We start from the raw sequence: 56379 nt of genomic DNA, 5'->3' as shown, positions 1-56379 counted from the left end.
TATAACCTTATTCCGAGAATATCGCTCCGAGTTTGAGCCTCAACAAAGATTTAAGGGAGATAAAGCTTACGTTGGAGCAGATTTAATAACAACTCCCATTAAAAAACCCCGGAAACGAGAATTAACAACAGAACAAAAAGAACAAAATAAAGCGTTTTCTGCTCGCCTAAATTTTGTGGAACATCGAATTAGATCGGTCAAGATATTTCGAGTTGCCCAAGAAAGATTTAGATTAAATCCCCAAAAATATGAGCAAGTAATTTTAACAATTTGTGGAATAGTAAGGTTGCGAATAGGAGCGCTAATATTACCCTTATAAAAAGCTAGGCAATCGTCAGATTAAAATCAACACAGAGCGCTCAATATTTCGAGATAATTATCAACAATAAATATCTCAAAGTCTTGTTTTATCGTGCACGCTAGCTAATTTAGGATGATTACATTTACGTCAAGGAGCTTAACTACACAAAGGCTTTGATTGTTTTCGGAGATGTCTAATATAGAAAGGGCGGTCTGGAAAATTTGTTAAAAAATAGGCAGGTTTTCGGTCGCCCAAAAAAGTTCTCAGTTGAAATAGCAGCGACCTTGCAACAAGAGTTGAGAGACCCTGAAGGATTTCAGAGTTATAAAGAAGTTCATCTTTGGCTCTGGTTGATTAAAGGAATAGCCAGTAGTTACCCGGCTGTATATTCTTTGGTTAGAGGTGAATTGAAAAGTAAATTAAAAATTCCAAGACCTCGCAGTATTTCTCAGAAATCTACGGCAATTAATGAATTTAAAAATAACTTACATCAACAGATAAAAGCTTTACTAGACAAAGCTTTACCTCAAGTAAACAAATATAAAAAAGTCACTTATTGGTGTAGTGATGAAACGCGGATAGGGCTGCAGACAATTCGTCGGCGTAAGCTGACGCTTTCAGGCGTAAAGCCCGCCCGGAAAGCATCAATGGAAATTTGAGTTTTTTTGGCTGTATGGGGCAGTATCGAGCGCTACGGGAAAAAGTTTCTTTTGGGAGTTTTCGCATTTAGACAAAGTTTGTTTTGAAGCATATTTACAACTTTTTTCAATACAATATCCTCATGAATTACACATCATTCAAGTAGATAACGCACCCGCTCATAATTTAAGCTCATCTGAATTACCAGACAAGATCATTTTACTATTTCAGCCTCCGGCTTGTCCAGAAGTAAATCCCACAGAAAGAGTGTGGGAATATCTCAAAGATTTTTGAGCTTGGTCGGTGTTTAGTAATCTTGACGAACTCCGCACAAAAGTCCAGGAAATTTTGGTATCTTTCACCGAAAGTGTCATTGGTTTTCTCACCGGATGGTCTTGGATTTTACATTCTTTATCTCTATCACATCTTTTAAAAAATGGTATTAAGCTTGCCATCCAGGAATGTCAAGCATCTTGGCTAAGATTTTTAGATGTTAATTACACAGGAATTTTTTGAGTATTTATACGCAACAAGGACAATGAAGCCCGATCGCACCTCTCGCCCCCCTGTTGTGGTACAGGCACTCCGACCTGTACCACAAGCCCTCGTTTAACCTCCACTTTTCCCCATCCTGCCAAACTTCCCGCTAAATTAAAGAAGTGAAAAAATATTCAGGCCCTACCAAGGAGATGCCATGCCTCGCGTCAGAGCACCAGAATTCCCCGGAAACTACCCCTGGCTAAACACCGAGAAACCTTTATCCATTGAATCCTTAAAAGGGCGCGTCGTCCTCCTCGACTTCTGGACGTACTGCTGCATCAATTGCTTGCACGTCCTGCCCGACTTAAAATACCTCGAACAAAAATATAAAGATTCCCTCACGGTTATCGGCGTTCACTCGGCTAAATTTGAAAACGAAAAAGAAGTAGAAAACATCCGCCAAGCTATCCTCCGCTACGATATCGAACATCCAGTAATTGTAGACAGCGGTATGAAAGTTTGGCAAAGCTACGCGGTTCGCGCTTGGCCGACTTTAATGGTGATCGATCCAGAAAGTTATGTCGTTGGCTTTGTTTCCGGCGAAGGCAATAGAGAAGCACTTGACGAGTTAGTTGGCAAGTTAATTGCTGAATACAAAGATAAAAATGCACTCAACTTTAAAGAACTCCGTTTTAGCTTAGAAAAACAGCGCAAACCTGTATCAACACCGCTGGCTTTTCCCGGTAAAGTGCTGGCATTTGCGATCGCTGCAACGGAGGCAAAACAGCTTCACCCACAGGTCGCGCTGTTGGGCGAAATGACTGAGGAAAATGAATATGTAAATGAAACTGTATTACCCGGGCCTGCTAATTCAGTCATACAAAACTTAGTCGGTTCTTGCTTATTTATTGCCGATTCTGGACACAATAGGATTGTTGTCAGCACCATCGAAGGTGAAGTGCTGCACGTCATCGGTACCGGCAAACCCGGTTTAACTGATGGGGGCTTTGAAGAGGCGGAGTTTTTTGCACCTCAAGGTATGGCTTTTGATGCAGAAAGTCAAATTCTTTATGTTGCTGATACGGAAAATCATGCTCTCAGAAAGATTGATTTTACGACTCAACGAGTGGAAACTGTTGCTGGTACCGGCGAACAAAGTCACGAAATTGCACCGGGCAGCGGCAAGGGTTTAGAAACCAAATTGAACTCGCCTTGGGATTTAGAAAGAGTGGGAAATAGACTTTTTATTGCTATGGCGGGTTCGCACCAAATTTGGGAAATGCAATTAGACACTGGTACGATCGGCACTTATGCGGGTATTGGTCGAGAATCCTGTGTTGACGGGAATCTTGCAGAATCTGCTTTTTCTCAGCCCAGCGGTCTCGCTACGGATCGATCGGAGTTGTTTGTTGCTGACAGCGAAATTAGTTCGATTCGCGCTGTGGGTATTGATGAAGACCCGAAGGTGCGTACTGTTTGCGGTAGCGGTGAATTGTTTGGTTTTGGGGATAAAGATGGTCGCGCTGATGAGGTCAGGTTGCAGCACTGTTTGGGTGTTGAATACGCTCAAAATTACCTCTGGGTTGCTGATACTTACAATCACAAAATTAAGCGGATCGACCACCGGGGCGGTACGTGTAGAACAATGATTGGAGATGGTACAGCAGGTTTGGTTGACGCTAGGGGTCTCGATGCTCGATTTTTTGAACCTTCAGGGTTGAGCGCTATCGGGGCTCACTTGTTTGTTGCTGATACGAACAATCATGTGATTCGGCGAGTTGAGTTGGATACGCTGGAAGTCACAACTTTGGATTTCCCCAGTTTGTGCGCTCCTGATGTTTGTCTTCCTGATTGAGCCGATATCGACCTTTTTCCCATTAGCCAGGGTTCTCAATTATCCTAATTGCCAGATTGATTGCGGTAAGGTAGGGTGCTCTTCGGCGCACCTTACCGAAATTGTTCAGCAAAGTAAGTTAACCTAACAGTCCTGGACGCAAAAACCCGGTTTCTTCAGGTAATTTGGTGATATATGCTCGATCGCGACAACGAAAAACCGGGTTTTTTTGGGAAGCCTGCGTCCAGGACTGCCTAAACCCACATTCCGCACCAGCCAAGTGTCACACTACGAATTGTCGGAGTTTGGCGAAATTGAACTGGCGAGCGCCAGTCCAATTACCACTCCTGTGTATAAAAAGTGACCATTTGGGTTCACAAAATTCCGCAAAAACCGATTGTGACAGTTGAAAGTGCCGAAAGTGGGTCTAATTTGCATCGGGGCGCAGAAACCGGGTTTTTTACCGAATCTGCGGTCTACAACGCGTCTTTTCCTAAAAAAACCCGGTTTCTAACCCACATTCGGCACCCTGAACTGGCACACTGTTTTTTGGGAACAAAAAAATGGGGGTTGTACGAATCAGTCCTCCAATTTATTCTTAATAATTGTTAGCTATTGAGAATAACTGCTTGATAAAGAGATTTGCTTGTAAAAACATAAAACCCTTACTTAGTAACCATTTCAAGCTCTTTTCAGTCAATGTGACAGTTGAGGGTGCGGAATGTGAGGTGCAGTAATAATAAGTGCACCACAGTGGTAAGATTTGTTTTGGCAAGTAAAGAGGTCTTTACCATGAATCTATTTCAAAAACTAACTTCTCTGATACGTCGAGGACTAACTGTATTGGCTCTTGTTGGTATGCTGGGTATCAGCTTTAGTGCTCCATCATACGCGGCTGCACCTGCTAGATTTGTCTTTGAGGACTACGCCTCTAGTCAATTCGTTATTGAACTCACTGACGAGACTAAGATCCAACAAGCCCGGAATATACTCAATGGAACCGAGAAAGATGCAACCCATGTAATGGGAAGAATCATAAAAAGACCTGCTCCCTACAATTCAAAATGGAGCTATCAATTAGATCCAGCGACTATCGGCTTCTTTAACATGGCGATAGAAGTTTGTGATTCTACAACTACGTACCTCGAAGACCACCTTGATGAAGCGGGTGGAGCATTTTTACCAGGTGCTTTTTGGTGTCCTTGGAGTTCACGGCTAGTCAAGGAAATTCAGTAACCCGAAAACTTGCATTCAAAAAGCGATCGCATTTTTCTGGAGTTAACACCTTTTGTCGAAGAGCCTGGTTTTGCTGATGTAAGTCAGCAATCACTTTTTGTGCCGTATCCAGTTCCTCTTTAAGTCGAGAAACTTCTCCCTTCAGTTGTGCTACTTCTGAATTTTGGAAGGATATACGTATTGGCGCACCTTACCGAAATTTTTCAGCAAAGTAAGTTAACCTAACAGTCATGGACGCAAAAAACCGGTTTCTTCAGGTAATTGGGTCATAAGCTGTACTGCATTTAAATTGTATGTTGAGGGCGGATCTCCTGCCCGCTCCACAAGAGTGAAAGTTTCTTTTACCATACAATTTAAATGCGGATTAGCTTATACGCTCGATCGCGACAACGAGAAACCGGGTTTTTTTGGGAAGCGTCCGTCCAGGACTGCCTAAATCGCATCGTGGCCCAGAAACCGGGTTTTTTACCGAATCTGCGGTCTACAACGCGTCTTTTCGTAAAAAAAACTGGTTTCTAAACGATCGTGCCTAAGTCCTATGTTGTTAATTCAATGGTGAGTCAACCCGCGATCGCCAGTATTAAATAATCCCAAAAATCATCGCCCAAATCTAAAATTCGGAATAGCTCAGCAGCCGTACTATTTTTTCATCATCGTTCAATTCGCCGACAATTCGTCGCACGGGTTTCGGCCAGATTTTAATCAAAGTAGGAGTTGCTGAAATCTGATCTGCCTCAGCTTGTTCGGGATGTTTCAACACATCAATTACTTTTAAAGTGTAGGGACGATCGAGGCATTGCTCTAAGAACAGGTGTAAAGTTTCGAGGGTGCGTTCGGTGCTGGGGTTGCTGCCGGAAACAAACAGACGCAAAACATAACCTTGAGTTTGTGGCGGTGGGGTGAGTGCTGTTGGTTTGGGAAGCGGAGTCTGCTGCGATTGCGGCAAGCACCAGGCAGGTACTATCGAAGTGATCCGGTCCGATCGAGCTTCGGGGCTGGCATACTGTACAACTAAGTCGTGATTTTCCCAAAGTTCAGGGAATTGTTGGTGATAAGTAGCGACCGCCATCGGTTCGCACATTTCTTCGTTCCGAGCGTGCCACACTAAGTCGCCAGTCCCAAAAATGGCATTCAGCAGCATTTGATGTCGCAGCACGGGGGGGTAAGCCTCGGCAGCAACCCGCACCTGTCGATCGCCTGGATCGAGCCAGCAGTCAACGGTTGCCGTGTAGCAAGGTATCAGAAAATGCGGCGGTTCCGACAAACCGAGGATCTCCTGTAGAGCTACGCACAACTGCAAGTGCCACCGAGTTTGCTTGCGGGGGTCTATGCAATAGATTAAGTCTCCCCCTGGTGTAAACAGCGCAATGCCTTTGAAAAATTCCGGCAAAATCGGGCGATCGACTTTCAAATCAGTACACCAATTAAAGTTAACAGTTAACAGTTAACTGTTAACTGTTAACACTCCACCTTTAGACTCGACCTCGAAGCATCTGAGCCATTTCGTTCGGGAACGGCGAGTTCTCTACACAAAGTTCTTCAGTAATCCGACCTTCTTGATAAAGGCCGTAGAGCGACTTATTCATCGTCGTCATGCCTTCATAAGTATCTTTGATCATAATTTGATTGATTTCCTCATTCTGCCCCTTCAGAATGTATTCCTTAACCACGTCGGTATTGATCATAACGTCGTGGAAAGCAGCCCGCTTCCCGTCTGTGGTTTTGCACAGCAGTTGAGCAATAATCGCCACGAGGGATTCGGAAATTGAAACCCGTATGGCATCCTGTTCTTCCGCCCCGAACATATCCAGAATCCGGTTCAGGGTCTTAACCGCACTGTTGGTGTGCAGGGTTCCTGCAACTAAGTGACCGGTTTGAGAGGCTTTGAGGGCGATTTCCACCGTCTCTCTGTCCCGAATTTCTCCTACTAGCAGCATATCCGGGTCTTGTCGCAGAGCGCCTTTGAGAGCGCTCATAAACTTGAGGGTGTGCCTGCCGACTTCCCGGTGCTTGATCAAGGATTTTTTGCTTTCGTGTACGAATTCTACCGGGTCTTCGATCGTGATGATGTTGTAGGCTTTATTCTTATTGATGTAGTCGATCATCGCGGCCAAGGTGGTAGACTTACCCGAACCTGTCGGGCCCGTCACCAAAATCAGCCCTTTGTGGTAGCCGCATATTTTCTTAAAGACCTCCGGCAGTTTCAATTCCTCCATTGTCAATATTTTGGCAGGAATTAGCCGCAGTACCATCGCCGGGCCGGCCAAGGAGTCCATGCAACTGATCCGAATGCGGACGAACCCGAAGTCGAAAGCGCCGTCAAAGTCTAGGGTTTTTTGGAAAATTTCAATTTCTTCATCGCTCATGCACTCGCGCAACCACCCAAAAAACGTATCTAAATCTGTTGGTGGATAGCCTATGTCGGCAATCTCGCCCCGCGTGCGGAAGCGGGGAACTTCGTTTACTCCGAGGTGAAGGTCGGATACTCCTTCTTCTTTGGCTCGGATGACTAGCTCTTTCAAAGTCGGAACTCCGCCGCTGGAGATTGGGCCTTTAGGTGTGGCGAAGGATTGGGGCGCTGGTGCGGGCGGCGGTGCTGGTGCTGGTGCGGGCGGGGGTGCTGGCGGCATTCCTGCTGCTCTGGGGGGCATCCCGGGAGCTGGAGGGCGGGGCATTCCTGGCAGTGGGGGAGCTCCGGGTACGGGCGGGCGAGGAGCTGGCGGATGCTGTTGTGTCATATGCGCTACCTTAAGTTGGTGAGAAGGCTGACTCGAACAGATGATTTGTGGGAGTTGGACAATGCCGATCGCCATTGTGCGGGTCTTGCACAAAAGCTTGACTGTTCTACTCAGTCTATCCTAAGAGGGGGTTCTACTGCTGCACTACTAAGGAAATCTTCTGCCAATTGGAGGATGCGAGCGCTCTCGATATACGAGCAAATATGGATTTTCTACCTTTTTGGATAATTTTTTTAAAGGGAAAGAGTTCTCCGCACCCCGGCAGTATAAATTAATACTTTGGCTAACTGTTAAGGACTTAAACCGATGAATTCTGTCGATCTGGCTTTTACTCCAGCTCTGGAGTTGGCGGAGTCGATCCGCACCCTGGAAGTGTCGCCTTTAGAAATTGTCAATCTGTACTTGGAACGGATTGAGCGATTAAACCCTGAGCTGGGCAGTTATTTTACAGTAACGGCCGATCGGGCGATCGCCCTGGCTAAATCTCAAACCGAACAACTAGCTCGGTTAAACAAGTCACAGGAATTGCCACCTTTTTTCGGAGTGCCGATCGCCATTAAAGACTTGACACCCGTTACCGGCGTTCCCTGTACCTACGGCACTCAGGCTTTGCTGGGTAACATCTCTGCCTACGACGAGTCAGTAGTATGGCGGATCAAAGCAGCGGGATTTAACATTCTGGGGAAAACAGCAACCTCTCAAATTGGCTCATTACCTTACACCGAACCAGAAGGTTTCCCACCGGCGCGCAATCCCTGGAATTTAGACTATACGCCGGGAGGTTCCAGCGGAGGCTCAGCAGCCGCTGTAGCAGCGGGTTTGTGCGCGATCGCCCAAGGTTCAGACGGCGGCGGTTCGATTCGAGGCCCGGCTTCCTGCTGCGGTTTAGTGGGCATTAAACCGTCGCGGGGGCGAGTTTCCTGGGCACCTGTCGGAGATTACCTCAGCGGCATTTCTGCCAACGGCCCACTGGCGCGCACTGTAGCTGACGCCGCCGCACTTTTGGACGTGATGTCAGGCTACACAACAGGCGATCCGTACTGGCTACCCGATTCAAATCCGACGTTTCTAGAGGCTTCCCGTCAAAAGTTGGGCAAACTGCGAATCGCTTTTTCTACCACTATTTCCCCTGTGGGCGAGGCTGCGGCTATCTGTCAGCAAGCGGTACTCGAAACCGTCAAGTTACTAACAGATTTGGGTCACGATGTGGAACCTGGATGCCCGGATTTTACGGGTTTAATCGAACCGTTTACCGCAATTTGGCAGTCGGGGGCGGCGGCAAGCGGCATTCCAGGCCCTGCTTTGGAACCCATGAATCGCTGGCTGTTGGAAAGAACTATTTCGGCTGGGGAATATTTGCGGGCGGTGAATCAAATGCAGGTTATTTCACGGCGGATTGTAGGATTCTTTGAAAAATTTGATGTGTTAGTTTTGCCGACTTATATGCACTCGCCAATCCGGGTTGGGGAGTGGGCTGATTTGAGTTGTGAAGAAACTTTGCAGCGGATTGTTAATTGGATTGCTCCTTGTCCGCCGTTTAATGCTAGCGGTTTGCCTGCGATCGCACTTCCTGCTATTGTAGATAACAACGGTTTGCCCGTGGGAATTCAAATTATCGGGCGGCCGGCGGCGGAAGCAACTTTAATTGCTTTAGCGGCGCAGATGGAAGTGGCGAAACCTTTCCCGGTTTTAGATTTTAAATAGGGAAGAGCAAGGAATAAAAGCACGTTTACCTTTTTTATGGGTATTCCAAATCAGGACTTGTACACGGAGAAGTAAAAACCGGATTTTTTTCAGATAATTCTCGTCAGCAAACCCATATTTTACGAAGAAACCGGGTTGCTCCCGACAAGTCCTACTTATTACCAATTACCCGCTGCAAATTTTCCATAATACGTCTTGAGATGGATAGATGCGTTTGATTTTTTTATCGGAAAACAGGTAGCTGTTCGCTGCCAATATTTAGGGTAAAACTTTATCTTGTAGCAAGCGCCAGGACGGTTAGTATACTTAATTTTTCGCGATAAAATGCCATACTAAATGAGGAAAACCTGGAAGATAGTATGGCATTTACTAATATTAAGTGCCAAAATTGCAACTAAATTTTTAGAGTAAAAGTAGGAAAATTATTCACTGTGGATGGTTGTGAAGTTCTAACAGAAGAGGATGCACCCAACAAAGAAAACCTGACAGTTAAGAGCCGATAGCTCTTTTGACTCCCGAAGTTGGTATTTCTCCGCCTGCCGATTAAAAAATCATTCAACTCCTCATCATCATTAGCACCCACAAGAGAAGGGCCGTGAGGTGCGGAATGGGCATCGGCAAGTAAATATGCCCAGAGGCCTTGACGATCGCGCCTCAAGCTAGACAATTTCTCGGCATAGGGGAAAATTTTGAGAATATGGTGATATATCTCCTCTAGTTCAATAAGGTAAAAATGAGCATCAGACCAGCTTTCAGATGGTTTTCTTCGGTGGCGAGTGTTTTGGGTTCGATCGCGATGGGCACTTTCAGTGCTGTGACATCTACTGTAAAACCGGCAGAAACGGTTGTTGTTGTCCGCAAAGGTATTTTAGAATTGTCAATATCGGTTGCAGATTTGCGCGAACTCGCAGAAACACGAAAAGTCCCCGAAAAACTGCAAGCTTACGCCAATCTCCTGTCCTCCGAACAGCGGAGTCAAGTCTTTCGAGCACTGCAAGCAAAAATTCCCCTAAATGTAGTCGGCCTGAGCAACTTGCTAAATACGGGCATCGGCACTGCCATCCTGACGGATTTGACTACAGTTATACCCAGGCGCGACGGTGCCGGTGTGGAAGCGCTGCGAACGGCTCTGGTAATGGGAGCGAAAGCCCCGGAAGGCTTATCGGTATTGAGTTTCATTGAATCTTATCCCAGCGATCGCTTAGTGGTGGATCTCGATCGAGCTTTCGCAGTTTTGGGAAATTTGAACGTAAGTTTTTGGCAAACTCAGCGGTTTATGACGGCGATCGCACCTCAGTTAGCAGCGGTTAAACCTGCCCTGAACCTGCCTTTCGACCCGAGCCAGCGCGGCCCTAATTGCGTGCGGGTACGGGCGCTAGATTTGAACGATAGCGCCCGCAATCGGCACATTCCGGTTGATGTCTACTGGTCGAGAGCTGCGACAGCCGACAAACCGACGATCGTCTTTTCTCACGGTTTGGGTTCTGTGCGCACGGATTTGCGCTACTTAGCCGAGCATTTGGCGTCTCACGGCTATGTGGTCGCAGCTTTAGAACATCCGGGAAGCAATGAAACGAACACTAATGCTGCGATCGCGGGTAAGTCTCCCTTGCTAGCTCCTCAAGAGTTTTTAGACCGTCCCAAAGACATCAGTTTTGTGCTCGACGAACTGACAAAATTGAACCAAACTGATGATAATTTGCAGGGGAAAATCGCGATCGACCGATCGGTAATAATTGGCTATTCTTTCGGCGGCGCTACAGCCTTGTCCTTGGCCGGTGCCGAACTGCAATTGAGCGGACTCAAACAAAGGTGTCAGGGGGATTTGATTGGGTTCAGCTTGGGCGAAGGCATTCAGTGCGCGGCGGCCGCATTGCCTGCAGAACGGTATCAATTGCGGGATGCAAGGATTAAAAGGGCGATCGCCATGAATCCGATCGCATCATTATTATTTGGAGAAACGGGTTTAAGTGCAATTCAAATTCCCATTTTAATAGTAGCATCTTCTGCCGACAAAACAACTCCCGCTTTAGCCGAACAAATTGCCGGCTTTCCGAAAATTCCATCTCCTAAATGGCTAGTCGGTTTTGTAGGAGGAACCCACTTAAGCGTCAAAGATCCGAGTACAACTTTAGACCAAGTTCGCAGACCGAGCACAGAAATTACCGGCGATGAACTTGTCGGCGACCAAGCTGTTAGCATACGCAATTATATTAAAGCTGTAAGTTTGGCTACGGCCGCTCAACTAACGGCAGAAGCTGACAAATATGCAGTTTTTCTAACATCAGAATACGCGCAATTGGCTTCCACACCGGCAATCCCAGTGCGGCTGGTAACAGAAATTTCCCCGGAAATTAATGCAGTCGTGCAAACTTTTATTCAAGGGAATAAGTAGTCATTAGTCATTAGTCATTAGTCATTAGTCATTAGTCATTAGTCATTAGTCATTAGTCATTAGTCATTAGTTATTAGTCATTAGTCATTAGCTAATAACTAAGGGTTAAGACTTGTACTAAGACGGATAAACCTGGTTTTTTAACAGGGATTACACTTGCATATGTATATTTAGGGTGGGCAACGCCCACCTTATACCAATCCGCACTAAAAACCCCTTTATAAGATTCGGCGATTGAAATCGCACTCTGCGCTTGCCTGTCGTCCCTCTCTGCGGACTAATAAATAAAGGAAATATTTAAGCCGGATTTCGTATTGCGACCTAGCAGCCTTTCCTTTTGTGTGCGCCGCCGCTTAGACCCAGGGTGTATGTTTCTTCTTAAGCTGTTTCTGATATTTTTTGTCCGTGCAAGGGCAAAATATAACAAAGCGCTTTCACAAACTCTACTCCCAAACTGCCATGCCTAAAAAAAATTTTATCCCGCTGTTGCTTCTGTTTATAGCGCTGTTTACCCTTTACGGTGACAGTTTAACTTTTCTCCCCAAACCTGTAAGAGATACTAGCGTGGCAAGTCGAAAGTTCTTCGTCGGGTTGTGGCCATCATGGCTGAAGCCGCAAGATTCAAACAAGCAAAGGGATAAGGAGATTGAGAACTTGGAAAAAAGCCCTAGTCCCAGTAGATAGTTTTGATCTACTAACGAGAAACCCGGTTTCTCTAACAATACCTAGCCATTTTCTTGTAGGTTGAGTTAAGCGAAGCGAACCCTACGCTTCGCTTCGCCCAACAGTAGGATTTGAGATTTTGGATTAAAGATTAGAGATTTTTTATCCACTCTCTAATCTTTAATCGATTAAACTTGAGATTTGAGATTTTCCTCCAACCGGTAAGGTGCGCAGTCCACACCTTACATAATTAGGTTCTGCTTCCAGGACTGTTTTAGATTTTTCCTCAAATCTAAAATTGATTAAGCGTGCTTTTTCAACCAGCTAAACATAGCTCGCAAATCTTTACCAACTTCTTCAATAGGATGTTCTGCTTCCTGACGGCGCATGGAGGTAAATCCCGGTTTGCCGGCTTGGTTTTCGAGAACGAATTCGCGGGCAAATTGGCCGGATTGAATTTCGCTGAGAATTTTGCGCATTTCGGCGCGGGTTTGATCCGTGACGATGCGGGGGCCGCGAGTTAAATCGCCGTATTCTGCGGTATTGGAGATGCTGTCGCGCATTTTGGCGAGGCCTCCTTCTACTACTAAGTCAACGATAAGTTTAACTTCGTGCAAACATTCAAAATAAGCTAATTCCGGTTGGTATCCGGCGTCAACTAAAGTTTCAAATCCAGCTTTAATTAATGCGCTCAAACCGCCGCACAAAACTACTTGTTCGCCAAAAAGATCCGTTTCTGTTTCTTCGCGGAAAGTCGTTTCCAGGATGCCGGCTCTGGTGCCGCCGATACCTTTAGCATAGGCCATTGCCCGATCGCGCGCTTGACCGGAAGCATCTTGATATACTGCAAACAAACTCGGAACGCCTTCCCCTTGTTCGTAAGTCCGCCGCACCAAGTGTCCGGGGCCTTTGGGGGCAACCATTACTACGTCTACATTGGCAGGGGGAACAACTTGGCCGAAGTGAATGTTAAAACCGTGAGCAAATGCTAAAACATTTCCTTCTGAAAGGTTCGGTTCGATTTGTTCTTTGTAAATAGTTTTTTGAACTTCATCGGGCAATAAAATCATGATGAAGTCAGCGGCGGCGGCTGCTTTGTCTACGGGGTGAACTGTTAAACCCGCGTCGGTTGCTTTGGCGGCAGATTTGCTACCGGGATACAAACCGACAACGACATTCATGCCACTGTCTTTGAGGTTGAGGGCGTGGGCGTGTCCTTGGGAACCGTAGCCGATGATAGCAATCGTTTTGTTGGCTAAGAGGTCTAGGTTCGCGTCGGTGTCGTAATACATACGGGCCATAGTGCTTGTCTCCTGAGATGCAAATTGGGTGATTGACTGCAAAACTCTCATTTTATCAAAGTAGGGTACTTTTTTTGCAGAATTTTTCAGATTAAGATTTTGGCGGGGGAAAATAAAGGGCGATCGCCCTGAATTTAGCAGGGTTTGTCGCGGAGTCAAATATAATTGTCAATAGCGTGCTGTGCTTTGGGAAAAACGCAACTAACTAACTTTTTTAAGATGAAAATAAAGGCAATACATCATGTGGCGATTATTTGCTCGGATTACGAAGCATCGAAGAAATTTTATGTAGAAGTCTTAGGATGTTCCATTATCAAAGAAACTTTCCGAACCGAGAGGAATTCTTACAAACTAGATTTGCGAGTCGGCAACGGCGACACCATTGAGCTTTTCTCATTTCCCCATCCTCCTGAAAGAGTTAACAATCCTGAAGCATGCGGTTTGAGACATTTAGCTTTTGCAGTTGAGGACATAGAAGCATCCGTTGCTTACTTAAAATCCCAACAAGTAGAAGTAGAAGAAATTCGCTTTGACGAGATTACAGAAAAACGGTTTACATTTTTCAGAGATCCAGACAACTTACCGTTAGAAATTTATGAACTTTAGAGCAAGAGCCAAGGTAAAAAAGCTTAGCAAAAAGGGTAAATAATGGACAGTATTATCAGAAACACAATCACAATCGGATTGCCTACTTTAATGCTATTTATAGCTATAGCAGCTACAGGTAAAACAGGTGACGCAGCCGTTTGGTCGGGTTTGGTCAAAGTAGGTGGTTCCTTTGGTATGCTGATCGGTTTAGGTGTGTTGGTATTTGTAGGATTTGTTGCCAATTCGTTTAGTTATTTTATGGTAGATAGCTTGCTGGTGAGATTTTACCAAAAGCGGCGAGAGTTGGAACAGCCAGAACGACTGGTAATAGAAATTGATAAATTGCCGATTACCAACGACCTCAAAATTAAGCTGAAATGGGCGATACTGCACAGAAATAACCAAATTATTAGCTTGAAGCACGTAATTTTAAAATGGTTTATCCTCGCAGCAATTTTAGATGCACTCTTGTCAATTGCAGGTTACTTGGGAGGATTTAACATTTTTTTTGAGTTGAGTTCTCATTTTAAACTACAATATCTGTTGGCAGGCTTATCAGTTTTTATATTCTTCGCTCTCGTGCGCTCAAAAAAAATATGGTTGCTGGTGAGCGCATTTTGCATTATCATTAATTTGGCGGAAATTGTTCCTTGGTATTTCCCCTCGCCAGCTTTTGCAGGAGCGACTCCCGGACAACATCTGCGGATTTTGCATTCAAATGTTTTAACAAGTAACCGGCGATATTCTGAGGTGATCTCGCTGGTAAAAGCAGAACAACCAGATATCGCGGTTTTTGTCGAAGTCAGCACAGTTTGGGCGAAGGAGTTAGCCGTTTTAAGTGAAATGTTTCCTTACTCTTGCCACTACCAACAATCTGAGAGATTTGGCAGTGCAATCTACAGCAAGCTGCCTTTAAAAAATCCCTCTGTTAAACCCTTTTCAAAGCGAAGAAAGAGCTTGTTTGCGGAGGTTGAATTTCAAGGTAAAATCATTTCTCTGATTCTTGCTCATCCCACTGTGCCGATCAAACAGCAGAGTTTTATCGAGCGCAATCGACAGCTAGCAGGCATCGGCGAGTATGCAGCCCAAGTCAAAAATCCGCTGATTGTGGTTGGGGATTTCAATACCACAATGTGGTCGCCCTTCTACAAAAATATGGTAAAAACTGGAAAACTGCGAAATGCGCGATCGGGCTTTGGCATTTTACCGACTTGGCCGACTTTTATGCCGCTGGCTTATATTCCGATCGATCACTTTCTAGTCAGCAAAGAAATTGGTGTTTTGAAGATTCATACTGGCTGCAATCTCGGTTCGGATCATTTGGCGTTAATTACAGATTTGGTCATTTGAAGGCAGGATTCGATATTTTCTAACAAATTATTGATTAACTGTATCTGGTATTGCTGAATATTTGTCTGTAGCGGCTCTTTGCTGTCTTGAAAACAGATAACTTTTCCGGCGATTTCCTTGTAGTGTTGCAGCATAGAAAAAGTATCGCTGCTGAAGCGAGCGAGATAGTTTTTAGCAGCCTCGCTGCAAATTTCCGTTACTTGATTGAGATAAGCTTCTGACGATTCAGGCGGCTTTTCATACACAGTTCTTTTATTCAAAATATAGCTAGCACCGCCGACTACTGCGGCTCCCACAGGCCCGCCCAAAAGCCAACCTAAGCCGGTGGCGATCGCCACTGGAGTTACTTCGCCCTCGATCGACTTTTGAGCTGGAGGTGGCGGCGGCTCCGGTAAACTGACTTGCGGGGATGGAGGAAAGGAAATCAAAAGTGCGATCGGCTGTTCTTTCTCAAAGAATTCGCAAGCTTTATTTATCCATTCTGCGATGGTTTGCTGCTGATGTAAGACCTCTCGCTGAAATTTTAGCTTCCACGCATCAAAACTCCCTTCCTGAAGCGACAGCGCCATTTCCGATTGATACCGCTGTAAAAGTGTGGGCTGGTAAAGCCAAATCTCGAATTCGGAAACGCTGGCGTGAAAGCCTTTTGATATCAATTTTTCGGCTTTTTGTTTAATTTCAATTCTGTGCTTGTGCTTTTGTTGAGCTGCGGCTATTTCTGCGGTGACAGTTTCAGATTTCCCTCGGAGAGATTGGCAAATTTTAGTAGCTATAGCTTCAATTCTGGGCAACTTAACTGCTAGTTGTTCCTGTTGAGCTGCTACAATACTTTGCAAAGCCGATTCAAACGTGGCAATTCCTGTAGTTTGGGCGGCCGCCACATCTCCTTTCAGCCTAGCCCTCAAAGCCGGCAAAGCATCGACGCGGTAGATATTGCTGATATTGTTCGGCAAGTTCGAGCGAAAACTTTCGGCAACAAACAACAACCGATTGTAAACTTGTTTTTGGTCGTCTGGTTCGAGTAAATTGAGAAAATTGGCAACAAAGAGGACAGTGTTGATGTTGCGATCGCTCAACCAATCTCTCAAGTTCTCTCGTTCCCCTAAAGTCATCAATTTACGAGCATCTAAAACCTGCACAACCAAATCAGCCGTTAGCAATTTATCCCGAACCAAATTATCCTGTTCTTCCCGATCGTTGGTTCCCGGCAAATCCAGCAATTCCACACCCGTTTTCAGAAATGGATGGGGACAGTAAACATTCACGGCGGCCACATCATCCCGCATTTGTCTCGCGTCGTCAAGGATGGCGTAGCGTTTCAACACATCAGTCCCCGGTTCGCTAATTTCCGTGCCGTCTTTCAGGGTAATTTTGGCGTGCAATTCCTCGCCGTAGTTGACATAAATGGCAGCACCTGTAGTGGGCACTAGGTCGATCGGCAAAGCACGATTTCCCAGCAAAGCATTGAGCAAAGTTGACTTGCCGTAATTAAACGGGCCAAAAACAGCGATTTGAAAAGTTGGTTTGGCGAGATAGTCGCAAATTGAGGTTGTATCTAGATAAAGTTGGGAGTTTTTGTCGAGTTCTAGAATGCCCAGTGCTGATTTCAGATAATTCATCAAATTTTGATAAGTCTCTGGTTCTTGCATATTGTTGTATCCTCGTTAGCTGTAGGTTGGATTGAACGAAGTGAAACCCAACATTTTTTGTAGATTTGTTGGGTTTTGTAGATTTGTTGGGCGAACCGAAGCGTAGGGTTCGTTCCAAGGGCCCAACCTACATATATTATAAGCGATCGCTCGATCCTCATATTACTTATTCTCGTGAACCTGTAGGAGGTTCAGTAAATTCTAGTTAGTTCTAATAAGTTTTCTGGGAAGAGAGACAAGAAAACTTTCCCAAGGCGATATGCTGGTCCATTATCAGGAGTCCAAGCATCCAACCACTTGTATTTTCCTTGATTCCAGCCTTCAAACACCCACCTCGATCCATCCAAACCCCAAGACAAATCCCAAGTAATGGAAGGCCAAAATTTATTCTCATTGATGGCTGTCAGTAATTCCAAAGATTTTGCTTCTGTGAGCATCCAAGGCTCTTCACTCCCTACCTTGCTTCCTACTTTTGTAACAGCCTGCAAGCAAGGTGTACTCAGTGTATCTCCCCCAACTCGAATGACTAAGCTGGGATGAAAACTAGGTATATAAATAAAGCGATAGGCAGTTTGTATCTTCTCCCGATCTGCCCAATTTGATAAAGACGGCTCTTCAAATGCAGCTAATGTATTTGAATACCAGCTCTGCCTAAACTGCATTCGTTGTACTTGTTTATGAGAAAAATCTGGGGGAGTAACAATATAGTGTTGATTGATGAGGTCGATCCCCCAATCACTATTATCAGATCGAGAAGTGGCCATATCGTACAATGCAGTATTTCTGTGTTCTATCTGCTCAATTCTTAGAGCAATTTGAAGAGCTTGCTTGTATTGCTCTTCTGAAACTTTTTCCTCTATCACTGGAATAACTCTTGAATTCCCTAGCAGTTCTTCAGGCAATAATTCATGGGAAAGATCGAGCTTCCTCTCTAATTTTTTTTTAACCATATGAACTAATGTTCTATCTTTTTCTTCTATATCTTTAATTGTTTCTGCAACCAAAACTGCCTCTTGCCATAGATTATTTTTCTGATGGGATTCTTGGATGAGATTGGCAATTTCAATTAGGGTAGCTGCCTTTGTATAGCCATTTGTCAATCTTTGAGTAATTTCGATCGCCTCTTGAAAACGACCTAGTTGTTTAAGTATATCTATCTTTTCAGAGCCATCTGGCAGATTTTGGTTGAGCCTGTTGTTCAGCAGCTTTTGATTAATTAGGGTTGCCTCTTGCAACAAGCCCAATTTTTGTAGCAAACAAACCTTATCATAGCTATCCGAAAAGTTTTGGGTAAGTTCTAAGGCTTGGTGATAAATTTCCTCAGCTTTCTCATGGCGATCGACAAGGTTAAACTGTTGAGCCATGTTGATAAGTCGGTTGATTTTGGCAGAGGTGTCTTCCAAGGCTTGAATACTTTTCAAGTTTCTTTCTAATCTCTCTAATTTCTGTGAAACTTGATCATTATCCATATTTACCCCCTAATGTCTGCATCTACTCATCCACATCCTTAAGCCCATTCTGCCGCAGCATCCGCACGATGTCAATTTTCTTGCGACCATTCCCAATCTTGGCTCAATAACAACGGTAATTTGACTGGGGGTTTAGAGCGTGTTTTCAATCTATTCTGTAGGTTGGGTTGAGGAAGGAAACCCAACTACAATTTAAGCTAATTTCAAGTTAGAAAACACGCCTAGCTTCCCGCAGATGCTAAGAAACCTTGATATAGCGATTCAATACTCTGCGACTGGGCAGAAACATCAGCCTCCAATTTTTTCAACCGCTCAGATTCAGCCTGACAATTAATCTCGCGAGATTCCTTTTGTTTGAGCAAATTATCTAACTCAGATTTCCGAGAATTAATATCAGCATTCATGCGATCGCCCACTTCCCGCTCGTAAACATCAAAACACTCTTTAACAGCATCGTGAATCGGCTGCCACTGCTCTTGAGCCACCTGCGGCAGATATTTCACCAGCTCTTTTTTCGCCGCTTTCACCAACTGTTTGTGAGCTCCGTCTGCTTGCAAAACCCCCACACCCATCCCCAATAAAGCCAAGTACAGCGGCCCCAAAACAATCCCCGTAAAACTAGCAAAAATCGTACTGACGCTCAACACAGTAATTAAATTAAGCAAAATATTTTTCCAGTCAAAACCCGCTCCTGCCATCGCTACGCCTGCCAGATTTCCGCTGGTTAATGAAAACAATCCCATTGCCCATTTTGCCCAAGCTGGCGAGTTATCTTCCTTCGAGTTGCTGACTGCTGTCGGTATCTTTTGCCCGGTCAGTTTTTCGGTAATTTTTTCAGTCACTTTCGTGTAAGATGCTCCGTAATTTGCCGCACTTTTCGATAGCTGCGAAAATGCTGAATTCATCTCTTGTTCAGCCGTCAGAGTCCAAGCTGCTAGTTTGTCGTTGATGTACTGCTCGAATGCTCGTTTGAGCGATGCTTCAAAGGCTTCGCGCTTGTCTTGGCTGAAGAAATCCAGAAATCTCAGCTCCGGTTGATACCGCAAAAAATCTGTTTCAAAGGTATTTTCTAAGTTGAGAACGTAGGCGCGGAAAGAATCTGCGATCGCCCGCGATTTACTATCTCTAACGCCGATAATTTCTTGTTGAAATTCATCGCGAATATGAGTCAGCTTCTTAAACTCTGGCTCAACTGAATTAATCTTTTCCTTCAACTCATTGACATCGCGATCGAGTAATGGTAAACGGCGTCCAACAGCTTCGCGGACGCGAGCAGAAATTTGACGCGCCAAAGTCCTCGCCGGACGCAATTCCGAAATCGCCCTTTCCTGGGTCAAAAACGTATTCAGTGCCGCCATGAACTCGGGAAAACCAGTTCCTGCCAAATCCGCATCCGGGTTTTTGATCCTCAACCTCAATGCTTTAATTGAGGTAATCGCAAACACTCGCTCGTCGTAAATATCGTGTCCTTCTGTCAAACAATATTCAGCCAAATTAGCTTGAAAAACCCGCCGCAGTTTCCCTTCTGCTTCTGCTAATTCTTCAGAATCGTCCGGGTCAATCAAACTTTCCCGCACTTGATCCCAAGCATTGATCAGAAAGAAAATGCTCAAACCGCGATTTTTGATGTAATTTTCTAGATAGCGTCTTTCACCCATCGTGCAAGGCTGAGTTGCCCTGAGTACGAACAAAATAGCGTGGCAGTTGTTGATGTAACCGAGAGATAATTCGTTGCGGGCTTCTGTATCGTTCAGTCCGGGACTGTCTACTATTTCTATGCCTTTTTCTAACAAAGGTAAGGGATATTCTACTACGGCGCAGTCGATATCGGGAAATGCTGGTTTCTTTTCTTCTTCTAAGCGTTTTGCCTCAGCGGGGTCAATTGTATAGTTCTGTTTAAAACTTTTAAAATCTAGCTGTTTTGGGCTTTTGCCGTCATTGAAATAAACGGTCACTTTTTTTTCGGAACCGTAGCGCAAAATCGTCAGCAAAGCTGTACAGGGATTTACATCGCTGGGCAGTAAGTTTTCGCCGATTAAGGCATTGAGAAAAGTGCTTTTTCCGCGTTTCATGTCGCCTAGCACTAGCAGCCGAAAGACTCCTTGGCGCAAGTTTTTACTGGCGAGATTGATGTCGGCGCTGTCGGTTTCTAAACCGAGTCTTCCCGATGCTTCAGCTCCGGCTAATTCTGATTGGTTGATGGCTGTGGCGATGTTGCTGAGGCGATCGGCTATTTCTCGGCGGACTGCGGCTACTCGCTCTAAATCGTTGAGAAAGTTGCTAGTTTCGACTTTAAGGTTCATGGGTATTTCCTGAGAGTTTCCGGCTTGGGCTTGTCAACTTCTGTCTTCTTCAATAAACATTTTGTAAGCGATCAAAGCAATGCCTCCAACTATCAGCGCGGCTGCCAGCCAAGATGCTATGCGAACTGCAACGATAACAGCAATGACAATGCCTGTAAATTGAGCGGCTGCTATAATTTTTCGGCGCCACTGTTTGAGTTTCCCGTTAACTTGGCTGTCTGGTTCTTCGTACTTTCTCGTTAGATGTTCGGGCACTGAGCGGTCGATTTCGGCTTCTAGTTCGCGCAGTCGAATTTCTTGTTCGCGCTTCCGCAGTTCTTGTTCTTTGTGCCGGAGTTCTCTGGCTTTTTTGTCGGGAGAGTTCATAAATTTTACCCTATTCCCCACGAAAAAAATGTGTTATTGATTGTCAATGTTGGGGAGTGATAAGTTTTTTACAACTGTAACTCACATTTTCCCCGCTGTCGAGAAATGTTAAGAAATTTTAAAAAGGGCGATTCCCTACGGGATAGCTACGCTTCACGACTAATTAAGCCGATCGCCCTAGACTAGGCGCTGCACATCATCAATATCCTTCGGGGCCGATGGTAGTGCGATCGCACTCAGCTTCCGACAGATCGACCAAGCGCGATCGAAATAAGTTGCAGCCCGCTAATTGAGCTTTAGTTAACTTTGCTTTATGCAAATTAGCTCGGCTCAAATCCGCATATCTCAAATCGGCATTCGTCAAATCTGCATTGTACAAATCCGCACCTTGCAAATTGGCTTTCTGCAAATTGGCACCTTGTAAATTGGCGTGGCGCAAATTTGCTCTGCATAAATTTGATCTTGATAAATTTGCTTCCGACAAGTTGGCTTGATAAAGTTGAATGTCGCCCAATTCAGCATCTTGTAAATCAGTTTTATAAAGATTGGCTTCAGTCAAATTTCCGTAGGGCAAATAAGCTCGCCTCAGAACGCTACCAGAAAGATTTATTTCTGCTAAGTCTGCTTGAAACAAGTTATCTCCACTTAAGTCAACTGCGTTAAAGTTTCGCTTGCCCTCTGCATACTGAGCGAGCAATTCCTCAGCGCTTAGCTTTTGCATTTTCACCCCTCATGACGACAGCTAATGCAGTCAATTTATAACGATAATTAATGGTTATTTTACTGCGTATTTATACTTAGGCATATTCTTATGTTAAGCTTATGTAACAACGCTCGCATTTTTTCTAATATTTTTTTTATATTTGTCAATTTCTGCCTTGCTCGACCAGTAAGCGGTTAGTAATGTCAAGATCGAGAAACCAAAGTCAATCCTCTACTGAAATATGCCAGAACTTCCTCCCTCCATTGCTCAGCACTACCACGAACGGACGAAATACGATCCTGAAACCCTTGCTGCCAAAAGCAAACAGCTAGATTGGACAGAGCAGCCCGTGCCGTTCAAAGAATATAAAATAGGAGCGTATTTTGACCTCAAGCCTTATCTAAAACACCCCTCGGATGATTCCGATGCCGATCCCGATGCGGTTTGGTGGCATCGGTTATCCAGCTTGTTGCTGTGCAGCTACGGGTTGACGGCGAAAGTGCAAACGGTAGACGACAGCTACCTGTATTTGCGATCCGCACCGTCGGCGGGCGGGCTCTACCCAGCAGAGGTTTATTTAATATCCCGCGGCACTGCGCAGTTGCCGGCCGGACTTTACAACTATCAGTGCAGAACTCATTCACTTGTTCATTTTTGGGACAGTCAAGTTTGGCCGACCTTGCAAGCAGCTTGTTTCCAGTCGCCCGCGCTAGAAAATACGCAATTGGCGATCGCGATTACCACTGTTTTTTTTCGTTCTTCTTGGCGTTACGAAGACCGAGCTTATCGGCGAATTTTCCTAGACACCGGTCATTTATTGAGCAATATTGAATTAGCTTGCGCCGTCAACGATTACCGACCTCACCTGATTGGAGGATTCGCTGACGAAGCTATCAATGAATTACTGTACATCGACTCGGAGCAAGAAGGAGCGATTTGTGTAGTTGCTTTAGCCGACTTGCTAGATATTGACCAAAACTTGCCTAAATTTAAAACAGCTTTGCCCGGAAACACCACGACAGATTACCCGCAAATTTCCGAAGGTCAACTGTTAAAATACCTCCACAAAGCGACGCATTTAGAATCTGACCCTACTGGAGCGGACGGCTGGAAACTTGATGAAAGTGAAGGGGAATTAGAGGATAAATACAACTTTCCATTTTGTACTAAAGTTTCGACGGTCACTCCTTCAATTCCTTGGGGAGTGAACCTGGAAACTTTAGAAAACACTATGCTTAAAAGGCGTTCTACCCGTGCTTATACAGGTGCTTCTTTGAGCTTGGGCGAACTGCTAGCTATGCTGGATTTTACTTACCAGCCGCAGCACTATATCGACCAAGGATTAGACGGTTATCCCGACTATTTCGATCTAAGTTTGATCGAGACTTTTATTGCTGTTTCGGGAGTGAATGGGTTAGAAGAAGGCTGTTACTATTACGCTCCCAAAGCTCAAGAATTGCGGCAAATTCGGTTTAAAAATTTCCGCAGGGAATTGCATTTTTTGTGTTTGGGGCAAGATTTAGGCAGAGATGCGGGGGCGCTGTTGTTTCACACGGCGGATTTGAACAGGGCTGTAGCAAAATATGGCGATCGAGTTTACCGCTATTTGCACATGGACGCGGGTCATTTAGGCCAGCGGTTGAATTTAGCAGCTATTCAACTGCGTTTGGGTGTCAGCGGTATCGCGGGCTTTTTTGACGATCGCGTCAATGAGGTTCTCGGTATTCCTGCGAGTGAAGCTGTGCTTTATATTACAACTCTGGGAAGACCTCGATCGTGAGAATTAGTCAATCGATTTTAGATTTTAGATTTTAGATTGAAGAATTGGCCTGGCTGATTTACGGTACGAACCACTCAATCTGCAAAAAATCAAACAAGCGAGTCAGTGAATCTTCTGAATTTTCAAGTTATAGCGGTAAAGTCAGCATTTTCAACCTGCAATATAGAGGTTTTACGTAAGTTTTACCATTGCTATTTGCCAATACAAAACCTGCTAAATATTCTGTCCAATACTGATTCTGTCACTTCTTCGCCCGTAACTTCCCCCAATGCTTGAATTGCACCGCGCAAATCTATTGTCCAGAAATCTAAAGGCAATTTGTTGCTCATAGTATCCGTGCATTGTTCCAGAGAAATTTTAGCTTTAGTTAACGCTGCTGCTTGCCGCTGGTTGATTGCTAAGTCTGAGTTTGCTGCTTGCAAATTTCCCCCGCTAACGGCATCTAAGATTGCTGTTTCTAAGTCTTCTATGCCTCGATCTAGGGCAGCGGCTGCGGCAACTATTGGATGAACTTCAGAGGAAAAAGGTAGTTCGGGGAGTGTTTTTACTAGGTCGATTTTGTTGATAATTATAATTAGCTGGCGGTGCTTTACTTGTTCGTAAATTTCCGAATCTTCCTCTGTCCAACCCGATTCCGCGTCAATTGTCAACAACACTAAATCGGCTTGTTTTGCTGCGGCGCGCGATCGCTCAACGCCAATTTTTTCTACCTTGTCTTCGGTTTCTCGAATTCCCGCAGTGTCGAGTACCTGCACCGGTATTCCGCCCACAACTAGCTGCGATTCTACCACGTCCCGCGTCGTACCTGGCAAATCCGTGACGATCGCCCGATCGCTCCGGCTCCACGCATTCAACAAACTCGATTTTCCCACATTCGGCCGCCCAACAATCGCTACTTTCAAACCGGTTCTTAACAATTCTCCGCGATCTGCCGTCGCCAAAATTGTTGACAATTCCTCCAAAACATGATTTATTTCCAAACAAGTTTTAGCTTCATCTAAAGGCGGTAAATCTTCCTCAAAATCAATTCTCGCCTCAATTTCTGCCAGCACGTCCAAACAAGTTGTTCTCAGTTGGCGAATTGGCTGCGCTAATTTTCCCTGCAAACCAGCCAAAGCACTTTGTGCAGCAGCGGGCGATTTTGCTCCCACCAAATCTGAGATACTTTCAGCTTGAGTTAAATCAAGCCTCCCGTTCAAAAAAGCCCGCAGCGAAAACTCTCCCGGTTGCGCCAATCTTGCCCCATGTTCCAAACACAACTGCAAGACTTGCTGCACGGCCATAATACCGCCGTGACAGTGAAATTCCACCACATCTTCGCGAGTAAAGGAACGCGGTGCTTTCATGATTAGCAGCAAAGCTTCATCGACTAATTCTTGAGTTTTGGGGCGGCGGATGTGGCCGTAAAGAATGCGGTGAGACTCCCAAATTTGCCGTCCTGGGGCGCGAAACAGAGTTTCGGCAATTTTTAAGGCTGCGGAACCGGAAACTCGCACAATGCCGACGCTGCCTTGTTGGGGAACTATGGCAGTGGCGATCGCTGCGATCGTCCCTCCTTTTGTTAGTGATTCAGACATTTTTATTATTCACACATTTAAAAGTTCTCTTAATCTCTCGTTTTTGAGTATCAGGCAATTGCTTCTCGGTATTTGAGAGGATAAATCTCTAGTTCGTCATTCAAAACATTAAAAGAGCCGCCCTTTTGGGCAAGATGCACAAGTTTCCGGGTCGAAGCCTAGGAGATATTTGGTAATATTTTCCCTAGAATCGCTAATTGCTCGTCGGCTGCAAGAGACAAAATAACTTGAATTAGGGATTGAACCAGTTGTATGTTCATTTGACTGACCTCCGGCTTCCTTGTTAAATTATACATATCTCATTGACAGAATAAACAATTTCAGCGATTTTTTTGTAAGATATTAGAAGAGCGCCACCGCGCTTGACTTACATAGCCAATCCGATCGCCCGTTTGCTCAGTCAGTCGATTTTAGATTGTAGATTGTAGATTTTAGATTTACTCCACAGATGAATCGGGGAGCTTCAACTCGGGTCTAAAATTTTGGGCGTCTCACGACTCCTGTCGGAAAGCAAGTATCCGTTTTTGGGCGGGAGTCACGGCCCGATCGAACTTAAATTACTCAGCCAAATGTTTGGGCTATCGTGATTTCATGCGATAATGGAAGATTAACAGGGTAGAGGGCAAAGCATGATTGGTCAACTTCTCGACAGACGTTACCGCATCATTAAAGTCACAGACTCAAGTGAGGTGGGAAAAACTTATCTAGCAGCAGATACTCACCGTCCCGGGTATCCGCAATGCACTGTTAGAGAAATGCTGCTCCCCGGCACAAGTTCGCAAACTCCAGAATTAGTAAAAGTTATATTTCAAAGAAACGCAGAAATAATTGAAAATTTGGGAAAACACGACAAAATTCCCGAGTTATTGGCGTATTTTGAGGAAAATCAAAGTTTATACTTAATAGAAGAATTTATTGCCGGATCGCCTTTAAGTCAAGAACTAATACCCGGTGAACCTTGGCCTGAAGACAAAGTAATTGGTCTGCTATCAGAAATATTAGAAATTTTGGTGTTCATACACGAGAAGGGTTTCATTCACCGCAGAATTCAGCCAGACAGAGCTATCCGGCGCGAGTCAGACGGCAAATTTGTGCTGATTGACTTTAGCTTAGACAAAGAAATTAACCCGGAACTCGCTAATTGTCATTTGTTGGCGCAAACCTCCCCCAACTCTGTTAAAGGGCCTTTAGCAAAAAAACACGAGTTGGCGGCCCAGGAGTTATACGTGCCGATCGAGCAATCCATCGGCAGCCCCCGTTACAATAGCGACATTTACGCTCTAGGTACGATCGCCCAGCTTGCCGTGACGGGACTCTCACCCAACGAACTGAGTGCCTTAAAAAACAACAAAAGCGAAATTCCCTGGCGAAACCGGGCAACTTGTTCACCTGCCCTAGCAGATATTATCGATCGAATGGTGCGCCCCGACTGCGAGGAACGCTATCAGCAGGCCGCCGAAGTTTTGGCAGACCTCAAACAAATCGCCGTAAAATGGAATATTGAGCCGCCAGCCACAATCATCACGGACGCTATGAGTAAACCGCCGAGACAGGGCAAAATCAGACTGCTGCTGATGGCTGCAACAGCCGCAGCTTTAATCTTGACAGCACTCATAATTTACTTGTGGCAGAGTCAAAGTCCGGCGAGGGCAAAAGAATTGTTAGCCCGCGGGGTTACCAAGGCGCAACAAGGAGACAAAACAGGCGCGATCGCCGATTATACCCAAGCGATTGCCATGAATACCAGCGATGCGGAAACTTACTACAAGCGGGCCAACGCTCGCTACGACATGGGCGCCACCGATCAAGCAATACAGGATTACACGCAAGCAATTAAAGTCAATCCCAGCCACACCAAAGCCATCTACAATCGAGGTCTGGCCCGCCGCGACACCGGCGACAAGCCCGGGGCCGTGGAAGATTTCACCCAAGTAGTGCGACTGAATCCCAACGACGGTGAGGCATACTCTCAGCGGGGTTTAGCCTACTACGATTTGGGCGACTACCGCACGGCAATTGAAGACTACACTCAAGCAATTCGGCTCACTCCCAACGATGCTACAGCTTACAGCAATCGGGGTTTAGCTCGATCGGCTGCGGGCGACAAAACAGGAGCAATGGCAGATTTTACCCAAGCGATTCAAATTAGCCCCAAACAAGCTGGCGTTTACTACAGTCGGGGTCGATCGCGGTTTAATCTGGCAGATTATCAAGGAGCGATGGAAGATTATAGTAAGGCGATCGAATTGGAACCAGAGCTAGCTGATGCTTATACCAATCGGTGCAGCGCTTACTTAAATTTGGCAACCTACGACAAAGCGATTGCAGATTGCACCCAAGGAATTCGCCTCGCTCCCAAAGATGAAGCAGCTTACAACAACCGCTGCATTGCTTATCTGAATTTAAAACAATTTCAAAAAGCCAGCGAAGATTGCAGTTTGACGATCGGACTCAACGGCAACAATCCCAAAGCATACAGCAATCGAGGATTAGCTCGATCGGCTTCGGGAGACAAGCAGGGGGCTGTGGAAGATTTTACTCAAGCAATTCGGCTCAATCCCAGCGATGCAGTAGCTTACAGCAATCGCGGTACTATTTACTCAGAACTAAAAAATTACCCTTTAGCGGTTGAGGATTTCGCTCACTCACTGCGGCTCAACCCCAACAATGCTAGCGCTTTTTACAGCCGAGGGCTCGTCCGCCGGCAACTCAAAGACCGTGCTGGGGCGATCGAGGATTTTCAGAAAGCTGCAACGCTTTTTCTAGAACAAGGAAGAGCCGATGGTTTCCAAAACGCACAAGCACAAATCAACGATCCTAAATAAGCTATTAGTCATCAGTTATTAGTTCTCAGTCATCAGCCATCAGTCATCAGTCATGAGGAAAAATGAAGAATGCAAAATGAAGCAGGAAGAAGGAAGAAGGCTAAACCACCAATCACCAATTCTCAATTTCCAATTTCCAATTTCCAATTCCCAATCACTAATTCCCAATTCTCAATTCCTGATATGAACATGGTTGGTCAACTTTTAGACAGGCGTTATCGCGTAGTGCAAATTCTCAGTTCAGGAGCTTTCGGACAAACTTATTTAGCTGTCGATACTCGCCGCCCAGGCCACCCTCAATGTGTAGTCAAACAATTGCGCCCTCCTAGCAACACTTCCACAGTTCTCAAAACTGCTTACCGCTTATTTAAACAGGAAGCAGAAATATTAGAAAAACTGGGAAAACACGATCAAATCCCCTTTTTACTTGCTTATTTTGAAGAAGGAAATCAATTCTACCTTGTCGAAGAATTTGTGCCCGGACACGCCCTAAATAGGGAAATTGTGGCCGGTCAACCTTGGCGGGAAGAACGAGTGCTGGATCTGTTGGAAGAAGTGTTACAACTTCTCGCTTTCGTACACTCTCAGGGAGTGATTCACCGCGATGTTAATCCCTCCAACTTAATCCGCCGCAAACCAGACGGCAAATTAGTTTTAATTGACTTCGGCTCGGTTAAAGAAGTTGCAAGTCACGTCAGTGACTACGATACAGAATTTCCGCGTACCATTGCTACTGGAACTCCGGCTTATATGCCGATCGAACAATTTCAAGGCAACCCGCAATTTAGCAGCGACCTCTATGCAGTCGGGATGATGGCAGTCCAAGCTATCACGGGTTTGCCCGGTACGGATTTGCCAAAATTGCAAGATCCGAGTCCTTCTCACACGGGGGAAATTGTTTGGCGAAACCGATCGCAATGTTCTGTGGGACTAGCAAATATCATTGACAAAATGGTCTGTCACCAATTTGGCAAACGCTATCAATCTGCTGAGGAAGTTTTGGAATCTCTCAGCAAGCTGAAGCACCGCCAAGAACCGGGGAATAAGGCTCCAAAGAAAAGTATTTCTCCGAGCTTACTGTCTTCGGATAGTGTTTCGTCACGTTTTAAAACTCGGTTTTGGTGGCTGATTTTGGCTGGGTTCGGGGCGGCAGTATTTATAATATTTTTGTTTATTTATTGGAGCCGGCCAAATCCGATTAAAGCTAAGGAATATTACGAACAGGGAGTGGAAAAGTCTCGCAATCAAGATGCGGCGGCAGCTTTGCAGGCTTTTAATAAGTCAATTCAATTGAATCCTAAAAATGCTGAGAGTTTTTATCGGCGGGGTAATGCTAATTATGATTTACAAAAATATCAAGAAGCAATTGCGGATTATTCTCAAGCGATCGCTCTCAATCCTAAATATGTTCAAGCTTATTTTAACCGCGGGCTAACCCGTCACGATTTTAACGACAAGCGCGGGGCGATTGAAGACTACACTCAAGCTTTGAATCTCCAGCCCGACGATTTTGATACCTATTATGAAAGAGGAGTTGCTTATTTAGAGCTGCAAGATTACAAGGCGGCTATTCAGGATTTTACCGGAGTAATTCGGTTGCAGCCAAACCTGGCTAAAGGTTATCATTCGCGGGGGTTGGCTCGCGCTGCGAGTGCAGATTTGCAGGGGGCGATTGGAGATTATACTGAAGCAATTAAACTTGATGCTAAGAATGTTGATGCTTTCTACAGTCGGGGGAGAGCTCGCTTTCACTTAGGAGATTATCAGGGAGCTTTGGCGGATTATTCTCAGGTAATTGCGATCGATCCCAAGAGTGGAGATGCTTACGCTAATCGTTGCAGCACGCAGTTGAATTTGGGAGCATATCAATCGGCAATTGACGATTGCACTCAGGCAATTTCGCTGAGCGATGAGGATGGGGTTCCTTACAACAATCGCTGTATTGCTTATTTAAATTTGAAGGATTATCCGAAAGCAATTGCCGATTGCACTCAAGCGCTGAAAGTGAATCCGAATGATTATAATGCTTTTAACAATCGTGCTTTAGCTCGCAGCGCAGGGGGTGACGCGCAGGGGGCGATCGCAGATTTTACAGCAGCAATCGGGTTCAATCCCAACAATGCTGAAGCTTACGCCAATCGGGCTAAGATTTACCAGCAGTTAAATAATTACAACAGTGCGATCGCCGATTACGTGCAAGCTATTCGGATCAATCCGAATTATGCTGCTGCTTACTACGGTAGAGGCATCGTTCGCCGCTCATTGGGAGACAAAGCAGGAGCGATTAGCGATTTAGAAAAAGCCGGCAAAATGTTTCTCGATCAAGGACTAACTGGCGGTTACAAAGATGCACAATTTGAGATTGAAAAGCTCAAGTAGTAGTTGTCAGTTGTTAGTTGTTAGTTGTTAGTTGTTAGTTGTTAGTCATCAGTCAACAGTTAACAGTTAACAGTCAACAGTTAACAGTCAACAATGCCCCATGCCCAATTCCCTTTAAGAATTTTGAAGTCTCTTCACCAACTCATAAAACGGTTCCCAATTATCCTCAATAGCTATGGGTTCCCAAACAGCCTCAATCGTCGGTCTCAAAAGCGATTGTTCGGGATTGTGCCTGCGCAACCTGTCCGCCATTTTATCCATATCATCCGCCGACAAACTTTGCAAAACGTGATAATAAAACTGCCGCCAAGGTGCTATCAAATCCGTCGGTTCCGCCTCAGCAAAAATTTGACTAGCATCATCTCGCCAAGTGCGATCGAACTGTCTTCGCAGTTCAAAAAAGAAATCGTGATAGCCTACTTGAGACTCCGCCAGCATTTTAATTGTCACCTTCAACAACTCATCTCCCTCCGCCTCTGGCAAATCCTCAAATCCCAATCTATTGAGCATCAAATGCCGGTAAGCTGCATTATAATAATCGCCAAACTTTGCCAAAGCAGCATCCATATCAGCTTGAGGAATCGCGGCTGCTAGCGGTTGCTGGAGCTTCTCTAAATTCCCCTTACAAATAAACGGTTGATTGCCGTAACAATAAAGACCGTAATGGTCGAAATAAGCTGCTGTAAATTCCGGCTTGTAAGTTGGAATAAAAGCGAAAGGCCCGTAATCGAAACTTTCTCCAGTAATCGACATATTATCAGTATTCAGCACGGCGTGGCAAAATCCTGCTGCCATCCACTGAGCGACTAATTCGGCTACTCGCTTGACTAAATCTGCATAAAATAGCGCATATTTTTCTGCCGGCGAAACACCCGCATTACTTGCTTCTAAATGCAGTTCTGGATAGTAATATTCAATAACAAAATCTAAAAGTTTTTTAGTTAAATCCGGGCGGCGGATATAGTGCAACCTTTCAAAAGTTCCAAACCGGATGTGAGAATGACTGAAACGCACCATTACGGACGATCGCGTGGGTGATGGTTCGTCGCCCCGCCACAAAGCCTCGCCCGTTTCAACTAAACTAAAACACCGAGATGTCCGAACTCCCAACCGGTGCAAAGCTTCGGCGGCTAAAACTTCGCGAATTCCCCCTTTGAGAGTGAGTCTACCATCAGCGTGCCGCGAGTAGGGCGTGCGGCCGGAACCTTTAGTGCCGAAGTCGTAAAGTCTGCCGTCAGTGCCGCGAACTTGGCCGTACAAAAAGCCTCTACCGTCACCTAAATTCGGGTTGTATTCGTTGAATTGATAGCCGTGATAGCGAAGTGCGAGAAAGGGACGGACACAGTGAAATTTGCCGAACGCTTCGATGAAATGTTGGTCGGTTACTTGTGCGGGGTCTAAACCCAGTATCGGCAATAATTGGTCGTTGCGGAAGCGGAGAATGTGTTGCGGAAAATCAGCCGCAGGGACTTCATCAAAATAGTCGCCACCGAGGGATTCGATGGCGGGTTCGTAGTTGAGGGAAAGTAAGGGATTTGACATTTTTCTATTATATGCTGAAATTGGCGATCGCTCCAAATTATATACGGGTAAGGTGCGCACTGCATTGGTGTCAACAATTGCCTCAAACCCTTTTTATCTCTCGTTTATAGCCGAGTCTCGCTCCTCCTTTCATCCCAGTGCTGTTTCATGCTCAAATTTTAGCATAGGTAAAGTTTGAGCATGAAACATTAATGTCTTCCTCGAATGCGGCAAATTTTTACTGTCAATAAAATTGATAGTTGAATTAACCGTTTTCCTTGGTAAAAATGGGGTTAAAGGCGTAATTTTTTTAAATCTTAGTGGGATGCACCAGCTAATATACCAATTCCCTATTTAAAATTAGTCAACACCCCGTAAATCGCCCAAATTGCCATCGCCCGCAAATAGTGACTCGCCCGAAAAGTCCCCCCCGCCGTAATCGCTTCCGGCGTGCGAAACTGCAACCCATTTTCATAAATTTGCTTAACCACCGCCTCCGTCAATTTAAATGCTTTCTCCTCCATTCCCATCTGTACCAAAAAAGCGGCCAACCCAAAATTAATCCCCGTCCAAACTTCCAAAGGATGAGTTGCATTGGGATTTTCCGGCGAACCGTTCAGCATCACCCCATTTGCCGCACCGAACTCGCCATCGTTGAACTTCAAAAAGCAAGATTCGTACACAGTTTCTAAAGCGCTGACTGCACATTCCGGCGGCACAATATCCGGCAATCCTAACAGTTTCGCGTAAAATTGACCGCACAGTTGGTCGGCCATCACCACTTCGGAATTACTCTCGCTGTCCAAACGGTAATATTGACCGTTCCACAGTTTTTCTTGATAGCTAGGTCTTGCTTGTAGCAGCCAACTGTGATATAATGCTATCTTTGCTTGAGGGTTAGGAATTATCTGCGGTGCTGCATCTTCCAAGATTTCGCCGATCGCGATCGCACTCTCCAGCGCCGCCAACCACAAACCCCCGCAATACGCACTTATCCCCCGCATTTGCCAATCATCAAACGTCTGATCCGGTGCTCCCGAATTCTCAGGAATTCCGTCCCCATCCTCATCAAAAGTTTTCAGATAAGCCAAAGCCTCAACAATTGCCGGCCAACACTCTTGCAGAAACTCACAATCTGTGCCGCCAGTCAACAGGAAATCCCGATAAACCTGCAACACAAAATCGCAAGGCAAATCCTTCCACAAGTTGCAATCTTGATAGCTAGTATAATTCGTTTTCTCCCAAGGATGTTCGTTGGGAGCACCCAAATCGTGCGGCGTCGCACCGACAGCTTTTCTAATAGCCGAAGCTTGATTCCAGCCAATAATTCTCGGCGTATCGTCTCCGGCTGAAATTGCCCTAGCGAACGCTAAAACCACCGACTTTTCCAAATCCGGCCACAGCATCAACAAAGCAAAAGAACCGTAAAGCCGCACGTCCAAACTTTCGTACCAGCGGTAATCAATGCACTCCAAAACCGCAAATTGACCCTTCGGATCGCGTTCGTCAGCCGCACTCCACAGCGTACCGCCGTCAGTTAGGATGTACAACTCGTTAAACAAAGCCATTTTAAAACTGTCTGACAAATCTTTCCGTTCTAAAATGGGTTTTTGCCAAGCTTCAATATTTTCGCGCCAAGTATCGGAATGCTTCATTGCAGTGCGAATAATCGGCCAAGCATTTTTGCCGTTGCGGCCGAAGAAATCCGTATAGCGGCGGTAATACCAAACTCCCGATGCAAACTCAGTAACTGGCAAATCCCAAGCTATAATAAAGGGAATTTTGCGAGTTTTTCCCGGTCGAATAGTAAAGCGAACTGCGATCGCACAAGCCAACTGTTCTCCTGCTGCTGCTGCTGTCTCGTCTCTGTCATCCAACAAGAAACCTTCAGCAGAAAAGTTGCGCCAAATATCCTCGCCATTCCCCGCCGGGTTCCAGCGAGTTTGATAAAATACTTCTACCGCCGGATTAGTAATAGTTGCGATCGCCCATTGTCCATCCCCCTCTTGCGGTTCGTCCTCAGCAGTCAACCGCGTCATGACGCAACCGATCCGGTGAAAATCTTCCACCAACAAATTCAAATTTCCGGCACTTTCTCCCCACCGGGGTTTATAATCATAAAATGGACTGCCATCATCTCGCACCATCACTTTCGGCGACTTATTGGCATTAGTAAACCAACCGACAATATTCTCCCAAGTCAGCATGATGCTAAGAGTAATCGGCGCATCTGTAGGATTGTGCGCCACCCATTCAAACATGGCAACTGGGTAACTGCTTTCCTGATAATTGTTTGGCAAAATTGGCGAAAATTGCTCGCAGCTTAATTGAGCCTGAAACACATTTTCGTAAACAAACCAACTGCGCGGATACAAAGCATGATAACTCCCCGAAGAATTAGACTCTTCCCCGGTTCTTTCTTCTTCTTCCCTTCTTCCTTCTTCCTTTTTCCTTCTTCCTTCCGATGGATACCATTTCCAACTAGATAAACTGCCATCGGTAGGCGGTTCAGTGGACAGTGCAAAAGCTTGTTTCTTGCCTTGAGTTTCTTCAAAAACGCTGAACTGACAAGCGGGCAAACTGCGAAAAATGTGTTCGCCGCCGTCAATGTGCCAGAGGTTGAAGTCGCCGCGGGACGATCGCCCGATGCAGCCGGCACCGAACCCGCCCAGAGGCATTCCGTGCCAGGGGCCGTCGTCGAGATTGCTGGCGTAGCGGACTGTATAGGGATTCTCCCAACCGAGGCCGATGGGACGTTTCCAGGCCTGTGGGGGGATGTTTGGATGGGATGTGCGATCGTTATTCATGTCATCAATTTTAGCGCTCGATCGAGCTTTACAATTTTTTTTATTTAAGTTTAAGCTTTTATCGCTCGAACAAATCCCGATATTTCCGACGACTGTTGACTGTTGATTGTTGACCTAAAGCAATTGGTTTCAGGTTCCCCGGCTTCATCAATTCTCCAATCTAAAATCTAAAATATAAAATCTAAAATCGCTTGGGCGATTCCCCTAACGCGGAAGAATATCATCTAACCGAAGTTCCAAGTTCTTTAGCAGAGGAGAAATAATCGGTTGGCCGAGGCGAAATTGTTGCTGGGTGTAATCTTGGTCAATCAGTTGGCAAACGGTGATAGTAGGTTGTTTTGGTTTACCGATAAAAGCCACACCCCCTAATCCGCGATAATCAACTATCCAATATTCTGGAATCCCTAAAAGAGCATATTCTTCAACTTTTCGGGCGTAATCTGTTTCCCAGTTAGTGCTGACGACTTCTACCACCAATTTAATAGATCTTCCCAGCGTAATCACAGGTTCTCTTTCCCAAAGAGGTTCGCTGACAATAGCAGTTTCATCTAATACGACAATATCGGGACGGCGGGCAGTAGCTGCATCTGAGAATGGACGGATTAAACAAGTGCGGGGAATGAACCAAGGTAGTTTTTCGGCTGCGATGGCGATGCCGATTTGAGTTGCTAGTTTACCGCTGACGGTTTCGTGTGGGCCTGTGGGTTCCATGTCAACTAATTCTCCGTCAGCGAGCTCGTAGCGGAAGTTGTCACAATATCGATCGAGGAATGTTTCAAAAGTTAGGATTTTTTGCGCGGTGTAAGCCATTGGAAACTAATAGTTTTTTGCTTAAAATCTTATTCTATCAACTAACCAAATCCCAAATCAGTTCCTTTCCCCGCGTGAACCAAAGCCAACTTTTCGTAACGCTTAGCGTGTTCCACCAACTCGGCCGCTTCTTCCTCAGAGACATCCCGCAGGCGTTTGGCAGGCACTCCCGCAACTAGCGTATGAGGGGGAACGTCCTTGGTGACAACCGCCCCTGCACCGACGATAGAGCCTCTGCCCACCCTCACTCCGTCCAGGACGATCGCCCCAATCCCGATCAGGCAGCCCCGTTCAATGTAAGCTGAGTGAATCACGGCTCGGTGTCCGACTGTCACGAAATCTTCCAAAACAGTCGGTTTCCCGGGATCGCCGTGCAGAATTGCTCCATCTTGGATATTGGTACTTGAGCCGATCGCAATTCGCTCTACATCCGCCCGCACCACCGCCCCGTACCAGATACTAGCGCCCGCTGCCACCTCAACCCTGCCGATCACAACAGCACCTTCAGCGACAAAAGCCGCTTGGGATAGATCGGGCCTGGGCCAATAGGAAGGAAGTGCACGCAGAGATTCGTTGAGATTGCTCATTTGTTGGTCGATCGTTATACTTCTAGCAGATTAGCTGGTTCTTGATACGGGATATAATAAAAGTATTTGGGACTTTTGCAGAGAAAATATGCTGGGACGCAAATAAATGATTGAAGTTGCCTTGCAATACCCGATGTTTGGCCCGGAAATTCAGTGTCCCCACTGTCGCCAAACAATTCCGGCTCTAACGCTCACGGATACCTATTTGTGTCCGCGTCACGGGGCATTTGAGGCAGATCCAAAAACTGGGGAACTGGTTCACCTTCAGTCTGGGCGGCACTGGCGCCGCTGGGAGAGTGAATGGTATCGCCAGCACACGCACCCGGACGGGATTCGGTTTGAAATTCACGAAGCGCTCGATCGACTCTATACTCAAGGCTACCGAGCAACTCGCGTGATCGTTGCCCAACGCTATCGGGACTTAATCAGCGCTTATTTGGAACGCAGCACGCCTTGGCGCGGTCAGGCGGAATCGCCCCGGCCGAGGCTGTACGGTTTGCCTGTGGATTTTAGCCCCGACCCCCAAGAAGATCCTTGTTGGGAAGTGATTAATTTTGATTTGGAAAAAGAGCCGGGAGTTCCGATTAGATATCCCTATTTTCGGTTGTTTGAATAGTTATTAGTCATTAGTCATTAGTCATTGGTCATTAGGCAGTGGTTATTGGTTATTGGTTATTAGTTATTAGTTTATTAGTAAGTATTAGGTAACAAATAACAACTGACAACTGCCAACTGCCAACTGACAACTGCCAACTGCCAACTGACAACTGTCAACTGACAAAATCAAATGCACCACGCCTCGATTCGCACTGCTAACATTCACCGGGCGATCGCCTTTTACGAACAGTTGGGGTTTACTGTAAGCGATCGCTTTACCACAGGTTACACCCTAGCCTGTTGGATGGAAGGTCTCAACGGACGCATCGAACTCATTCAAATCCCGGAACCAAAACCCGCACCGGATGCTTTCGGAGACGAGCATTATGTTGGATACTATCATTTATCTTTTGATTTAACTGAGGCGACAACTGACTTGCCTAGTTGGTTGCAGTCTTTGAAAGAGCGGTTTGAGGAAGCTGCTAAAGACCAACCAAACCAGTTTCAATCTTTGAAAGTTTTATTAGAACCGACTCAACAGGCGATCGGGCAAAATGTTTACGAAGTAGCTTTTATTGCCGATACTGATGGTTTGCCTTTAGAATTTATCCGGCGGCTTAATTAGTTAATCACTAACGACTATGGATAATCATTCTCTCTCTCAATCGGAAACTGAGAATAGTTATTACTCTTAATCCCTCATAACGTTCCCTACCAACTTAACAATATTTTTATAAAATCTACTAGATTTTTAACTCAAAATCTAGTAGATTTTATTTTTGACTCTATAATATGAATATCTATTCATACTATCATTTGTTAGAATAAACCTAGGAAAAACCATGCAAAAAGCCAAATCGAGCGATTCCGGCTGCTGTAGTCACGACGACCACCACGAACACAGCCATGAGAATCATAACCACGACCACGACCACGACCACGGCCACGACCACGACCACGGGAACGGAGATTTTAACCTCAAGCAAGAATTGATTCCTGTGATATTGGTTGTTGTACTATTTGTCGGCGGTTTAATTTTTGAAGAAAAACTGCACAACACGCCCTATTCTATAGGTGAATATCTGGTTTTCATCCCAGCCTATCTTTTAAGCGGATGGAATGTTTTAACCATTGCGGGGCGCAATATTCTGCGAGGTCGATTTTTTGATGAAAATTTCTTAATGACTGTAGCAACACTCGGCGCTGTAGCCATTCACAAACTCCCTGAAGCAGTCGGGGTGATGTTATTTTTCAAAATCGGAGAACTTTTTCAAGAATTTGCGATCGGGCGATCTCGTCAATCGATCAAATCGCTTTTAGAAATTCGCCCAGATTATGCCAACCTCAAGGACAACGGCGACATCAAAAAAGTTGCGCCAGAAACCGTAGCTGTCGGCGATATCATCCTTGTCAAACCGGGAGAAAAAATTCCCTTAGACGGGGAAATTATCGACGGCAACTCTCAGATTGACACATCTGCACTAACTGGAGAATCAGTACCTCGAACCGTGAAAGTTGGAGAAACAGTTTTAGCAGGAACAATTAACCAGACAGGAGTTCTCACCGTCAAAGTTACCAAACTCTTCGGCGAATCTTCAATCTCCCGAATTCTGGAATTAGTAGAAAATGCCAGAAGCAAAAAAGCTGAAACTGAGAAATTTATCACTAAATTTGCCAGTTACTACACGCCTTTTGTCGTATTTGCATCGCTAGCAGTGGCTTTAATTCCGCCTTTGTTGATTTCAGGAGCAACTAATGCCGATCGCTTTTTATGGGTTTACCGCGCCCTTGTCTTATTAGTTATTTCCTGTCCTTGCGGATTGGTGATTAGCATTCCTCTGGGATACTTTGGGGGAATTGGCGGTGCAGCCAAGCGCGGTATTTTGGTTAAAGGCTCGACTTTTCTAGATACCCTGACAGCAGTCAAGACCGTTGTTTTGGACAAAACAGGAACTCTAACAAAAGGAGTTTTTCAAGTAGCACAAATTGTGCCTCAGAATGGTTTTTCCCAAACAGAGTTAATGGCAATAGCGGCTAAAATAGAATCTCAATCAAATCACCCAGTCGCGAAATCTATTCTGGAAGCTTACGGCGGAAAAATAGATTCATCGGATGTGAAAGATTACGAAGAAATAGCGGGACACGGCATCCGAGCAAAATTAAATAATCAAATTGTGCTTGCGGGAAATGACCGTTTGCTGCACCGAGAAAACATTGCTCACGATGTCTGCAATGCTGAAGGTACGATCGTGCATTTAGCGGTAGACAACCGCTACGCTGGGTATATTTTGATTGCTGACGAGCTTAAGGAAGACGCAGTACAGGCTATTCGCGACCTCAAGAAACTGGGTGTTGAGCGAATCGTGATGCTCACAGGAGATAATCAAGCTGTAGCCGATAGTGTTGCGAAAAAGCTCGGTTTAGATTCCTATTTAGCCGACTTATTACCCGAAGGAAAAGTCGAGGCGATCGAAAAACTGATCGGCGAATCTAAAAAAGGCGACAAAATTGTTTTTGTCGGGGATGGAATTAATGATGCACCAGTGCTTGCTAGAGCTGATGTGGGCATAGCGATGGGGGGTTTGGGTTCGGATGCGGCGATCGAAACTGCCGATGTTGTAATTATGTCAGATGCACCGTCAAAGGTGGCTGAAGCCATCCAAATTGCCCGAAAAACTCACAATATTGTTTGGCAAAATATCATTTTTGCCATGTTAGTCAAAGGCATATTTATTGCTTTGGGTGCTTTTGGTTTAGCGACAATGTGGGAAGCAGTTTTTGCTGATGTTGGGGTAGCTTTAGCAGCTATTTTTAATGCGACTAGAGTTTTGAAATAGAGTGTTCGCAGACAAGGGTGATTTTTGCCGATCGACCTCATCATAGTCGATCGCGCGCACCTCAGTTCAACCTCAAAATATACACAACTTAATATATACGGTGACTCTGCCGGATTTCGATCCGACTGATGACATTCCGCTACCTTTGTGAGAATATGAAAAGAATATGAAAATTATTTAAAGGTAAAACCAATGACTCACCCCGAAAATAGGCCCAGCTTGCCTGAAGTTCACCGCAGCATCCCCGTTCCTAACAGCAAAGGTTTCTGGCGTAAAATGCTGGCCTACGCAGGGCCTGGATATTTGGTTTCAGTCGGTTACATGGACCCCGGAAACTGGGCGACTGATTTAGCGGGGGGAGCAAAGTTTGGCTATGCGCTATTAAGCGTGATTTTGCTATCTAATTTGATGGCAATTTTGCTGCAATCACTCTGCGTGCGTTTGGGAGTGGCAACGGGACGAGATTTGGCACAAGCTTGTCGAGATTATTTCAGTCCGCGAGTCAGTTTTTTGCTGTGGATACTTTGTGAAATTGCTATTTCTGCTTGCGATTTAGCTGAACTTGTTGGAAGTGCGATCGGACTGCAATTGCTATTTGGCATTCCCTTAGTTTGGGGAGTGTGCATCACTGCGCTAGATGTGATAATGGTGCTATTTCTACAAGGAAAAGGCTTTCGTTATATCGAAGCTTTAGTGATTACGATTATTGCAATTATTGGCGGTTGCTTTATTGCCGAAATGATTTTTGCAAAACCTGATGCCGGAGGAGTTTTACTCGGTTATGTTCCCAGCCTAGAGATTTTGCAAAATCAGGCAATGCTTTATATTGCGGTTGGTATTTTGGGGGCAACGGTGATGCCGCACAATCTTTACTTGCATTCATCGATCGTGCAAACTCGCGCTTGGGAAGAAGCTTCTGATAAAAAATGGGAAGCAATTAAATTTGGCACAATTGATTCTACCGTAGCGCTGTCAATAGCTTTGTTTATTAATTCAGCAATTCTGATATTGTCTGCTGCAACTTTTCACTTTTCTGGCTATCAAGAAGTAGCAGAAATTCAAGATGCTTACAAACTGCTTTCTCCGGTGCTGGGTGTGGGTTATGCCAGTGCAATTTTTGCTTTTGCTTTATTGGCTTCGGGGCAGAACTCAACCTTGACTGCAACTCTAGCAGGACAGATTGTGATGGAAGGGTTTCTCAATTTTCGGCTGCGGCCTTGGTTGCGGCGGTTGCTGACTCGACTGATTGCAATTGTACCGGCTTTGATCGCAATTATCTTGTTCGGTGAAGGCAGTACAACTAATTTACTGGTTTTCAGTCAAGTGATTCTCAGTTTGCAATTACCTTTTGCAGTAATTCCCTTGGTAATGTTTACCTCAAACCGCCGCTTAATGGGAGAGTTTGTGAATCCATTTTGGCTCAAAGCAGTAGCTTGGTTCGTGGCTAGTATTATAGTAGGATTAAATAGTTGGCTGTTATTACAAACCATTTTCTAGCAATCTGAAGCTAAATAAAACTACAAAAACAAAACCCGCCTGCGCGGGTTTTATCTTAAAGCTAATTGTTAAGGACTGACGGTTTCAACTACTTCTGAGGAACAAGAACCTCTTTAGCGGCAACGGGACGGGCCGAGGAAGCGGTAGTTTTCAAAAGTGCGATCGCCTGCGCGTAGCAAGGATCGTCCTTAGTCGCCACCAACATCGGTTTGTTAGCTAATTTCAGCTTTTGTTCGTCGGTTACTTCGACCTTAACATCAGGAGTAACCCCCTTGTGGCTGATATCGGTACCGTTGGGAGTATAGTAGTGAGCGATCGTCACCGCCAATCCCGAACCATCAGCCAAAGAATGCACCGACTGCACCAAAGCTTTGCCAAAAGTTTGGCCGCCCATCACAGTTGCGCGCTTGTTGTCCTTCAGAGCACCGGCCAAAATCTCGCTGGCGCTGGCTGAGTTGTCGTCCACGAGCACCACCAAAGGCTTGTCAGTGATTGCAGTGCGGTTTGCCCGCATTTCCTGAGAATCGCCCGCGCGATCGACTGTGCGGACGATCGCCCCGGTATCCATCCACATCCGAGCAATATCAATGCTCACTCGCAGCAACCCGCCGGGATTGCCCCGCAAATCCAACACAAAAGCGTCAGCTTTCTGATCCGAGAGCTTTTTAATCGCCGCCTGCATTTGTTCGCCCGCGTGGGAGCTAAACTCTTGCAAGCGGATGTAACCGACATTCTTACCGCCTTCATTCTTGAGGCTGTAGCGAACCGCTGCTACCTCAATTCTCGCCCTAGTCAGAGTGATATCAAATTCGCTTTTGCCCTGACGAGCAATCCGCAGCGTGACTTTCGTGCCTTCGTCGCCCCGAATTACCTGAGCCGCATCCGAGACAGTCATGCCTTTGGTAGCTTTGCCGTCAATCACCAAAATCGTATCGCCCGCTTGAATCCCTGCCTTCAGGGCCGGGGAATTTTCCATCGGCTCGACTACCCTAATCGCTTTCGTTTTCTCGTCTTCTTCCAGCCTCATCCCCACCCCTGTCAGTTCCCCGGAGGTTTGATTCGTCAGCGCTTCGTACTGCTTCGGGTCCATGAAGCGCGTGTAGGGGTCGTTTAATTTCTCTAGGGCTTTGCGGAGGGCGGTGTAGGCAGCTTCGCGAGAAGTATAATTTTTGCTCAGCAAGTCTTGGCGAGTTACTTGCCAGTCAGTCTTGTTAAAGCTGCCATCAACATACTCTCGGTTCACAATTTGCCAAGCTTCGTCTAAGACAGCTTTGGGGCTATCTTGAAGCTCGGCGCGGACTGATTGACTCAGGCCGGGAACGAGTAAAGATATCGAAGCGGTTGTTGCCATCGCCCCACTGAACAGGGCTGCCTGTAATTTAGAAAAGCGTCTGCGGGCTTGATTCATTGAATTTGGCTCAATTCGATTTTAGATTTTTGATTTGAGATTTTATATTGCTAAAAAATCTCACACTACTACTTAAACTATTGTGTGGAGGCTCCACTATCCCTTTGGACAGTTTAACGAGATTCTTAGTCGATCGCCAACCAATTACTACTCTCTTTCAATAAACTTAATTTAAAACTTGGATTTAAATGTGCCGTGGAAGCTAAAATCGAACAATTTTCGCGTAAGTGGTTGAGCCTGCTCGTTAATGGAGTTATCGGTCTAGCAGCGCTGGCGGGAGTCGTTGCCATGCAGTCGAGCGGGGAGTTGGGCGGAATGCGCTCTGTGGGTGTTCAGGGGCAAAAGCCGCTCTCTGCAATTTCTGCTGCCAGTTTCAAGCAAGCCTCACAGCAAGAAGCGCAGCAAGAAGCCCTGCGGCTGAAAATGCTCAAAACTATCCCTAGTTTTGGGTTTGACAATTTAATTGCAGATTGGACATTTCTCAAATTTTTGCAGTATTTTGGCGACGACGAAGCGCGAGATGTGACGGGCTACAATCTCAGCCAAGATTATTTTGACATAGTTACGCGGCGCGACCCGAGGTGGGCTGACATTTACCTGTTTCTTTCCACAGCTATTTCTTTTTATCAGGGAAAGCCTGAAACTGCTGTTAATTTGATAGAGCGCGGTACTAGCGCCCTTTCGCCACAAATTAATCCCCAAGCGTGGATAGTGTGGCGAACTAAAGGTCTTGATGAGTTGCTGCTGTTGGGGGATATTCCCGAGTCAATTAACTCTCACGAAATGGCCGCTGATTGGGTGCAAGGAACCCCGCAAGGGCCGACATTGGCACCGATGTTCCGAGCAACTGCTGAGTATTTGCGCCGAGATCCTGATAGCGTACCGGTGCGGTTTACTGCTTGGAGCACAGTTTATGCTCAAACAACTGATAAGTTGGTGCGTCAAAGGGCGAAACAAGCTCTTGTCAAGTTGGGAGCTCAGGTGCAAAAAGATAAGAATGGAAAGGAGAGTTTTATTTTGCCGCCTCGAAAGTAGTTGACTGTTGACGGTTGACTGTTGACTTTAATTCTCCAATCTAAAATCTAAAATCTCAAATCGGCTTGACTTAGTTCGCGCCATTCACCGGGTTTGAGGCCTTCGAGATGCAAATGCCCGATCGCACTCCTGACTAGCCGCAGCGTCGGAAACCCTACTGCTGCGGTCATCCGGCGGACTTGGCGGTTGCGGCCTTCTGTGAGGGTCATTTCCAGCCATGCTGTCGGCACGTTTTTGCGAAATCTAATCGGCGGTTCGCGGGGCGGCAAAGGTGGTTCTGCTGACAATAATTGCACTTTTGCCGATCGAGTCCGATAATCTTGAATTGTGACACCTGTCTGCAAAGCTGCGATCGCACTTGCATCGGGAATTCGTTCGACTTGCACCCAGTAAGTGCGGGGATGAGCGAATTTCGGGTCACTGAGGCGGTGCTGCATTTGTCCGTCATCGGTTAGCAGCAACAAACCTTCACTATCGCGATCGAGCCTTCCTACTGCATAAATGTTAGGAATAGGAATATAGTCTTTGAGAGTGCTGCGTTTAGTTTCGCTAGAGTTGTCAGTGAATTGAGTTAAAACATCGTAGGGTTTATAAAATAGAATGTAACGATAGGGCATGACAAATTAAAAAATAAAAATGTACCAACAGTGCAAGCAGAAACGATATAACTAAAAAAAAAACACCTTCTATCTCTCTTCTCTCCTCTGCGCCCTCTGCGCCCTCTGCGGTTCATAAAAAAATAAATCTTATTAACCAACGATTCAAACCTGCTATAAAATATTCAGCCTTTAAGACCCTCGCAAATCTCAACTACCCTATTTTACCATGCCCGAAGCCACACACCGCGTTTGCATCGTCTTAGGAACACGCCCGGAAGCGATTAAACTAGCCCCAGTAATTCAACAGTTCAAAAGTTCGCCAACCTTTGACACCCAAATAATTTTAACCGGTCAGCACCGAGAAATGGTCGAGCAAGTAATGCGAATGTTCGATCTAAAAGCCGATCGGGATTTAGCAATTATGCAGCACCAGCAAACCTTGACGGATATTACTTCCCGGAGTTTGCAGGGTTTGGAAGCTTTGTTTAAAGAATTGCAGCCCGAAATCGTCTTAGTTCAGGGCGATACAACGACTGCGTTTGCCGCTGCTTTGGCTGCATTTTACCATAAAATACCCGTAGGTCACGTAGAAGCCGGATTGCGGACAGACGACGTGTTCAATCCTTACCCCGAAGAGGCTAACCGACGGTTGATATCTCAGCTCACACGGCTGCATTTTGCCCCGACAGAGCTGGCCCAAGAGAATTTAGGGCGATCGGGCGTTTTGGGAGAAATTCACCGTACAGGCAACACAGTAATCGATGCTTTGCTTTCTGTCGCCAAACGCGAACCAGAATGCAACATTCCTAACTTAGATTGGAACAAATATCGCACTATCTTAGCAACAGTTCACCGCCGCGAAAATTGGGGCGAACCTTTAGCAGGAATTGCTCAGGCATTTCTCCAAATCTTAGATAATTTTCACGATACAGCCTTGCTCTTACCTCTACACCGAAATCCGACAGTTCGAGAACCTTTGCAAGCTCTTTTGGGCGACCATCCGAGAGTATTTTTAACTGAACCTTTAGATTACGCAGAATTAGTAGGAGCGATGCAGAGATGTCATTTAATTTTAACAGATTCCGGCGGCTTGCAAGAGGAAGCACCTAGTTTGGGCAAGCCAGTTTTAGTATTGCGAGAAACCACAGAAAGACCAGAAGCAATTTCCGCAGGAACCGCTAAACTTGTAGGTACGAATTCTGATACAATTTTCACAGCAGCGGCAGAATTGCTCAGCAATTCCGCAGCATACAACGCCATGGCAATGGCAATTAATCCCTTTGGGGACGGTTTGGCAGCGTCGCGGATTTTGAAAATTGTTGAAGAGTATTTTAGTTAACTACCCCCTCGCGAGTTGGGCGGTTGAAACCGCCACTACACAAACAAAGTCCGCCTGCGCGGACTCTAAAAGAAAGTGCGTAATTCCTGCTAAAAAAACCCGGTTTCTGCCTCCTTTCCCGAATTACCAATCCCCACCGCCACCCCCACTACTGCTGTAGTCGCTACTGCTACTGCTGTAGTCGTTACTGCTGCTAATGCTGTAGTCGCTACTGCTGCTACTGCTGTAGTCCCTACTGCTGTAGTCGCCACCCCCACCGCCACCGCTGGAGTCGCCACCACCACCGCTGGAGTCGCTACTGCTAATGCTGTAGTCGCCACCGCCACCGCCACCGCTGGAGTCGCCACCGCCAAAGCTACCTCCGCAGTCGCTGTTGCTAATACTGTAGTCGCTGCTATTAGTGCTGTAATCGCCACCGCAATCATCGCTACTACTGTTACTGCTGTAGTCACTGTTGCTAATACTGTAGTCGCTGCTATTAGTGCTGTAGTAGCCACCGCAATCATCGCTATTACTGTTAGTGCTGTAGTCGCTAGTGCTACTGTAATCGATGATGTTAGTGCTGTAGTCGCCAGCCCCACCGTAATAGTTGTGGGTGTTACTGCTGTAATTGGGACTGTTACTGCTGTAATTGCGCGGATAACGGCGGTGGGAGGGGGAAGGAGAATTCCCAGAAAATAAGCTGCGAAATATCCTGAAGATAATGAAGCAAGGTATAAATGCTATGAATGCTATGAATAACAACCCTAATAAGCCATAGATTAAATTCGATGAATCTTCACCTGTGGATGTACTATTGCTAATAACTGGCGATTGGCTAGGTATTGCTGACGGTTTCACCCCTTGAGATGGTACGATTGGAGCCAAAGGCAGCGTGGTTTGAGATTGAGCATTTACCGTCGGAGTTTGTAAAACATTTACTAACGCCTTTGTCCCGGCTAATGTGCCCCCGTTAAAGTCCTGCTGTTTAAATCTGGGCGTAATTTCCGTTTTAATAATTCCCACTACCTTCGCATCGGGTAAAATGCTTTGAATGCCAGAACCTGTTTCAATTTGAACGCGGCGTTCACCCGACGAAATCAACAATAAAACTCCGTTATTTGTACCTTTTTTGCCAATACCCCAAAAGTTAAATAATTCTGTAACAAATGCTTTTGGTGTCGCAGATGGTTTAGTATCAAGCACTGTCACAACAGCGATTTCTGAGCCGTTTTTCGCCTCTAAATCCGAAATCATTTGATTTAGTTGAGTTTCGGTGCTGTCGCTGAGAATGTTTGCCTTGTCCGTTACCCAAGTATTATTTAATTGACGGGGATTCGGTACTTTTTGTACTGTTATAGCTTGGCTCGTTAGGGGAAATGCAATTGCCGAAAAGCACAGCAAACTGCTCCAGATTATTTGTTTATTGCTAAATTGTAACTGCATCGCTTCAGTCTCCTGAATAACTGCTAGTCTGAAAGTGACATATATCTGTCCGCCTAATTACAATTAAATAACCAGCTCACTGTGATGTCAATTCATATTATTCAGAAATTGGATTCATAAAAATCATAATTTTAGGTGCGCCCTAAGCACTTTACATTTATAGTCTGGACGCACGGGTGGCGAGAAACCGGGTTTTTAAGCAAAATAATTTAGGACTTACGCAACTCGCACATTAAACAAAGGTATGTAGTTGCGCTTCAGCGCTCTTTCCTAAGCTAAGAGCGCTGAAGCGCAACTACATACCTAAAATTTAACCCCTAGTTGTGACAGTTGGTCTTAGTCCTAATAATTGCTGAAAACCGTCACTCTCGGTTCAAAAACCCGGTTTTTTAGTGGGCGAGTGCGAACTAATTAAGATATTTTTAATGAGAGGGAAGTTGTGGCCCAAAATTGCTGCTGCCTCTATAACCGGATAAAATAGCAAGTTTTTCCAAAGATTGCCGGCCCGTGTAATATTTCCCCCGAATTTCCCAAGTGGGATAAGCTTTAATATTGGCAGCTTTGCACAAATCGGGTTGAGCATCTTTGCCTCTGGGATCGCACTCAATGTAAGTAATTGCGGTAAATGCTTCTGTGCCAAAAAGTTCTTGTTGCGTGTGACAGTGAGGACACCAGTAAGCACCGTACATTCTAGCTTTGATTGTCTGTAAATGGGTTGCTAAAGCGATTTGATCGGGTACGGATTCGCTGCGAATAGGTGGCGCTTCTTGTTCGGTAACAGGCTGTGCGAAAGGGGGAGGAGGAGGGAGGGTTTGTGCTAATTTTTGAGTGGATTTGTTGCTGAAACTGAACTGTGCAATTCCTCCGTCTGCTTTGGTACTGACGAAAATCCCCAAAGTCAGGAAAATGCCGATCGCACAAAAGTTGAATTTGCTTACTCTCATCTTGGATTTCATCTTGGATTTACTAGGATTTCGCGAGCTTGATTCATAGCCTCTACAGCATTGTTTACCACAAAGATGTTAAATTGTGCTAAACCTTTAAAAAAAAGTTGACTTTCGGCGCTGTGATTTAACAATATAACTTGTTTGTTAGCTTTCAGAGCGAGGGCTATTTCCGAAGCCGTGCCCGTGCCCATACCGCAAGCAATTATTACATCTGAAGAAAGAATGTTAATATTATTTCTGGCGTTTCCCATATCGGTGACAATGGCAATATCTACAGCTTCAGAAATGCCGCGAGTGTCATTTCCCGGAAGGATGCCGACTGTTAAACCGTTAGCTGATTTTGCTCCTTTGTTGGCTGCATCCATGACGCCGACATTTCTACCGCCAGTTAGCAATATCCATCCTGCTTCGGCGATGAGTTGTCCGAGTTGATAGGCGTTTTCTAAGTCGGTTGATGTGGCACTTTCGCCCGGGCCCATGATGCCAACGATGATTTTTTTCATAGTTTTGGGGTGAATATGGTGTTATTAATACTTGCGAGTGTTTTTGCACACTATCTACGAATGTATGTTATTATAAAGATAGTGGCTTCCTAAAAACAGCTTTTGACATAACTAACTTTCTGAAGCTTCCTAGTATTTTTACTATGAAAGAGCAAACATTTAAACTAGATGAATCTCAGATAAAATTTTTAGAACTCTGTCAAAACTATGGATTTAAAGATCCTAGTGAATTGGTTAGAATAGCGATTCAACGGTTGGAATTAGCGTTAGAAACCGAGCAGTTGAAAGAATCAGCGATGCTCTATGCGGAAGTCTATGCAGAAGAGACAGAGTTACAGGAATTGGCGGAATTAGGTTTAGAAGAATGGCCTAAGGAATCAAACTGAAACGGGGGCTAATTATTGAAGTCAATCTTGACCCTACTAGGGGTTCTGAAACAGGAAAAATTAGACCTTGTATTATTGTGACTAACAATACTTATAATGAGAGAGTTCCCATAATTCAGGTGGTTCCAATTACTGCTTGGAGTGAAAAAAAAGCCAAGATTAGAAGTAATGTGGAGATTGAACCTTCAGAAGCAAATAGATTAACAAAAAAATCTCTTGCAGATTGTTTGCAAACGCGCCCTATACATTATTTTTCTCGCTTGGTGGATATCCGAGGTGAAGTTGAGCCAGAGGTTTTACTAAAAATTGATCGAGATCTCAGAATTGTGTTTGCTTTGTAAATTTTCAACTTTTTAAAGAAGGAATTATCGGCGATATCCTTTCTGAATCTGGCTGAGAAAGGGATCTCGCTCTTTTTTAATAACCGCAGATTAACGCAGATTAACGCAGATGTAAGAAGGGATGTCGCTCGTTTGATGAATGATGGGCCATCGGCTTTCTGAATTATTAGAAAGCGATCTCGCTATAATTCCAGATAGCGCTGCAAAATCTCTTGACTTTGGGAAAATAGCTCGGATTCCAATTGGCCCACTTGTTGTACTAATCTTGTTTTGTCGAAAGTCATGGGATCGACACAGACTAGCAAACTATCTGCATCTAAACCATTTTGTGGGGATGCGGGTACTAATATCACAGCAGCAGAAATCCGAGGATCGTGAGGACGAGCAGATGTAAATGGCAAAACAGTCACTTTGCTGCGCCGCTCGTTGAACAGCGTACCAGAAATGACTAACGCAGGGCGCGTTTTGCGTATTTCTGTTCCTACTGAGGGATCAAATCTAGCTATCCAGATGCTTCCCAGTCGGTAATCGCTTGAGCTTGCCATTCCTCATCCCATCCTAAATCTAATTCGTCAATTAGCTTGCAAGCTTCTGCTAAAGCTTGGTTTTCTTGTTGTTTTCGCCATTGTTTTAAGAGAGATTCTATCAAAGCACTGGGGTTGGGCGCTTTTTGATTGACGTATGTGAGTAAGTCATCTGGCAAGCTGATAGAGATGTCGCTCATTGGCTAATCAGAATAGTTTTTTGTAATTATTTTAGCAACAATTGACTGAAATGACAATTTTTTGTTAGTTGAATGCAACAATAAGGGATCTCGCTCTTTTGATGAATCATGAGCGAGATCCTTTCTGCATTTGGCTGAGAAAGGGATCTCGCTCTTTTTTCACCGCAGATGGACACAGATTAACGCAGATGTAAGAAGGGATATCGCTCTTTTGACGAATTATGGGCGAGAGCCTTTCTGAATTATTAGAAAGGACGATCGCTATAATTCCAGATAGCGCTGAAAAATCTCTTGTGGACGAGATCGAATTCTGGATTTTCATCGAAGTGGGCGAATAGCTGCGGAATGCGATCGTGGCTACCTAACTTGTTCAGGTGTTGAGGCTCGCTTTAAAACAGGCGTTTGGCTTCTTGCAGCAAGAAGAGATCATTGGACTGGGGCTGGAATCTCTTAACCACGGGCGAGGGCTTGTCGGGTAGATATTCGTCCTGTGCTAAGTAGGTTTCGCCAAATCCACCTTTACCCAAAGAGCTGATTATGTAGTAATGTCCGCCAAGAGTTTTGCCAATAATCATTTTGTTGTGATAATATTTTTGATAATTATCACACACTCAGATCGGATGCGGCGTACTTCTCTAAACCGTCGGGGAAGCAGCTTCATTAAAACTCAATAACTGCAATAAAGGCAATGACTATAAAATCGCTCGCAGATTACGATCGGGCTATTCAACTTAATCCCAACTATGCTGATGCCTACAAGAATCGGGGTAATCTCAAATCTACTCTTGAAGACAAACAGAGTGCAATCCAAGATTACCAAAAAGCCGCTGATTTGTATAAGCAACAAGGGAAGACAAGTGATGAGCAAGATGCTGTTAACCAAGTAAACAAATTATCCGAACAGTAACGACAAATTAAGAATAATCATCCCTTCAGATGACTGGCTAACTCCTGAAAAGTATCAAGAGGAATCGCCCAACTCAAAGCTTCCATCTGCCGAAAAACACCCTGAGAAGGCACACTCCCATCCGCCAACTTAAACACATCAATTCCCCCCAAAGGATATTTCGATTTACCATTAATCCCCACCAACTTACCAGAAATATCCAATACAGGCCCGCCACTCATCCCCTCGGCAATATCATTAGTGTAACCAAGTTGGTATCCACTCTCAAGGGATTGAGCGGGCAACATTCCCACTTTCCCACTCGTTAACTTAAAAGCTTTTAGCCCCCAATTCCGAGTCTTCTCTATAGACTCTGAATTAATCCAATGCCAATTCGGAAAACCCGCAGCATAAACCCCATCTCCCACCGATAGCTGATTTGAGTTTCCGATTTCCGCAACTCGATAGGATTGAGAAGTGGTCAACTGCACTAAAGCTAAATCTACTTTACCAAACTGAGACGAACGAAGCCATTTAGCAATATGCGTCAGTCCGTCTGCTGTCAATACTTGATAAGTTTTGTCCTGATTATCAGCTACCACATGATTGTTAGTCAAAACAGTATAAGTTTGTCCTTGACGCTGAATAATTACGCCGGAACCGGACACAGAATCAGATAAAATTCTGACAGTGACAAGATTCGCAATTTCTGAAACTTCCTGGTTAACTGGTTCGGAGATAACAGGAGATGCTGCTGAAAAATGTTCTGGTGTTTCTCGCGCTAAACCGTTCAATATGACAGTTAGTAGCACTGAGATTGCTAATATTTGCCACAGCCCGTAGGGACACGGCATTGCCTTGTCCCTACACTTCATAAACTTGGAATACGCTGTATTTTTGATTGTTCCAGTAAAGTGTGAAAGCAGGCTCATAATTATACCTCATTCGCTGACATTAACAGTTTGAGATACTGATATAATTATTACACTAACTGCCTCGACACCAACTACTAATCGCCTTTAGCCAAAGTAGAATAATCTCGAAAAAGCAATTAAATTAGTAGAGGACAAACTTTCCGGGTGCGAAGAAATCATCCTCCACTCACCTAGGCGAGGTCTAAAAAATCTCCCCAACAATCATCCCCGCCAATATTACAAATCCCACCCAAACATTTTGGCGAAAGATTTGACCATAAACCCGCCTAGGAATATCCGCTTTTCGCAGTTGACTGTACTGCAAAAACCACAAAATTGCCGCCGCACAAATTGCCATCCAAAAACCAATGTGCAAGTGCAGATTAATTCCCATTGCCACTAACAAACCGACTGTACCAACAAAGAAAAAACCCACAGCACTAGCCGCATTATCCCCAAAAAATATCGCGCTGGAATTCACGCCCAAACGCAGGTCGTCTTCCCGATCGCTCATCGCATAAACTGTATCAAATCCTAACGTCCACAGCACGACTGCACCCCACAGCAGCCAAGTAGCTAATTCTAGTTTCCCAACCGCGGCGCTCCAACTAATTAAAACTGCAAAACCCCAGGCAATTGATAACACTAATTGCGGCACTGGAAAGAATCTTTTTGCTAGGGGATAGCAGATAATTACTGGTACGGCGGCGACGCACAACCAGAAACTTAAAGGATTGAGATAAAAAGCGAGAATTGCCGCGCAAGCAAAGGAAATTAATGCAACTCCTATTCCAGTTTGCACGGTGAGGGCGCGGGATGCTAGGGGGCGCGATCGCGTTCTTTCTACTTCGGGATCAATATCGCGATCCCACAAGTCGTTGATGACGCATCCCGCCGCACTCGTGGCTAAGGTACCCAACACAATCACGCCCACCAATGCTGCGGGAGGCTTCCCGTGGGCTGCTAAAAAAACGGCCCAGAGGGCTGGAATCATTAAAATTAGCCTTCCTGCTGGTTTGTCCCATCTCAAAAGCCTCACGACGGTTAGCAAGGTGGATTCGGGTTGGCGATCGGGCTCTGTAAGCATTTCGATTATAGATTTGAGATTTTTAACCCTAAATTTTATCAAATTTTAGGCACAATCACTTACTATCTCTGCTGGCGATTCCCTACGGGATAGCTTCGCTCGCGCGTACTTCTGCCGGAATTGCCAACAGGTGAAAGTCTTGGCCAGTCAGCATTTCCCGATTTTTGCTAATTTAAGAGAATGCCTAACTGGATTCGTGAAATAATCATAAATATCTGTCAACCCCTATACACTCCAATGGTTAATTCACTTGCTGCTGCGGAGTCAAATCGCATTATTGCTGCTATTGATATGGGTACTAACTCGTTTCACATGGTGGTGGCGCGCATCGATCCGAAATTGCCCGCGTTTACGATTATTGCTAGAGAAAAAGATACGGTTCGGTTGGGCGATTGCGAGGTTAAGACAGGGTGCTTGAAGTCCGAGGTTATGGAAAGGGCGATCGCCACTCTGCGCCGCTTTCAAGATATTGCTAAAACTTTTAATGCTGAACAAATTATGGCTGTGGCTACGAGCGCTGTTCGGGAAGCTCCTAACGGGCGAGAGTTTCTCAAACAAGTTGCTGAAGAATTAGACCTGAATGTGAGTTTAATTTCCGGTCAGGAAGAAGCGCGGAGAATTTATCTCGGCGTTCTTTCGGGTATGGAGTTTAACAATCAGTCGCAGGTGATTATTGATATTGGGGGCGGTTCTACGGAGTTGATTTTAGGAGACAGTTCGGAGCCTCGCTGTCTCACCAGTACAAAAATTGGTGCTGTTCGCTTAACAGGACAATTTGTCAAAAGTGACCCGATTAGCAGGGAGGAGTTTGCTTATTTGCAAGCTTATATTCGGATTTCGCTGGAAAGACCGATCGACGAATTGCGCTCTCAATTCAATTCTGGCGAAACTTTGCGCTTGATTGGCACTGCTGGAACCATCGAAACTCTGGCGGCAATTAACGCTCGCGAAAAGTTGGGAACAGTGCCGAGTCCCCTAGCCGGATATCAGTTAACTTTAAAAGATTTGCGCGATTTAGTCAATCGCTTTCGCAAACTTTCTTACTCGGAAAGGTTGGCAATTCCGGGAATGTCGGACAAGCGGGCGGAAATTATTCTGGCCGGCGCTTTGATTTTGCAGGAAGCGATGACACTATTAGGGATGGAATCGCTGACTGTTTGCGATCGCTCTCTGAGAGAAGGCGTAATTGTTGACTGGATGCTGGCGCACGGTTTAATTGAAAACCGCTTGCGCTATCAAGGTTCAATCCGCCAGCGCAGCACTCTGCACATGGCTAACAAATATCAAGTCAATTTAGAACAAAGCGAAAGAACCGCAGCATTTGCGCTCAATTTCTTCGACCAAACTCAAGGAATCCTGCACAATTGGGGAACCGAAGAACGCGAGTTGCTGTGGGCTGCCGCGATTCTGCACAACTGCGGTTTGTACGTCAGTCATTCGGCGCACCACAAGCATTCTTACTATTTAATTCGCAATGGTGAGTTATTGGGATACACTGAAACAGAGATTGAAGTCATTGCTAATTTAGCTCGCTATCACCGAAAAAACCCTCCGAAAAAGAAGCACGAAAATTTTGTGATTATTCCCAAAAAATACCGGGAAGTAGTTAGTAAGTTGCATCCTTTTCTGCGGTTGGCTGTGGCTTTGGACAGGCGGCAGATTGGCGCAATTTCGGATTTTAAATGCGAACACCGCCCAGAAGTTCGAGAGTTTCATTTGCGGCTGCAACCGCTCAATCCAGAAGACGATTGCGCTCTGGAGCTGTGGAGTTTGGATTATAAAAAGCCGTCTTTTGAGGATGAGTACAATCTCAAATTAGTGGCAACTTTGGAGCCGACTCTGGTTCCCGTTTAAATACAAGGCAGAGCCTGGAAACGAGAAACTGTAGGGTGCTGTGCCAGAGAGATTCAAGGTGGTGAAGAAGACCCTCAAACGCTTGAAATCTCTCTGGCTGCGCTCGTTAAATCTTTTTCTTTTAACAGGCAATCGGGAATAAACCTAATTTATTGCCGATCGCCTGCCGGTAGGATGGGGTAAAGCCGGTCGATCGCACCAATACCCTAGAAGGGCAGCGCGCACCTACAAGCTACGAAAATGCAAGCGTTTGAGGGACTTCTATACCAGGCTCGGCATTCACCAAGACGCGGGCAGATTATGTAGTGCTTACCCGAAGATGGTAAAATCATTTAGATCGATCGCACTAGCTTGCACTCCGTTCAAAGCAGCCAACAGTTGACCATTCTGACCAATCCTGATGAAAGCTGTATTAGCGTTTTGGGTAATACTAAGTTGAGCAAAAGTTAGACCGCCCGCTAACACCAGCAAATCTTCACGATTGGTGAAATCAGTAATTATATCGCTGCCTTCACCTGCTGTTAAAACAAAGCGATCGCGCCCAATGTCGCCGCTGAGAATATCATTGCCCAAACCCCCAATCAGACAATCGTCGCCTTTACCGCCATAGAGAGTATCGTTGCCCTCCTCGCCGCATAGCTTGTCACTACCGCCGTTGCCAAACATCAAATCATTGCCAGCACCGCCGCACAGGGAATCTGGCTCGCCGTTAAAGTCGATCGGCCTGTCTCCGAAAATAGTATCGTCCCCGTCGTCTCCGCAAATGCTATCACTGCCGCGATCGCCCAACAGCAGATCGTTGCCAGTACCCCCCACCACAACGTCATTGCCCTTGCCGCCGTAAAGCGTATCATTGCCCTCGCCGCCGCTTAGAGTATCCGCAGCATCTCCCCCGTTCAATAAGTCGTTGCCCGCACCGCCAAAGAGCAAATCGCGTCCAGTCGAGTCAGGGTTAAACGGGTCAAAACTGCCTCCAAACAAGCAGTCGTTACCCTGAGCCCCAATGAGAGTATCATTGCCCTTGTCGCCCCAAATCAAGTCATCGTCTTTGCCGCCGATGGCCACATCATCGCCCTTACCCCCGAAAATGCGATCGTCGCCGCCGGCGCCGTTGAGGTAATCATTGCCAGCGCCGCCAAACAGCAAGTCTTTGTCTGCATTCGGGCCAAGGGGGATATTGCTGGGCAGTCCCCCGTAAATATTGTCGTTGCCTTTTTGGCCCAGCAGAATGTCGTCGCCGTTGAAACCGCTGATAACGTCGTTGAGATTGCTGCCAGTGAGGAAGTCGTCGCCGTCAGTGCCATTGAAAGTGCGATCGACTGAATTCGGATCCGGAATCGAACCGATCGCGGGTAGGGTAATCTGTTCGCAAATGCAATCAGTATCCCCGCCGCGAACGCTGTCAGAGTCAACAGGAGTTCCCGTCGGAGTCGGAGTTCCCGTTGGCGTTGGAGTTCCCGTTGGCGTTCCCGTTGGAGTCGGAGTTCCCGTCGGAGTCGGAGTTCCTGTCGGAGTAGGTGTCGGAGTTCCCGTCGGAGTCGGAGTCGGAGTTCCCGTCGGAGTAGGTGTCGGAGTTCCTGTCGGAGTTTCCGTCGGTGTCGGAGTTCCCGTCGGAGTCGGAGTCGGGGTTTCCGTGGAAGTCGGAGTCGGTGTTGGAGTTCCCGTCGGTGTTGGAGTTTCCGTGGGAGTCGGTGTTGGAGTTTCCGTGGGAGTCGGTGTCGGAGTTCCCGTCGGTGTTGGAGTTTCCGTGGGAGTCGGTGTTGGAGTTTCCGTGGGAGTCGGTGTCGGAGTTCCCGTCGGTGTTGGAGTTTCCGTGGGAGTCGGTGTTGGAGTTTCCGTGGGAGTCGGTGTCGGAGTTCCCGTCGGTGTTGGAGTTTCCGTGGGAGTCGGTGTTGGAGTTTCCGTGGGAGTCGGTGTCGGAGTTCCCGTCGGTGTTGGAGTTTCCGTGGGAGTCGGTGTTGGAGTTTCCGTGGGAGTCGGTGTCGGAGTTCCCGT

47 protein-coding genes are annotated in these 56379 nt (G+C 45.7%); 22 read left to right on the top strand and 25 right to left on the bottom strand.

The genetic code is table 11. The features are described 5' to 3' along the window. From QUA78_RS17175 to QUA78_RS32910, 3 genes are all read left to right on the top strand, one after another. A partial coding sequence (locus QUA78_RS17175; protein ID WP_333398929.1) for a transposase family protein occupies positions 1 to 319 on the top strand: 319 nt, incomplete at its 5' end. 203 nt (positions 320 to 522) lie between these two features. After that, complete coding sequence (locus QUA78_RS17170) at positions 523 to 960, top strand: hypothetical protein (RefSeq protein WP_333306627.1); 438 nt, start codon at positions 523 to 525, stop codon at positions 958 to 960. Between the two features lie 10 nt (positions 961 to 970). Next, positions 971 to 1234 carry a transposase gene (locus QUA78_RS32910; RefSeq protein WP_445302417.1) on the top strand — a complete coding sequence of 88 codons (264 nt, stop codon included), beginning with the start codon at positions 971 to 973 and terminating at the stop codon, positions 1232 to 1234. Here QUA78_RS32910 and QUA78_RS17165 read toward each other — a convergent pair. Beyond that, the gene (locus tag QUA78_RS17165) at positions 1168 to 1314 is read right to left on the bottom strand and encodes a hypothetical protein (RefSeq protein WP_333306629.1); all 147 of its coding nucleotides are present in this window, start codon (positions 1312 to 1314) and stop codon (positions 1168 to 1170) included. The genes QUA78_RS32910 and QUA78_RS17165 overlap by 67 nt on opposite strands. 320 nt (positions 1315 to 1634) lie before the next feature. On the opposite strand from QUA78_RS17165, the gene QUA78_RS17160 reads away from it, so the two are divergent. Further along, on the top strand, positions 1635 to 3275 hold the full coding sequence (locus tag QUA78_RS17160; RefSeq protein ID WP_333306631.1) for a thioredoxin-like domain-containing protein: 1641 nt from the start codon (positions 1635 to 1637) through the stop codon (positions 3273 to 3275). A 771-nt stretch (positions 3276 to 4046) separates the two neighbouring features. Next, positions 4047 to 4490, top strand: coding sequence for a BP74-related protein (locus tag QUA78_RS17155; RefSeq protein ID WP_333306633.1), 444 nt, complete (start codon positions 4047 to 4049; stop codon positions 4488 to 4490). Between the two features lie 610 nt (positions 4491 to 5100). On the opposite strand, the gene QUA78_RS17150 is transcribed toward QUA78_RS17155, so the two are convergent. Beyond that, entirely contained in the window at positions 5101 to 5901 is an 801-nt protein-coding gene (locus QUA78_RS17150; RefSeq protein WP_333398928.1) for a circadian clock KaiB family protein, read from the bottom strand. 61 nt (positions 5902 to 5962) lie between these two features. Continuing rightward, positions 5963 to 7228, bottom strand: coding sequence for a type IV pilus twitching motility protein PilT (locus tag QUA78_RS17145; protein ID WP_333398931.1), 1266 nt, complete (start codon positions 7226 to 7228; stop codon positions 5963 to 5965). A gap of 306 nt (positions 7229 to 7534) precedes the next feature. Here QUA78_RS17145 and QUA78_RS17140 point away from each other — a divergent pair, with 306 nt between their 5' ends. Together QUA78_RS17140 and QUA78_RS17135 are read left to right on the top strand one after the other, a co-directional pair. Next, positions 7535 to 8932: an amidase gene (locus tag QUA78_RS17140; RefSeq protein WP_333306748.1), complete on the top strand. Its 1398-nt coding sequence runs from the start codon at positions 7535 to 7537 to the stop codon at positions 8930 to 8932. A 733-nt stretch (positions 8933 to 9665) separates the two neighbouring features. After that, positions 9666 to 11327, top strand: a complete 1662-nt coding sequence (locus QUA78_RS17135) for an alpha/beta hydrolase (RefSeq protein WP_333306750.1) — start codon at positions 9666 to 9668, stop codon at positions 11325 to 11327. A 965-nt stretch (positions 11328 to 12292) separates the two neighbouring features. Here QUA78_RS17135 and ilvC read toward each other — a convergent pair. Then, positions 12293 to 13450, bottom strand: a complete 1158-nt coding sequence (ilvC, locus tag QUA78_RS17130; protein ID WP_445302453.1) for a ketol-acid reductoisomerase — start codon at positions 13448 to 13450, stop codon at positions 12293 to 12295. 60 nt (positions 13451 to 13510) lie between these two features. Between ilvC and gloA2 the strand changes: the two genes are divergently transcribed. Continuing rightward, entirely contained in the window at positions 13511 to 13897 is a 387-nt protein-coding gene (gene gloA2 / locus QUA78_RS17125) for an SMU1112c/YaeR family gloxylase I-like metalloprotein (RefSeq protein WP_333304198.1), read from the top strand. A 42-nt stretch (positions 13898 to 13939) separates the two neighbouring features. Further along, complete coding sequence (locus tag QUA78_RS17120; RefSeq protein WP_333304199.1) at positions 13940 to 15229, top strand: endonuclease/exonuclease/phosphatase family protein; 1290 nt, start codon at positions 13940 to 13942, stop codon at positions 15227 to 15229. Here QUA78_RS17120 and QUA78_RS17115 read toward each other — a convergent pair. The 5 genes from QUA78_RS17115 to QUA78_RS17095 form a co-directional block, all read right to left on the bottom strand. Continuing rightward, positions 15196 to 16878: a dynamin family protein gene (locus tag QUA78_RS17115; protein ID WP_333304200.1), complete on the bottom strand. Its 1683-nt coding sequence runs from the start codon at positions 16876 to 16878 to the stop codon at positions 15196 to 15198. The two genes, QUA78_RS17120 and QUA78_RS17115, sit on opposite strands and share 34 nt — an antisense overlap. A 191-nt stretch (positions 16879 to 17069) precedes the next feature. Continuing rightward, positions 17070 to 18347: a hypothetical protein gene (locus QUA78_RS17110; RefSeq protein WP_333304201.1), complete on the bottom strand. Its 1278-nt coding sequence runs from the start codon at positions 18345 to 18347 to the stop codon at positions 17070 to 17072. 221 nt (positions 18348 to 18568) lie between these two features. Next, a complete protein-coding gene (locus QUA78_RS17105) occupies positions 18569 to 20650 on the bottom strand; it encodes a dynamin family protein (RefSeq protein ID WP_333304202.1) in 2082 nt (693 codons plus the stop codon). Between the two features lie 33 nt (positions 20651 to 20683). Beyond that, complete coding sequence (locus QUA78_RS17100; RefSeq protein ID WP_333304203.1) at positions 20684 to 21016, bottom strand: DMT family transporter; 333 nt, start codon at positions 21014 to 21016, stop codon at positions 20684 to 20686. A gap of 199 nt (positions 21017 to 21215) precedes the next feature. Further along, a complete protein-coding gene (locus QUA78_RS17095) occupies positions 21216 to 21737 on the bottom strand; it encodes a pentapeptide repeat-containing protein (RefSeq protein WP_333304204.1) in 522 nt (173 codons plus the stop codon). 223 nt (positions 21738 to 21960) lie between these two features. Here QUA78_RS17095 and QUA78_RS17090 point away from each other — a divergent pair, with 223 nt between their 5' ends. After that, entirely contained in the window at positions 21961 to 23499 is a 1539-nt protein-coding gene (locus tag QUA78_RS17090; RefSeq protein ID WP_333304205.1) for a SagB/ThcOx family dehydrogenase, read from the top strand. A gap of 191 nt (positions 23500 to 23690) precedes the next feature. Here the strand turns inward: QUA78_RS17090 and mnmE are convergent, their stop codons facing one another. After that, positions 23691 to 25076 carry a tRNA uridine-5-carboxymethylaminomethyl(34) synthesis GTPase MnmE gene (gene mnmE / locus QUA78_RS17085; RefSeq protein WP_333304206.1) on the bottom strand — a complete coding sequence of 462 codons (1386 nt, stop codon included), beginning with the start codon at positions 25074 to 25076 and terminating at the stop codon, positions 23691 to 23693. A 629-nt stretch (positions 25077 to 25705) separates the two neighbouring features. On the opposite strand from mnmE, the gene QUA78_RS17080 reads away from it, so the two are divergent. After that, entirely contained in the window at positions 25706 to 27901 is a 2196-nt protein-coding gene (locus tag QUA78_RS17080) for a tetratricopeptide repeat protein (RefSeq protein ID WP_333304207.1), read from the top strand. Between the two features lie 189 nt (positions 27902 to 28090). Continuing rightward, complete coding sequence (locus tag QUA78_RS17075; RefSeq protein ID WP_445302454.1) at positions 28091 to 30280, top strand: tetratricopeptide repeat protein; 2190 nt, start codon at positions 28091 to 28093, stop codon at positions 30278 to 30280. A 114-nt stretch (positions 30281 to 30394) separates the two neighbouring features. Here QUA78_RS17075 and QUA78_RS17070 read toward each other — a convergent pair whose 3' ends face one another. The 4 genes from QUA78_RS17070 to QUA78_RS17055 form a co-directional block, all read right to left on the bottom strand. Continuing rightward, positions 30395 to 31822, bottom strand: a complete 1428-nt coding sequence (locus QUA78_RS17070; RefSeq protein ID WP_333304209.1) for a protein adenylyltransferase SelO family protein — start codon at positions 31820 to 31822, stop codon at positions 30395 to 30397. Positions 31823 to 32151: 329 nt separating this feature from the next. Then, positions 32152 to 34608 (bottom strand): GH116 family glycosyl hydrolase, encoded by a 2457-nt coding sequence (locus QUA78_RS17065; RefSeq protein WP_333398927.1) that lies wholly within the window; start codon positions 34606 to 34608, stop codon positions 32152 to 32154. Positions 34609 to 34812: 204 nt separating this feature from the next. Then, positions 34813 to 35418, bottom strand: coding sequence for a Uma2 family endonuclease (locus QUA78_RS17060; protein ID WP_333398926.1), 606 nt, complete (start codon positions 35416 to 35418; stop codon positions 34813 to 34815). Positions 35419 to 35459: 41 nt separating this feature from the next. Continuing rightward, the gene (locus tag QUA78_RS17055) at positions 35460 to 36005 is read right to left on the bottom strand and encodes a gamma carbonic anhydrase family protein (protein ID WP_333398925.1); all 546 of its coding nucleotides are present in this window, start codon (positions 36003 to 36005) and stop codon (positions 35460 to 35462) included. Between the two features lie 106 nt (positions 36006 to 36111). Between QUA78_RS17055 and QUA78_RS17050 the strand changes: the two genes are divergently transcribed. The 4 genes from QUA78_RS17050 to QUA78_RS17035 all read left to right on the top strand — a co-directional run bounded on the left by QUA78_RS17050 (position 36112) and on the right by QUA78_RS17035 (position 40936). Further along, positions 36112 to 36621 carry a TIGR02652 family protein gene (locus QUA78_RS17050; protein ID WP_333398924.1) on the top strand — a complete coding sequence of 170 codons (510 nt, stop codon included), beginning with the start codon at positions 36112 to 36114 and terminating at the stop codon, positions 36619 to 36621. Positions 36622 to 36792: 171 nt separating this feature from the next. Further along, positions 36793 to 37227 carry a VOC family protein gene (locus QUA78_RS17045; protein ID WP_333398923.1) on the top strand — a complete coding sequence of 145 codons (435 nt, stop codon included), beginning with the start codon at positions 36793 to 36795 and terminating at the stop codon, positions 37225 to 37227. 217 nt (positions 37228 to 37444) lie between these two features. Continuing rightward, complete coding sequence (locus tag QUA78_RS17040) at positions 37445 to 39439, top strand: heavy metal translocating P-type ATPase (protein WP_333398922.1); 1995 nt, start codon at positions 37445 to 37447, stop codon at positions 39437 to 39439. 192 nt (positions 39440 to 39631) lie between these two features. Next, on the top strand, positions 39632 to 40936 hold the full coding sequence (locus QUA78_RS17035) for an Nramp family divalent metal transporter (protein ID WP_333304356.1): 1305 nt from the start codon (positions 39632 to 39634) through the stop codon (positions 40934 to 40936). An 88-nt stretch (positions 40937 to 41024) separates the two neighbouring features. Here the strand turns inward: QUA78_RS17035 and ctpB are convergent, their stop codons facing one another. Next, positions 41025 to 42344: a carboxyl-terminal processing protease CtpB gene (gene ctpB, locus QUA78_RS17030; RefSeq protein WP_333304357.1), complete on the bottom strand. Its 1320-nt coding sequence runs from the start codon at positions 42342 to 42344 to the stop codon at positions 41025 to 41027. A gap of 195 nt (positions 42345 to 42539) precedes the next feature. Here ctpB and QUA78_RS17025 point away from each other — a divergent pair, with 195 nt between their 5' ends. Next, positions 42540 to 43379 carry a hypothetical protein gene (locus QUA78_RS17025; RefSeq protein WP_333304358.1) on the top strand — a complete coding sequence of 280 codons (840 nt, stop codon included), beginning with the start codon at positions 42540 to 42542 and terminating at the stop codon, positions 43377 to 43379. Between the two features lie 47 nt (positions 43380 to 43426). Here the strand turns inward: QUA78_RS17025 and QUA78_RS17020 are convergent, their stop codons facing one another. Next, positions 43427 to 43996, bottom strand: a complete 570-nt coding sequence (locus QUA78_RS17020) for a pseudouridine synthase (RefSeq protein ID WP_333304359.1) — start codon at positions 43994 to 43996, stop codon at positions 43427 to 43429. A gap of 208 nt (positions 43997 to 44204) precedes the next feature. Between QUA78_RS17020 and wecB the strand changes: the two genes are divergently transcribed. Further along, positions 44205 to 45317, top strand: a complete 1113-nt coding sequence (gene wecB / locus QUA78_RS17015; protein ID WP_333304360.1) for a non-hydrolyzing UDP-N-acetylglucosamine 2-epimerase — start codon at positions 44205 to 44207, stop codon at positions 45315 to 45317. 123 nt (positions 45318 to 45440) lie between these two features. On the opposite strand, the gene QUA78_RS17010 is transcribed toward wecB, so the two are convergent. The 3 genes from QUA78_RS17010 to QUA78_RS17000 form a co-directional block, all read right to left on the bottom strand. Further along, a complete protein-coding gene (locus QUA78_RS17010) occupies positions 45441 to 46742 on the bottom strand; it encodes a TPM domain-containing protein (RefSeq protein WP_333304361.1) in 1302 nt (433 codons plus the stop codon). Positions 46743 to 47164: 422 nt separating this feature from the next. Beyond that, positions 47165 to 47686, bottom strand: coding sequence for a hypothetical protein (locus QUA78_RS17005; protein WP_333304362.1), 522 nt, complete (start codon positions 47684 to 47686; stop codon positions 47165 to 47167). An 8-nt stretch (positions 47687 to 47694) separates the two neighbouring features. Beyond that, on the bottom strand, positions 47695 to 48192 hold the full coding sequence (locus QUA78_RS17000; RefSeq protein ID WP_333304363.1) for a TIGR00725 family protein: 498 nt from the start codon (positions 48190 to 48192) through the stop codon (positions 47695 to 47697). A gap of 143 nt (positions 48193 to 48335) precedes the next feature. Here QUA78_RS17000 and QUA78_RS16995 point away from each other — a divergent pair, with 143 nt between their 5' ends. Both QUA78_RS16995 and QUA78_RS16990 read left to right on the top strand, forming a co-directional pair. Next, positions 48336 to 48578, top strand: a complete 243-nt coding sequence (locus tag QUA78_RS16995) for a hypothetical protein (RefSeq protein WP_333304364.1) — start codon at positions 48336 to 48338, stop codon at positions 48576 to 48578. After that, a complete protein-coding gene (locus tag QUA78_RS16990) occupies positions 48569 to 48919 on the top strand; it encodes a type II toxin-antitoxin system PemK/MazF family toxin (RefSeq protein ID WP_333398930.1) in 351 nt (116 codons plus the stop codon). The genes QUA78_RS16995 and QUA78_RS16990 overlap by 10 nt, the downstream gene beginning before the upstream one ends. A gap of 182 nt (positions 48920 to 49101) precedes the next feature. Here the strand turns inward: QUA78_RS16990 and QUA78_RS16985 are convergent, their stop codons facing one another. From QUA78_RS16985 to QUA78_RS16975, 3 genes are all read right to left on the bottom strand, one after another. After that, complete coding sequence (locus QUA78_RS16985; protein ID WP_333304365.1) at positions 49102 to 49464, bottom strand: type II toxin-antitoxin system PemK/MazF family toxin; 363 nt, start codon at positions 49462 to 49464, stop codon at positions 49102 to 49104. Next, the gene (locus QUA78_RS16980; protein ID WP_333168235.1) at positions 49422 to 49643 is read right to left on the bottom strand and encodes a hypothetical protein; all 222 of its coding nucleotides are present in this window, start codon (positions 49641 to 49643) and stop codon (positions 49422 to 49424) included. The genes QUA78_RS16985 and QUA78_RS16980 overlap by 43 nt, the downstream gene beginning before the upstream one ends. A 389-nt stretch (positions 49644 to 50032) precedes the next feature. Continuing rightward, entirely contained in the window at positions 50033 to 50218 is a 186-nt protein-coding gene (locus QUA78_RS16975; protein ID WP_333304366.1) for a hypothetical protein, read from the bottom strand. Between the two features lie 113 nt (positions 50219 to 50331). On the opposite strand from QUA78_RS16975, the gene QUA78_RS16970 reads away from it, so the two are divergent. Then, positions 50332 to 50550: a tetratricopeptide repeat protein gene (locus tag QUA78_RS16970; RefSeq protein WP_333304367.1), complete on the top strand. Its 219-nt coding sequence runs from the start codon at positions 50332 to 50334 to the stop codon at positions 50548 to 50550. A gap of 17 nt (positions 50551 to 50567) precedes the next feature. Here QUA78_RS16970 and QUA78_RS16965 read toward each other — a convergent pair whose 3' ends face one another. After that, positions 50568 to 51461, bottom strand: coding sequence for a serine protease (locus QUA78_RS16965; RefSeq protein WP_333304368.1), 894 nt, complete (start codon positions 51459 to 51461; stop codon positions 50568 to 50570). 184 nt (positions 51462 to 51645) lie between these two features. Continuing rightward, a complete protein-coding gene (locus tag QUA78_RS16960; RefSeq protein ID WP_333304369.1) occupies positions 51646 to 52530 on the bottom strand; it encodes a 4-hydroxybenzoate solanesyltransferase in 885 nt (294 codons plus the stop codon). A 237-nt stretch (positions 52531 to 52767) separates the two neighbouring features. Between QUA78_RS16960 and QUA78_RS16955 the strand changes: the two genes are divergently transcribed. Next, a complete protein-coding gene (locus QUA78_RS16955; RefSeq protein WP_333304370.1) occupies positions 52768 to 54384 on the top strand; it encodes a Ppx/GppA phosphatase family protein in 1617 nt (538 codons plus the stop codon). Positions 54385 to 54693: 309 nt separating this feature from the next. On the opposite strand, the gene QUA78_RS16950 is transcribed toward QUA78_RS16955, so the two are convergent. Then, positions 54694 to 56379, bottom strand: a 1686-nt coding sequence (locus QUA78_RS16950) for a calcium-binding protein (RefSeq protein ID WP_333398921.1), incomplete at its 5' end; no start/stop codon positions are given.

It is taken from the genome of Microcoleus sp. K4-B3, assembly GCF_036704615.1.
GTDB lineage: Bacteria > Cyanobacteriota > Cyanobacteriia > Cyanobacteriales > Microcoleaceae > Microcoleus.
Note: the sequence above shows the minus strand (reverse complement) of the source record. Positions and strands in the feature narration are given on the sequence as shown.

Coding starts and splice junctions, on each gene's coding strand:
- QUA78_RS16985 (WP_333304365.1), bottom strand. CDS start 49,464: ATGGCAAGCTCAAGCGATTACCGACTGGGAAGCATCTGGATAGCTAGA.
- gloA2 (WP_333304198.1), top strand. CDS start 13,511: ATGAAAATAAAGGCAATACATCATGTGGCGATTATTTGCTCGGATTAC.
- QUA78_RS16980 (WP_333168235.1), bottom strand. CDS start 49,643: ATGAGCGACATCTCTATCAGCTTGCCAGATGACTTACTCACATACGTC.
- QUA78_RS17155 (WP_333306633.1), top strand. CDS start 4,047: ATGAATCTATTTCAAAAACTAACTTCTCTGATACGTCGAGGACTAACT.
- QUA78_RS17100 (WP_333304203.1), bottom strand. CDS start 21,016: ATGAACTCTCCCGACAAAAAAGCCAGAGAACTCCGGCACAAAGAACAA.
- QUA78_RS17000 (WP_333304363.1), bottom strand. CDS start 48,192: ATGAAAAAAATCATCGTTGGCATCATGGGCCCGGGCGAAAGTGCCACA.
- QUA78_RS17060 (WP_333398926.1), bottom strand. CDS start 35,418: ATGGCTTACACCGCGCAAAAAATCCTAACTTTTGAAACATTCCTCGAT.
- QUA78_RS17045 (WP_333398923.1), top strand. CDS start 36,793: ATGCACCACGCCTCGATTCGCACTGCTAACATTCACCGGGCGATCGCC.
- QUA78_RS17105 (WP_333304202.1), bottom strand. CDS start 20,650: ATGAACCTTAAAGTCGAAACTAGCAACTTTCTCAACGATTTAGAGCGA.
- QUA78_RS17120 (WP_333304199.1), top strand. CDS start 13,940: ATGGACAGTATTATCAGAAACACAATCACAATCGGATTGCCTACTTTA.
- wecB (WP_333304360.1), top strand. CDS start 44,205: ATGCCCGAAGCCACACACCGCGTTTGCATCGTCTTAGGAACACGCCCG.
- QUA78_RS16955 (WP_333304370.1), top strand. CDS start 52,768: ATGGTTAATTCACTTGCTGCTGCGGAGTCAAATCGCATTATTGCTGCT.
- QUA78_RS17140 (WP_333306748.1), top strand. CDS start 7,535: ATGAATTCTGTCGATCTGGCTTTTACTCCAGCTCTGGAGTTGGCGGAG.
- QUA78_RS16970 (WP_333304367.1), top strand. CDS start 50,332: ATGACTATAAAATCGCTCGCAGATTACGATCGGGCTATTCAACTTAAT.
- QUA78_RS17090 (WP_333304205.1), top strand. CDS start 21,961: ATGCCAGAACTTCCTCCCTCCATTGCTCAGCACTACCACGAACGGACG.
- QUA78_RS17070 (WP_333304209.1), bottom strand. CDS start 31,822: ATGTCAAATCCCTTACTTTCCCTCAACTACGAACCCGCCATCGAATCC.
- QUA78_RS17075 (WP_445302454.1), top strand. CDS start 28,091: ATGGTTGGTCAACTTTTAGACAGGCGTTATCGCGTAGTGCAAATTCTC.
- ctpB (WP_333304357.1), bottom strand. CDS start 42,344: ATGAATCAAGCCCGCAGACGCTTTTCTAAATTACAGGCAGCCCTGTTC.
- QUA78_RS17165 (WP_333306629.1), bottom strand. CDS start 1,314: ATGACACTTTCGGTGAAAGATACCAAAATTTCCTGGACTTTTGTGCGG.
- QUA78_RS17010 (WP_333304361.1), bottom strand. CDS start 46,742: ATGCAGTTACAATTTAGCAATAAACAAATAATCTGGAGCAGTTTGCTG.
- QUA78_RS16965 (WP_333304368.1), bottom strand. CDS start 51,461: ATGAGCCTGCTTTCACACTTTACTGGAACAATCAAAAATACAGCGTAT.
- QUA78_RS17050 (WP_333398924.1), top strand. CDS start 36,112: ATGATTGAAGTTGCCTTGCAATACCCGATGTTTGGCCCGGAAATTCAG.
- QUA78_RS17065 (WP_333398927.1), bottom strand. CDS start 34,608: ATGAATAACGATCGCACATCCCATCCAAACATCCCCCCACAGGCCTGG.
- QUA78_RS17055 (WP_333398925.1), bottom strand. CDS start 36,005: ATGAGCAATCTCAACGAATCTCTGCGTGCACTTCCTTCCTATTGGCCC.
- QUA78_RS17115 (WP_333304200.1), bottom strand. CDS start 16,878: ATGCAAGAACCAGAGACTTATCAAAATTTGATGAATTATCTGAAATCA.
- QUA78_RS17160 (WP_333306631.1), top strand. CDS start 1,635: ATGCCTCGCGTCAGAGCACCAGAATTCCCCGGAAACTACCCCTGGCTA.
- QUA78_RS17035 (WP_333304356.1), top strand. CDS start 39,632: ATGACTCACCCCGAAAATAGGCCCAGCTTGCCTGAAGTTCACCGCAGC.
- QUA78_RS17110 (WP_333304201.1), bottom strand. CDS start 18,347: ATGGATAATGATCAAGTTTCACAGAAATTAGAGAGATTAGAAAGAAAC.
- QUA78_RS16960 (WP_333304369.1), bottom strand. CDS start 52,530: ATGCTTACAGAGCCCGATCGCCAACCCGAATCCACCTTGCTAACCGTC.
- QUA78_RS17145 (WP_333398931.1), bottom strand. CDS start 7,228: ATGACACAACAGCATCCGCCAGCTCCTCGCCCGCCCGTACCCGGAGCT.
- QUA78_RS17080 (WP_333304207.1), top strand. CDS start 25,706: ATGATTGGTCAACTTCTCGACAGACGTTACCGCATCATTAAAGTCACA.
- QUA78_RS16995 (WP_333304364.1), top strand. CDS start 48,336: ATGAAAGAGCAAACATTTAAACTAGATGAATCTCAGATAAAATTTTTA.
- QUA78_RS17095 (WP_333304204.1), bottom strand. CDS start 21,737: ATGCAAAAGCTAAGCGCTGAGGAATTGCTCGCTCAGTATGCAGAGGGC.
- mnmE (WP_333304206.1), bottom strand. CDS start 25,076: ATGTCTGAATCACTAACAAAAGGAGGGACGATCGCAGCGATCGCCACT.
- QUA78_RS17135 (WP_333306750.1), top strand. CDS start 9,666: ATGAGCATCAGACCAGCTTTCAGATGGTTTTCTTCGGTGGCGAGTGTT.
- QUA78_RS17040 (WP_333398922.1), top strand. CDS start 37,445: ATGCAAAAAGCCAAATCGAGCGATTCCGGCTGCTGTAGTCACGACGAC.
- QUA78_RS17005 (WP_333304362.1), bottom strand. CDS start 47,686: ATGAGAGTAAGCAAATTCAACTTTTGTGCGATCGGCATTTTCCTGACT.
- QUA78_RS17020 (WP_333304359.1), bottom strand. CDS start 43,996: ATGCCCTATCGTTACATTCTATTTTATAAACCCTACGATGTTTTAACT.
- QUA78_RS16975 (WP_333304366.1), bottom strand. CDS start 50,218: ATGATTATTGGCAAAACTCTTGGCGGACATTACTACATAATCAGCTCT.